Source organism: Butyricimonas sp. BSD2780061689_150309_C8, assembly GCF_015560935.1.
Classification (GTDB): Bacteria; Bacteroidota; Bacteroidia; order Bacteroidales; family Marinifilaceae; genus Butyricimonas; species Butyricimonas paravirosa.
On sequence record NZ_JADMSV010000024.1, the window covers coordinates 1 to 57,671 of the forward strand.

A 57,671-nucleotide genomic window follows, 5' to 3' on the forward strand; every position below is an offset into this window, starting at 1 on the left:
TCTCTACTTAATTCTAATATTTTTTTGATGGGTCAATTTAGAGTATAATAGTGGGTCAAGTGACTTTATATTTTCCAGACAGCGAGAAAATCGCTTATGTCTACAAGCAAAACAAAAAATAGACCCGCACATTTTCGTTTAGGCTTTCAATTTTCAATTAGTTATCGTACCTTTGTGCCCAATTAATTTTTAAATAAATGGAGCACAGAGCAGGTTTTGTCAATATCTTAGGAAACCCCAACGTGGGAAAATCAACCTTGATGAATCGACTAGTCGGGGAGAAATTATCGATTATCACGTCCAAATCCCAAACCACACGTCACCGGATCAAGGGAATCGTGAACGGGGAGGATTTTCAGATCGTATTTTCCGATACCCCGGGGGTCGTGAAACCCAGTTACAAGATGCAGGAATATATGCTTGATTTCTCGAAAAGCGCCATTATCGATGCCGACATCATCCTCTATGTCACCGACGTGGTGGAGAATATCGAAAAGAACGCGGACTTTATCGAGAAAGTGAAACAAAGCGAGGTTCCCATCCTTCTGGTGTTGAACAAAATTGACCTGACCACCCCGGATAAACTGGATGCCCTGTTCGACAAGTGGAAAGAGATCATCCCGCGAGCTGAAATATTCCCGATCTCGGCTACTGAGAATTTCAACGTGGACAATTTATACAAGCGCATTCTGGAATTGTTACCCGTGGGAGAACCTTATTTCGACAAAGAAGAAATGACCGATATGCCGGCACGCTTTTTCGTAACCGAAATTATCCGGGAAAAGATTTTGTTGAACTACGATAAAGAAATTCCTTATTCTGTCGAGGTTGTCGTGGAAGAATTCAAGGAAGAAACCAAACGTATCAACATCATGGCCGTGATCAACGTGGAACGGGATTCCCAGAAAGGTATCATTATCGGGCATCAGGGTGCCGCATTGAAAAAAGTCGGTACGGAAGCCCGTGTTGACATCGAAGCCTTCTTCGGGAAAAAAGTATTCCTGAACCTGTACGTCAAAGTCCTCAAAGACTGGCGGAACAAGGAAAACGACCTGAAACGCTTCGGTTACAAACAACTTTAATCTTTTAGTTTTTATCTTTTAACTTTTATCTTTCCAATGAGTAATATTGTTGCAATAGTAGGACGTCCCAACGTGGGAAAATCAACACTTTTCAATCGTTTAGTCGGTGGCCGGAAAGCCATCGTAAACGAGGAAAGCGGGGTGACCCGTGACCGGAATTACGGAAAATCAGAATGGAACGGCAAAGAATTCTCGGTGATTGACACCGGAGGATACGTTTCCAACAGTTCGGACATCTTCGAGGAGGAGATCAACAAACAGGTATTACTCGCTATGGACGAGGCCGACGTGATCCTGTTCGTCTGCGACGTGGAACTCGGTATTACCGATCTGGACCACAGTTTCGCCCGTATGCTCCGGAAAGTCAACAAACCCATTTACCTCGTGGCAAACAAGGTGGACAATGGAGAACGTCTCTACGATGTCCACGAATTCTATAAACTGGGAGTCGGAGAAGAGATTTTCCCCATAGCATCCATCAACGGTTCGGGAACAGGAGAACTACTTGACAAGCTGGTTTCACACTTCACCACCGACCCGCTCGAAGACATGGAAGAACTTCCCAAGATCGCTATCGTGGGACGCCCTAACGTGGGAAAATCCTCCACGATCAACGCCCTTATCGGGGAAGAACGTAATATCGTAACCGATATTGCCGGAACAACTCGTGACACGATCACCACCCGCTATAATCGTTTCGGACACGACTTCTTGTTGGTGGACACCGCGGGATTACGCAAGAAAGCGAAAGTCAATGAAGACGTGGAATTCTATTCCGTGATGCGTTCCGTGCGTGCCATCGAAGACAGTGACGTGTGTATGCTACTGATTGATGCAACCCGGGGAATGGAATCTCAGGACTTGAACATATTCCACCTCATCGAGCGTAACCAGAAAGGCGTGGTAGTCCTCGTGAACAAGTGGGACCTGATCGAGAAAGATAACAAAACGACAATCAATTTCGAGAAAGAACTGCGGGCAAAAATGGCCCCCTTCAACGACGTGGAGATCATTTTCACCTCGGCTCTCACGAAACAACGTCTGTTGAAAGCGCTTGAATCAGCCATCCAGACCTACGAAAACCGGAAACAAAAACTGAAAACATCCGAACTGAACCGTATCATGCTGGAAGAGATCGAAAACTTCCCTCCCCCCAGCTTGAAAGGAAAATATATCCGCATAAAATACGTGACACAACTACCATCGAAAACCCCAACTTTCGCATTCTATTGCAACTTACCGCAATACGTGAAAGAACCTTACAAGCGTTTTCTGGAAAACAAAATCCGGGAACACTGGAAGTTCACGGGTGTACCGATTCAAATTTTTATGCGTAAAAAATAAAAAATGAAAACCATCCTCGCTGCAGGATGGTTTTTATTTTATCATTATATTTGCTCTATTCTAAGAATCATATTATGGCAAAAAATACAATAGAACATGATGGAATCGTGACACAGGTAGCCGATACCTTTATTATAGTGACCATACAAAGCCAAACAGCCTGTGCGGGATGTCATGCCAAAGGAGCTTGTGGTATGTCGGAAATGGCTTTAAAGAGCATCACGGCAGAAAAACCGAATGAAGACGTCAAAATAGGAGACAAAGTAATCGTCAGTGCCAGTACTCAAAATGCCATGCTTTCCGTGCTATTGGCATACATTGTTCCTTCCGTTTTAATTATCGTTATTTTGACCTTGCTTATCCTTGCCGGAGTCAGTGAAGTTATGGCCGCTACATTATCCCTAATTGCAATATCAGCCTACTTTATTTGCCTGTATTTACTAAGAAACAAGTTTGCCCAAAAAATAAAATTCAAGGTTAAAATAGCATAACCTAGAAAAAAAATAATAACTTTACGGGCGTTATAACAAACTAGAGGAGACAAAACAAACACCTTTATGATGACTACTACCATTATTTACACCATTATTTCTTTGTGCGCTATTGGGATTGCGTCTGCCGTGATTCTCTATTTTGTCGCGCAAAAATTCAAGGTCGAGGAAGACCCTAGAATTGATACCGTGGAAAGCATCCTACCGGGAGCAAATTGCGGAGGATGTGGCAAACCCGGGTGTAGGGGATTTGCGGAAGCCACGGTAAAGGCTACTTCTTTGGATGGACTGTTTTGTCCGGTTGGAGGTGCGGAAACCATGACGAAAGTTGCCGCCGCCCTGGGCATGGAAGTAACGGCACAAACCCCGCAAATTGCGGTGGTAAGATGTAACGGCACGTGTGACCATCGTCAACGTACCAGTCAATATGACGGTTACAAATCATGCGCCATCGAACATTCCCTTTACCGGGGTGAAACCGATTGTACCTTCGGTTGCCTGGGATGTGGGGATTGCGTAACAGCCTGTCCGTTCGATGCCATTCATATGGACGAGAACGGTCTCCCGGTCGTTTCCGAGGAGAAGTGCGTGGCGTGTGGAGCCTGCGTGAAGGCCTGTCCGAGAAACATCATCGAGTTACGAAACAAAGGAGTGAAAGATCGGCGAGTTTTTGTTTGCTGCGTGAACAAAGACAAGGGGAACATTGCCCGCAAAGCCTGTACAGCAGCCTGCATCGGATGTGGAAAATGCGTGAAAGAATGTCCTTTCGAGGCCATCACCCTAGAGAACAACTTGGCATACATTGATTTCCGAAAATGTAAACTTTGCCGGAAATGTGTCAGTGCTTGCCCGACACACGCGATCCACGAGGTTAATTTTCCTCCCCGGAAAATCACCGAACCAGCTGAAGTAGAAGCGAAAAACGAACAAATTTAGTGATTGCCGATTCAATGGTTGGGTGATTAAATCATTTAATCGATAGGATCTAAAATCACGAAATCACAGAATCATTCAATTTAAAATCTAAAATTAATACACCGTGCTTAAGACATTTAAAATTGGGGGAGTTCACCCACCAGAAAATAAATTATCAGCACAAGGGGAAATTATCACCCTTCCCCTCCCCGAACAAGTAACTATACCCTTATCACAACATATCGGGGCTCCTGCCGTTCCCACGGTGAAAAAAGGAGATCAAGTAAAAGTAGGACAAATCATCGGTCAGGCTGCCGGCTTTATATCGGCAAACATCCATAGTTCCGTGTCAGGAACCGTTATGTCACTTGATCCGGTTATCGACGCCAGCGGTTACCCCCGCCCGGCTGTAACCATTAAAGTAGAAGGTGACGAATGGGATGAAAACATCCTAAAAGATCCCATCAACAAACAACCCGGTACATTCACAAAAGAAGAGATTCTGGCAGCTATTAGTGCGGCAGGAATTGTCGGTATGGGTGGAGCCACCTTTCCGACACAGGTGAAACTATCGCCCCCTCCCGGAAGTACAGCCGAAGTACTTATCATCAACGGTGTAGAATGTGAGCCTTACCTCACGGCAGACCATCGTTTGATGCTGGAACACGGGAAAGAGTTGATCATTGGTATACAACTTATCATGAAAGTCCTCGGCGTGAAACGCACGATCGTGGGAATCGAAAACAACAAACGAGACGCCATTGAAGAACTGGGTAAACTAGCCAGACTGGCGGACGGAATCGAGATATGCCCGTTAAAGATACAATACCCACAAGGAGGTGAGAAACAATTGATACAAGCCACCACCGGAAAATTCGTGCCATCGGGCGGACTACCCATTGCTGTCGGGGCCGTGGTGCAGAACGTGGGGACCGTGTATGCCGTGTACGAAGCTGTCATGAAACATAAACCCCTGTTCGAACGGGTAGTCACGGTTACCGGAAAATCATTAAAAGAACCGGGTAATTACCTTTGCCGCATCGGGACCCCGATCTCACAACTGATCGAGGCTGCCGGGGGATTGCCTGAAGACACGGGTAAAGTGATTGGAGGAGGCCCCATGATGGGAAAAGCCCTGACCAACACGAACATTCCCGTCACGAAAGGCACGAGTGGCATCCTGCTTATACGTCAGGAAGAATCTGCCCGTAAAGAATATCGGAACTGTATCCGCTGTTCGAAATGTGTTAACGTGTGTCCCATGGGATTGGAACCCTATTATTTGATGTTACTTGGAGAACACAACAAGCTGGAAATGCTGGAATCAGAAAAGATCATGGACTGTATCGAATGTGGTTCATGTAGTTTTACCTGTCCGGCAAACCGTCCGTTGCTTGACGTGATCCGTCTGGGGAAAGCCAGAACAGGGCAAATGATCCGGGCGAGAAAAAAATAATATTAATGTAGAATGAATCGATTCAGAGATTGCCGATTAAATGATTTAATGATTAACAAGCGTTGACTCGTGGGTGGAAATCACAGAATCGGAAACCACTAAATCACTAAATAAAAAAATATGAGTAATTTCACCATATCCCCCTCCCCCCACGTTCACGGCGGGGATTCGATAGAAAAAAATATGTACGGCGTACTTATCGCATTAGTACCGACGTTTATCTTTTCTATCGTATTTTTCGGGCTGGGAGCCATTCTGGTAACCCTCACCTCGGTAGTTGCCTGCCTTGTATTCGAATACGTTATTCAAAAATACCTCATGAAACAACGTCCCACAATATGGGACGGATCAGCCATCATCACGGGAGTATTGCTGGCATTTAACCTTCCCTCGTCTCTTCCCTTGTGGATCGTGGTCATCGGGGCATTGGTTGCCATCGGTATCGGTAAAATGAGTTTCGGAGGATTAGGAAACAATATTTTCAACCCGGCTCTCGTGGGTCGTGTTTTCCTGTTGATCTCGTTCCCGGTACAAATGACCACTTGGCCCATACCGAACGGATTCGCTACGGCTGATGCCGTAACCGGGGCTACACCCCTAGCTCTTGTAAAAGAGGCCGTTAAGAACGGACAAGCTGTCGGAGACGCACTCTCTTCAGCCGGATTCTCTACCGGTAACTTGATTCTCGGTAACATGGGGGGTAGTTTAGGAGAAGTCGCCGCTATCGGACTTTTATTAGGATTCGCCTATATGCTGATCCGAAAGATCATCAGTTGGCACATCCCGGTGGCTATTTTCGCCACTGTTATCGTGTTCTCCGGGATTCTGAACCTAGCTGATCCGGCACAATTTGCCGGTCCGGTTTTCCATCTCTTTACAGGAGGTTTGATGTTGGGAGCAATCTTTATGGCCACGGATTACGTAACCTCTCCCATGACACATAAAGGAATGATTATTTACGGTGTCGGAATCGGATTGTTGACCGTAATCATCCGTGTATTCGGGGCTTACCCGGAAGGAATGTCTTTCGCAATCCTGATCATGAACGGATTCACACCGCTGATAAACAGATATTGTAAACCCCGACGATTTTAAATTTACTAATTGTAGATTGTAAATTACTTACAAATGGAATTTAAAATTTAAAATCTAAAATTTAAAATCTAAACTGATGGGAAAGAAATTAGAATCAAGTTTTAAGAATATGGTACTGGTGTTATTTTTGGTAACACTGGTTTCCTCCGCCGCAGTGGGAGTTGTGAACTCACTCACGTCCGGATTAATTGAAAAAGTAAAAATTGAAAAGCAAGTACAGGCCATTCGTGCCGTGGTTCCCGCTTTTGATAATGACCCGATGACGGAAAAACAGATCGTGAAAGCAGATGGAGGGGAATTAGAATTCTATCCGGCTAAAGCAAACGGGCAACTCGTGGGGACAGCCATTAAAACGTTCACAAATAACGGGTTTGGCGGGCTTATTGAACTTATGGTAGGATTCACCCCAGACGGAAGTATATATAACTACTCCGTGCTAAGCCACAAAGAAACCCCGGGATTGGGTTCCAAAATGGACACCTGGTTCGTGAAAGGTGCCAAAGGTGATATTACCGGAAAAACTCCGGGTGCGCAAGGACTTCAGGTTTCAAAGGACGGCGGAAACGTGGATGCCATCACGGCCGCCACGATTTCATCCAGAGCTTTCCTGGATGCAGTAAACCGGGCGGCAAAAGCATTGGCAGAATCCGCAAAATAACACGTAAAATCAATGAAAGAATAAAGATATGAACAACTGGCAAACTTTTACCAAAGGGTTCTTCAAGGAAAATCCGACCTTCGTACTCCTGCTCGGGATGTGTCCCACGCTGGGAGTCACCACCTCTGCCATTAACGGCTTGGGGATGGGCTTAGCCACGGCTTTCGTTCTGGTACTATCCAACCTGGCCATCTCGCTCGTGGCAAACCTGATTCCCGACAAAATCCGGATTCCCGGTTTTATCGTGATCATCGCCGCATTCGTTACCGTGGTCGATATGTGTATGGCAGCTTACCTGCCGAGCTTGCACGAATCTTTGGGATTATTCATTCCATTGATCGTGGTGAACTGTATCGTGCTGGGACGAGCTGAATCATTCGCATCCAAAAACAAAGCCATTCCTTCCATGCTGGACGGTTTGGGTATCGGCCTTGGTTTCGCAATGGCATTAACGATATTAGGTTCTATCCGTGAGATTCTGGGTAGTGGGAAGTTCTTCAACATGACCCTCTACAATGAAAATTACGGAATGCTCGTTTTCGTTCTGGCTCCGGGAGCGTTTATCGCTTTGGGTTACCTGATCGCATTCATCAACAGAATAAGAAAAACCAACTAATTGTAAATTTTAGATTGTAAATTGTAAATTGAAAAAGCAATCTAAAATCTAAAATTTAAAATCTAAAATTAGAAACATGGAATACGTTTTTATATTTATAGCCGCCGTATTTGTCAACAACATCGTGTTGGCACAATTCTTGGGAATCTGCCCGTTCCTAGGGGTTTCCAAGAGCGTACCCACGGCACTCGGAATGACAGGAGCCGTTACGTTCGTGATGATTCTGGCCACCATGGTAACATTTATCGTACAGAAAACCGTACTTGACCCGTTCGGCATCGGATTCATGCAAACCATCGTGTTTATCTTGATCATTGCCGCCCTCGTTCAGATGGTGGAAATCATTCTGAAGAAGGTAAGTCCGTCACTTTATCAAGCATTAGGAGTTTTCTTACCCTTGATCACGACAAACTGTGCCGTACTTGGTGTAGCCATCATGGTGATTCAAAAAGATTATAACTTACTGGAATCCGTCGTGTTTGCAGCCTCAACTGCATTAGGTTTCGGATTAGCTTTAACCATCTTTGCCGGAATCCGGGAACAACTGGAACTATCCTCCATTCCTCAAGGCATGAAAGGAACCCCCATCGCACTGGTTACAGCCGGATTGCTGGCCATGGCATTCATGGGATTTTCGGGTATCGTGTAATGGGTCAAAAGTTCATAAGGTTTATAAAGTCTATAAGGTCCTTGGACCCTTGCAGGTACTTTGTCAACGGCAATTCTGAGTTGCCGTTCAATATTATCCGAAGGACACCCGTCACTTTATGAACCTTATGGACTTTATGAACTTTACAAACTTTCGACTCACCTTTCCATTAAGTCGATAAATTCATCATACACGCATCCCGTGAAATCGGAAAGTACCCAATCGACTTTATCCTGTATCTTCTCTCTCGGGTTCGTGGTTGCCAAACCGACAACTTTCATTCCCGCACGTCGGCCGGCCTCGATCCCGGAAAAAGAGTCTTCGAAGACACAGCAGACATCCACTTCCATCTGCAACTCCCGTGCTGCCAGCAAATAACACTCCGGATCGGGTTTAGACCGGGTAATCTTATCTGCCGTAATCACACGTTCAAATAACTCGGTAAACTCCGGATGAACCATTAGCACATGAGCCATCTTCTTATTGTTTGAACTGGTAACCAGTGCGGTTCTCACCCCATGTTTCTGTAACGTCCGGATAAAAAGTTCCACACCGGGGAAGTAGGGGAAATCCATCCGGCTCTCGAACTCGTCAAGTTCCAGTGAAATCTGTTGTTGCAAAGCAACATTTCCCTTGAAATAATTCTTCAGAATCAATTCCGTCGTTTGCCCCTTGATCATCTTATGAAATTCCGGTTTATCCGGATGGTAACGTCTTCCCTGTTCCCGCCAAAAATTATCGTACTGCCCTTCCGTGTCAAGCACCACTCCGTCCATATCGAATAATGCCGCTAATCGTCGCTCTCTATCCATAATCTTTAATCTCAATAATACATAGGTCACAAAAATATCGAAAAAAGGGTAATCCGGACAAATCCGAAACAATTTATTTGGTCTGTACGGGATAACTTGATAATTTTGCAACCAAAATAAAGAATATGCAGTTAACTCATCCTATTTTTAAGATATTATCCGGAATCGCAGCAGAGAAAGGGTTGGAAATTTACGTTATCGGGGGATACGTGCGCGACCTGATATTACACCGTCCCTCCAAAGACATTGATATTGTCGTGTTGGGGAGCGGAATCGAATTGGCTGAGACGGCTGCCAAACAACTCGGAGACTTAACGGTTTCCGTGTTTAAAAATTTCGGAACGGCCATGTTCCGCTATAAAGGGGTAGAGATTGAATTCGTGGGAGCCCGCAAGGAATCCTACCATCTCGATTCCCGTAAACCCGTCGTCGAAGAAGGCACCATCGAGGACGACCAAAAACGGCGTGATTTCACGATCAACGCTTTAGCCATATCCTTGAACCAAGAGAACTATGGGACACTTGTTGACCCGTTCGGGGGACTTCAGGATTTGGAGAACGGAATATTAAAAACACCCCTTGATCCGATCATCACGTTTTCCGATGATCCCTTGCGTATGATGCGGGCCGTCCGTTTTGCTTCACAATTGAATTTCACGATCGAACCCGTGACATTTGAAAGTATCATCGCTAATCGGGATCGGTTGAAAATCGTCTCCAAAGAGCGCATCATGGACGAGTTTAACAAGATCATGGCCTCACCGAAACCTTCCGTGGGATTAAAATTACTGGAACAATCCGGCCTGTTGAGTGTCTTCTTCCCGGAACTATCCGCTTTAAAAGGCGTGGAACACGTGGACGGCATCGGGCATAAAGATAACTTTTACCACACGCTGACGGTCGTGGACTCGGTAAGCCGTGTTTCCAACAACCTGTGGTTACGCTGGGCAGCCTTACTGCATGACATAGCCAAACCGGTCACCAAAAAATTCATTCCGGGACAAGGCTGGACTTTTTACGGCCACAATCACGTGGGCGAACGTATGGTCGGAAGATTATTCAACCGCCTGAAACTCCCCCAGAATGAAAAGATGAAATACGTGCAAAAACTGGTCAGCCTCCACATGCGCCCAATTGTTCTCTCGGAAGACACCGTGACAGATTCTGCCGTGCGTCGCCTCCTTTTTGACGCAGGTGATGACATCGATGACCTGATGACACTTGCCGAGGCGGACATCACGTCCAAAAATGAAGAGAAAGTTCGTCGATTCCTGGCAAACTTCCAGATCGTGCGCCAGAAATTGAAAGAAGTCGAAGAGAAGGATGCGATCCGGAATTTCCAACCTCCCGTCAGCGGGGAAGAGATCATGGAGACATTTCAACTCCCACCCTGCAAGGCAATCGGGGATATTAAAAATGCCATCAAAGAGGCTATCCTTGATGGCATAATCAGCAATAATCCCACTGAGGCCCGGGAATACATGTTCCAAGTAGCGGCAGAACTAGGGATTCAGAAAAAAGGTGAATAGGGATCAGAAATGATCCTTGCGCTTCTTCACTTCATCCACGAGTTTCGTGAAAGATTTCTCTTTTTTCCGTTTCTCATGTTCGGAGGCAGAGAAATGCCACGTTTCCCGTCTAAGTTTCAAATAACTCTCGTAAACCTGACGATCTAGTATGCCACGACTCACCGCATCCAACACGGCACAACCCGGTTCATTGATATGCTCGCAATCCTTGAAACGACACGATTGTGCGTAGTCAGTAATCTCCAGTATCTCATCAAGCGCACTGGGATCATCAACCGCAAGACCGAATTCCCGAACCCCGGGAGTATCAATCAAGACACCGCCTCCATCCATCAACACCATCTCCCGACGGGTCGAAGTATGGCGCCCCTTTCCCGTGGATTGACTTATTCCGGACGTGAGTAACACGGATTTCTCGCAAAGTGCATTCACCAGAGAACTTTTCCCGACACCCGAAGAACCGACAAACACGACCGTCTCCCCCACCGCGATAAATTCCCTTAAACGAAAAATCGTCCGAGACTCGTGAATACTCGTGTAAAACACCGGAATCTGCCGGGTAACGTGCCGTATTTGCTCTTCCACTTTTTGTTGGTCAAAAACCAAGTCGGCTTTATTAAGTACCAGTACAGGAGTAATATTTTCTTCCCGCATCTGAACCATAAAGCGCTCGGCACGACGGACATTGAAATTATCATCCAGACTTTGCACAATAAAGGCTTTGTCAACATGAGCCGCTATGGCTTGTTTTTCGGCAACCGTTCCGATTTTCCTACGACACAAAGTACGTGACCGAGGCAACATATCCATGATAATCCCCATCCCCTCATCAAACGGCTGAAAGATCACCCAATCCCCGGTACAGGGTAATTCGAAATTCGACTTCCCGTACATCATGTTTCCTGTCAACTCGCACCGGAATATTCCGCTCCCGGCAACCACCTCGTAACACGTCCGGTGTACAATAGCGACACGCCCATGCGTGAGAGTTCCATACGTCGATTCCTGTTTCAGTTGGTTTAACTTATCATTCCAACCATAATAATTTAAATCTATCATTACTTCATTTTTTTAGCGATATAAAATACATAACCGTAAAACTCCTTGTACTTACGGTATAGTTCAGCCTCGTGATGCTGAAAACTTATTAGTTCCTCGACTGTTTTATTCCCGGCATATTTCCGGCTGAATATCTCCCGAGCTTTAACTAACGGGGTAAAATAGTTCTCCGTCCAGCAATACTCCGGCAGGATAAAAGTCGCCACGGGGATATACCCCGCTTTCTGAATTTGGGCGACTTTATTAGGTATCGTGTCGATCTCCGCATAAACGGACATCCAAAAATCATGGATCTCTGCCGGACGTTCTTCGGTAAACCACGAACTCTCGGAAACAGCAACATATCCTCCCGTCTTCAGATATTTGCGCCACTCGTTCAATCCTCGTTCAAAACCGATATTATAAATAGCACCTTCCGACCAGATCAAGTCTAATTCTTCCTCCCCGAAAGGCAACGCATCCATTGAACCGACAATGCCTTTCACCCGTTCCTGGAGATTCAACTCCCTAGCGTTATGATTAAAACGCTCCACGAATCCCGGAAAAAAGTCGAGTCCTGTAATCTGCCCCGGAGCGTGCCGTGCCAGCGTCATCGTCTGTCCTCCCGTCCCGCATCCCAAGTCTGCAATCCGGGAATGATCCGTAAGATGGTCTATAAAGCTTAACACTTTAAGCGTTACTTCGGGACTTCCGGGTCCCTGCCGTTCTGTATTCAAGAAGAATTCGCAAATTAAATGAACGTCGATTCCAAGAATGGTATTATTTTCGTTACTCATGATTGATCAATATAAAGCATACACGTGAAAGCATAATTCTACATTCCTCGTTGTACACGGATTAAAAATTCAAATTATAATAATAGAGAAATTACCCCCGGAAAGAGCTTTCCGAAAGCAAGCGAAGGGACAATCTGTATCAGAAATACAGATTGTTTATTACACCAAATCCGATTGTAATCTAGTTTTTAACATGATGTAAAGATACACATATTTTATTCATTTGAAAATAATTGTCGCTATTTCCGTATAAGTTGGTCATCCCCTCGTCATACGTACACTGTCGCTCAAGCATATCTCTCCAATGAATAAATATACTACACGACCGAGCCATCCGGCAAATATAATCGTATCGAAAATCAATTTTATCGAACAAGAATGCAAAAGGAATGCAGGATGAATGCTCCGTGGTCTAAATGAACTATCAGGAAACTATTAAGAAAAAGTAAAATGAGGATAGTCTAACACGAAGGTAGTCCCAGTGCAATTTTAATGATACGGCCTAGCAGAAACCGTTGCAGAAACGCATTCAATATTTTGTAAATATTCCAATTTAGTTTATATTTGCAACGAATAAATAAAAAGATTCACGTTCGTATCGGCAAAATAATAACACGTGGCAACAATAACACCTTTAAATTCTAGTTCCATCTATGACGAAAAAATCGTTCGGGAACTTTTCGAACAGCACTACACGCCCTTGGTGTTATTCGCAAAAGGCTATATTCCCGACTTGGACACAGACAAAGATGTTGTGCAGGAAGTGTTTCTCTCGTTAATCGAATCCCAAGAGACATTCAATGACGTGGATAATCTAAAAGCCTATCTATACGGTACGGTCAGGCACAAATGCCTGAAATATCTCCGCCACGAAGAGGTAAAAAGACGCTACCAGAAATACATGCAAAGCGAGGCTCCGGATGAAACCAAAACTTACGAAGAACGTGTTCTTGAAGAAGAGGTTTACGCTCTCTTGATAAAAGCCATTCAGAACTTACCGGAACAATGCCAAAAAGTGTACTTGCTTGTTTTAGAAGGTAAAAGCAATCAAGAGATTGCCTATCAACTCCAACTAAACATCGAAACCGTCAAATCCCACAAGCAGATCGGAAAAAAGTTGCTTTACGATCAACTGAAACACATTATTCCCGTCGGGATTCTCATTTTCTTACTGGAATTTTAGACAGCCTCATCCCATTATTTGCGTTTGCCCGTTTACAATTTATTCTCTACCTTTGTTACTAAATACATAAAGACCATGAATACCAGCATAACCAGAAAGCTACCCATCGGAATCCAGACCTTCGAGGATATTCGCAGCAATAATTACCTCTATGTCGATAAGACGGCATTAGCATGGCGTATTGCCAACATGGGTAAGCCCTACTTCCTGAGCCGTCCGCGGCGTTTTGGGAAGAGTTTATTACTCTCAACTTTCGAATCCTATTTCAATGGACGCAAGGATTTATTTAAAGGGTTGGCTATCGAGCAACTGGAACATGACTGGACAATTTATCCCGTACTGCATCTTGATCTAAACGCGGAGAGATACGATGCCCCGGAACAATTACACGCCATATTGAGTAATTATCTCACACAATGGGAAACCATATACGGGGAAGGGAAAGACGAAATTACACTCTCCAGACGTTTTGCCGGAGTCATTCAGCGAGCGTATGAACAAACAGGACGTGGGGTTGTAGTGTTGGTGGACGAATACGATAAACCACTGTTGCAAGCCATTAATAACCCGGAACTAACGGAAAACTATCGGCAGACTCTGAAGGCTTTTTACGGTGTACTGAAAAGTGCTGACCGATACCTGCGGTTCGTGTTCTTGACGGGTGTTACCAAGTTCTCACAAGTCAGCGTGTTCAGCGACTTGAACCAACTAAACGACATCAGTATGGATTTTTCCTACGCAACGTTGTGTGGGATTACTCCGAATGAATTAACCGCTGTTTTTGAACCGGAAATCCATCAAATGGCACAAAGGAACCAATCAACAGAGGAAGAAATTGTGAACGAAATGATCCGGCAATATGATGGTTATCATTTCCACCCGGATGGCGAGGGTGTGTTAAACCCTTTTAGCGTGCTAAACGCTTTCGACAAACTGGAATTCGGTAACTACTGGTTTCAAACGGGTACCCCGACATTCCTCGTGGAACTACTGAAAAAGAGTGATTATGACCTACGCTTATTAATTGACGGGATCGAAGCGCCCGCATCTTCTTTCACGGAATACCGGATGAATACCGATAATCCTATCCCGTTGATTTATCAAAGCGGTTACTTGACGATTAAAGAATACGATAAACGCTTTAGAAACTATATTTTAGGTTTCCCAAATGAAGAAGTAAAATACGGTTTTCTCGATTTTTTACTCCCTTTTTATACAACCTTACCCAGTGAAGAAAGAGGATTTTACATTGGAAAATTCGTGGATGAACTAGAAAAAGGTAATATCGATGCTTTCATGACTCGGTTGCGAGCCTTCTTTGCCGATTTTCCCTATGAGTTAAATGCCCAGACAGAACGACATTATCAAGTCGTGTTCTATCTCGTTTTCAAACTCATGGGACAGTTTGTAGATGCAGAAGTACGTAGTGCCACCGGACGGGCTGATGCCGTGGTTAAAACTCCCAAATACATCTACGTATTTGAATTCAAACTAGATGGTAGCACAGAACAAGCCCTGCAACAAATCGATGATCGGGGTTATTTGATTCCGTACACGGCAGACAGCCGACAACTCGTGAAAGTCGGAGTTAATTTCAATGCCGAAAAAAGAAATATCGGGGAATGGAAGATTAAAGGCAACTGAAAGAGAACCATAATCCAAATGATTTTTGAATACTTTGTTTGAAACGTCATAGCAATTTAAAGATTAATAATAAACATACTATTGCCTATCTATTATTTTATTCATACATTTGTAATATGAAAAATATGACAAATATATCAAGTAGCGAAAAAAAGCGTTCTAAAGGAGACAGATTAAATTGGACTCCATTACGAGACGTGAAACCTGTAAAGTTGAAAGAATGTTCAACCTCTTCTCGTAAATTGTCTAAACGGGATTTGTCTAAGATAAATAGAAACGTTACAACTCTATTGATACCGTGACATTTGATTACAATGGATATGATTTAAAATTCATCCAATGTGATAAATGTAATGATGAAAGCAAGCATCTATATACAAAAATATACAAGTTTTTCTCTCCGATAACTCATTATTCTTATATAATACGTGCAGAGTATCATGAATTAGATGTGTACGCAATTAAATTTTACTGTAAACAATTTCGTCATAGCGATTTTAAATATTCTAAAATAGTTAATAAAGGAGATTTTGGTAATATAATTATTACCTGTTTAAAAGTAATTCCAATACTTTTACAAGAACAATCAACAGTTTCGTTTGCTTTTACCGGAGCAAGAACTGTTGACACAAAAAGTTTAAAAGTAGAAAGTCATGTAAATACACAAAGATTTAGGATTTACAAAAATATTGTGTCCAAGAAAATAGGTACACAAACATTCTCTCATTTTGTTAATGAACAAGCAAGTTCATACTTATTGATCAATAACCAAGCGAGAAATGTTTCTGTAAAGAAAAGAGAAATTGAAAATATGTTCAAAGAAACCTATGATGATTTACACAATATATAATACAAATTACAAGATAAATCTAACAATATAGAGTCACCCCCAATTAATTAAAGAAAATCTTTCCAGTTCTTAGACGAAATGGGCCTACAAACTTTAACTTTCCAAACAAAATTCATCACTGTAATTACAATCTTGCAATATATTCAAAAATAATTCATTTTTGACTCACTCTTTTTTACGCTCAAGGGGACTTACTATCAAATGAGCGAAAAGATGAGTCAAAAAGAGAATAACATATTTCAGTTAGCCCGCATCATTACAGCGTCTCTTAGAGGGAAAGCAAATGATGAAGAACAACGCACCTTGAGGGAATGGTTATCCGTTTCCACAAGAAACAAAAAGATTTATGACGGATTTAAAGACGGAAAGCGTCTGGAACAAAAAATAGTCGAGTCCCAACAAATCAACTGGAAAAACGATTATCAACATTTCATCACCAAACGGCAATGCGCCCGCAAGAACAGAAGGATGAAAACGATCATCCGTTACGCCGCAATACTCACTCTCCCGATCGTGGCGGCAGGTATTTTCCTACTCCAAAAGAATGATCAGCAAGCCATTGTCTCTATTTCAGAAGTCATCAAGCCGGGAGAACACAAGGCAGTATTAATCACGGGCGGAGGCGAACGAATCACGTTATCGGATAGCACGTTATCCCCGATACAGGAACAAAACGGGATGATCGTGAACGTCATGAACAACAAGGTCTCCTATACCCTACCGAAAGATAGCTTATGCACACAAGAAAGCCCTATATTCAACACCTTACAAATTCCTCGTGGCGGAGAATATTTCCTGACGCTTGCCGATGGCACGGAAGTATGGCTAAACGCCGAGACGGAAATCCGTTACCCGGTACAATTTACTGGCGACAAGCGCATCGTTTACCTTGACGGGGAGGCCTATTTCACGGTAGCCCCGGACAAGAACAAGCCCTTCACGGTTGTCTCCACTCATGCCAGCGTGTCCGTGTTGGGAACACAATTCAACTTCCGGGCTTATCCCAACGAGCGGGACGTGCAGACAACGCTTGTTTCCGGTTCCGTGATCATGCAATCGGAAAAATACAAACAACAAATCAAGCTGGTACCCGGTGAACAAGGTGTTCTGGAAAAGAGTTCCGCCAACCTCACGAAACAGGAAGTAAACACGTACCTCTACACGGCGTGGAAAGACGGTCGCTTTGCCTTCCGTGATGCCCGGTTGGAAGACCTGTTCAACATTCTAGCCCGCTGGTATGACCTCTGCGTCTTCTACCAGTCCCCGGAGGCCAAGGACATCCGGTTCACGGGTGATCTGAACAAAACCGATGATTTCAAATCCATATTAAAAATAATAGAACAAAATGAACGAGTAACATTTACAGTAAATCAACGCACAGTTTTTATTCAAGCAAAATAAAAAAGGCATCTGACGCTCGCAACATCAAATGCCCAAACTATTTTCTAGTTCTCATTAAAAACATTACAAATGTATGAAAAAAATGGACAAAAACAGCCATTCCTCGGGTGGATTATGGCAAAAACAAGTAAGAGTTATGAAGTTATGCTTTATCTTGACATTTATCGGCGTCATGCACCTTTCGGCAGCCACCTATTCACAAGATACACGACTGGATTTAAAGGTTAAGAATGCCTCCCTCGAAAGTGTGATGAACAACATCCGCACACAATCGGAGTACAGTTTCTTTTTCGATGATGTAGCCGTGAAAAAGATCTCGAATATCACGCTGAATCTGCAAGAAGCCACGATTGAAGAAGTGTTGACGACTTGTCTGAAAAACACGGGATTCTCGTTCCGGGTTCTCGACAAGACGATTATTCTCTTTCGGGAACAAGCGAAAGATGATAAAAAGAAACTATTCATCATTCAAGGAAAGGTATTGGACGAAAATAACAAACCGATGCCGGGAGTAACCGTCCTGCTGGACAGCACAAAAGTAGGAACCTCCTCGGACATCGCCGGACATTTCGTGCTTCCGTTACCCGAAGCCAAAGGTACTCTCGTGTTCTCGTTTATCGGCTACAAAACCCAAAAAGTGAAATACACGGACGACAAACTAGTCATGGTAAAAATGCAGGCTGACGTGTCGGGCTTGGATGAAGTACAAGTCGTTGCTTACGGTTCACAAAAGAAACGGACTCTTGTCAGTTCTATCTCCACGTTGAAAGCCGATGAAATGAAAGAACTCCCGACACATAGCCTGGAGAGCCTGTTACAAGGGCACATGGCAGGAGTCGAAGTAAATAATCTTTCCGGAGCTCCCGGAGGTGGCGGAGCTATCGTGGCTATCCGGGGTTATAACTCATTCTTCGTTGACGGAGAAGGCAGCGACCGGAATTACGGAACACCCCTTTACGTGGTTGACGGAGTCCCGATGCAAGCCTTTACTTCCCCGATCACGGGTACAAACACGCTATCCGACCTGGACCCGTCAATGATTGAATCTATCGAAGTTCTGAAAGATGCCGCCTCTGCTGCCATCTACGGCTCACGTGCAGGAAACGGGGTCATCCTGATTACCACCAAAAAAGGACGTGCAGGGAAAGCTCAATTTGCTGCAAATGCCTCTTATTCCGCCTCTTGGTTACCGGAAACGATCAAAGTATGGGGAGGTAACATCATCCGGAATTACAACATGAATGCATACAGGAACACCGTGAAACCCTATCAATCCGCAAACGGTAAATGGGTTATACCCAACTCCTACGAAGAAGTATATAAATACACGAAAAACAATAATTTCCCTGTTTACAATTACTTTTTCGGGAATCGGGACGGAGGACAAAACGCTTACATGTTACAAGATAGTTTGAACCCGTTCTACAACAATTCCACGGATTGGAACAGATATGCCTACCGAACTGCAAAAGTGTATAACGCTAACCTACAAGCAAGCGGGGGAAGTAAGAATTTCCGCTACATGATCGGAGCCGGATATTACAAGGAAGAAGGAATCATGATCGGGACAGATTTCGAACGTGTCAACGTGATAACCAATTTATCCGCACACCCCACGAAAAAAATCCAACTGGACAATCAAATATCCCTATCTTACAGTGACAGAAGCCGGGGAGGACGAGGTGATTCCGGTCAAAAGATCGAGGGAATCAGCATCGATCCGAACACCCAATCCTCCCTCCTGCCGGGCAGTGACTATATTAAAGACAACCTTCTGGAAGCATTGAACAATAACATAGAAAAGAATCTGAGTTACTCTTTACGTTACAATTTGGTACTTGATTACGAAATCATCCGTAACATGCACTTGAAAGTGTCAGGCGGCCTGGACTACAATCAACAAAATCAAAATAACTTCCGTCCTAGCACGGCAGACACGGATTTCCACCGTTCCTATACAAAAGGAAGCATCGGCAGAAGTTTGTCTATCCTTAACGAGAATTTACTCTCTTACCAATTCAAAATAAAAGAACATCATTATTTTGACATATTACTAGGACTTTCTTACCAAAAAGACCAGACCTACCTGAATGAAGGAAGTGCCAAAGACGGCCCTAATGACTACGTGCATTATGCCAACGAGCCGTGGGGTAACAGCAATGGACTGGTTAATGAAAATTGGGGAAGCGACAAGGACAGTAACCCCACATGGAAGTCTGCCAGTACATACAAATCCAGTCTTGAAGAAGAACGCATGAACAGTTATTTCGGACGGCTGAGATATAATTTCAAAGAGAAATACATGTTGGAAGCTACGATCCGCCGGGACGGCTCCTCTGTATTCGGGGAAAACGTGCGCTGGGCGACCTTTCCGTCTGTGGCAGCAGGCTGGATTTTCTCGGATGAACCTTTTATAAAGAAATTCTACTGGCTAAGCTTCGGAAAAATCCGTGCCAGTTGGGGACGTTCAGGACAAAAGTTTTACCAACCTTACCTGGCACATGGCCTGATGGGACCCAGCGGACAAGTTTTTTTTGGAGAAGAAGGTGTGATGCCTAACCGATTGGGCGGACTTTTAAACCGAAAACTAAGTTGGGAAAAGACTGATCAATATGACCTCGGCTTGGATGTCAGTTTCCTCGACTACCGAATTAAAATGACATTAGATTATTACTACCGCTACACGAAAGGTCAGTTAAGACAAGTAGACTTACCCAGTAACCTAAACCTGATGACATTCCAGTGGCAGAATGCCCTCGCCGTATCCAACGAAGGGTTGGAAATGGAATTAACGGCTGATATATTCCGGGAAACTACAGTAAAATGGAGAACAAAAATAAACGTATCCAGAAACTGGAACCGTTTCGAAAAGAGTGGTGACGGTTACGACTATGGAAATAACATTATTGGGAAACCACTGTACAACATTTTAGCGTATAAAATGGAAGGCTTTTATAACAATATGGATGAGATTCCTTATTATTTAAGACCCAGTGGAATGTTATATCCGCTTGGTACAACCAGTGGCGTATTCTTTACCGGAACTCGTCGTTTAGCAGACTTAAACGGTAACGGGTCTATCACCGACGGTGATATGTATTATGCGGCAAGTCCCCTTCCGGTTGCTCATGGTGGAATCATCAATGAAATCACTTGGAAACAATTTGACTTGAATATCTTCTTCATATACTCTATCGGGAGGCACATTTTAAGAACCTATGATGACCGCTCTTTAATCCCCAATACAGATGGAGCTCCTTTATATGTCAACGTGGAAAAAATAAATGCATGGACCGGAGAAGAAAACAGCAAACCGGAATTTCCTCGTTTGATCACCTATGAAGTGGGAGAACAATATAGTGGACGGTATGATTGTGATATTGAGAAAGTACACATGCTTCGACTGAAACAATTGACCCTAGGATACAATCTGCACCAGCAATTCGCACAAAAAATCGGATTGACAAGCGCCCGTATATTTTTGACAGCCGAGAATTTATTCTTGCTTACCAATTATTCCGGGCTAGATCCTGAAATCGTGGACATTACCAAAGGCATTGATAATAGCGGGGCATATCCCCTACCCCGGAAATTCTCTGTCGGATTAACTGTAAACTTTTAACACGTGTTGATTATGAAAAAAATAATATTCCTTTTATTATTCCTGCCATTTTACTCGTGTAACGACTGGCTGGATGTGGAATCGGAAATTTCCGTCACATACCGGAATTATTTCCAAAGTGAAAGCGACCTGGAAAAGATCATGATAACCATGTTCGGTTTTGAAAAAAACATTCTTGCTTATGGGGATCATTATCTGGATTATGTGGGACTCCCGCGTGATTATCCAAGTACATATACAAAACCTTATCAGGAATTAAATTACGAAACTTTTTGGAGTAAAGGATGTGACAATTTCATGTCATGGAGTAATTACTACGCAACAATTTATATGGCAAACTTTCTACGGGATAACCAGTATCGAATCAAGAATATTCCGAAGGAACGTGTAAATTACTGGATGGCACAAGCAAATTTTATCAAAGGATTAATGTATTTCAAAATAGCCCAACACTGGGGAGAGGCTCCGATCGCTCCCAGTTCAGAGGAAGCAGAAGCCAGTGCCAAAAGCCCGGTTGACACCGTTCTTGCAGAAGCAATCCGTTGTGCGGAAGCAGCTTTGATTCTCCCACCCCATGATAAATTAACGGATGCCAACGGTACAGCGATAACTTCACGGCAATATGCCAGCCTAGGCTCAGTCCACACGCTATTGGCAAATATTTACGCCTGGATGGGAGGACTCTATGGCAAAGAAGAGTACTGGAAAAAAGCCGAACAAGAGGCATCCTTCATAATTGACGGGAAAGCTGGATTTTATGATCTGGAAAATAATATCAGCTTGTTGATTCAAAATACTTTAGGTAAAGCAAGAGCTACTAAAGAGGTTATATTTTCAATAGAAATCAATGAACAAGACGATCGATGGTATGATGCCGGTAACCTTGAATTACGTTATCCCGGTACCCTGCTAATCAACTATCCTTACACAGAAACTGATCCCAGAAAGATAAATAATACTCTTAGAGAAGAACGGATCTCGGTAAACACCGTGAAACAACTTTTCCCAGACCCGGAAGATCAACGAAGAAAAGAATACTGGTATAAACTAGGAGAAGAGCTTACCGTAGAAGGAGAAAAAGCCCCTTTCAAGCCCCGTTTTGCTTACATTAATAAATGGCGGGATGCGGTAAAAGCCACCAATCCTGAATCTATTATGCAAAATATCGGTGTCATAGCAATGGACGGAAACCGTATTATATGGCGTTTGGCCGACCTGATTCTTTTACGGGCAGAATGTAGGGCCCATCTTGGAATGACAACCGAAGCCCTAAAAGACCTAGACCGGATAAGGGACCGTGCCGGATTAAAAGGATATTCAGGAGCCACGGACAAAACCTCTTTGTTAAAAGAAATCTTCCATGAACGGGAAAGAGAATTGTTCGGCGAAGGTGAGCGTTATTTTGACATTGTCCGTAACGGTTATTTCCGGGAAGAACTGAAAGGCAATTATAAAATCTTATCCGAACAGGACGTAAAAGACGGGGCTCTTTATTTACGCATACCCAACAACGCATTCAATAAAAATCCATTAATGAAACAAAATTTATTCTGGTTATGGCATCAAAATTAAATTATATCACGATAGGCCTTATACTTCTGACCACATTCTGTATGTGTTCATGCACAAAGTATAATTATGTTGACGGCGGCACGGCAAACGGTATACATGATTGTTCCATGTGGGAATATTTCGAAAGTCACCCCACGGACTGGGATTCGACAATGATCATGATCGAACATGCCGGGTTAAAATCCATTTTTGAAGGTAAAGGCGGCTACGATCAAATTTCATTTTTCGGAGTCACGAGTTTAAGTATTGTACATTTCATCTTGGACCATAATCAAGAACTGGACGATTTGAAAGATTATTACGATGAAGAAGTGGATGAAAGCGAATACTGGCACCGGGTAACAGACATCCCAGTAGAAACTTGTGCCAGAATCTTAAAGGACTTGATCATCACGAAACGTTTGATGCTGGAAGAGGTTCCCGAAGGTTACCGGACACAGGAAGACCTGACTTATGAAGAATCAGGAGGAATGGTGGTTCCCACACTAGGCCATTCCTTGTTTATCTGGACATACTGGGAAGATTACGGCGGAGTGGAGAAAGCCGGAGGCCATCAACTATGGATAGCAAAACAGGGAGATGGAAACACAGACTGGCGGGTTGCCTCTACCAACATCCAGACGAACAACGGTGTGGTTCACGCCCTGGGATATGACCTTCAATTGATTAATTTTTAAATGTGACCATGATGAGAATAATCATACTTTTATTAATACTCGGATGTTCCATTCTTTTTTCCGGATGTCATGACGTTACGGTTGGCTACCTGTTCACGGAAAATGCCGGATATTCCAAAGACACCCTATACATTTTCAGTATAGAAGGAGAAATTGAAAAATTAGAAGGGAACCTTGAACACTTAAAGGAATTCACGGCAGAACTTCAGCAAGAACTAGACCGACTGGAAGAAGAAGCCAATAAATTATATTCAAAGTTAGACGAAATCTATGATGCACAAGATATTCTGTATGACGAATATTACGATCCGGCAACAACTGTTGCCAGAAAAGAAGAGCTGATGATTGAAATACAAAAACTATCGGACCGGGCAGATGAACTTTATGAACAAGTTGGAGAAGTCGATCAACAGCAAGCTGACATCTCAGACCAGATTGATAATGCCTCAAATGAATTAGGAATGGATGCTCCGAATGTCATAAAAGAACAGATCAGGAAATACCAAGAACAGATTGACTTTAACATCCCTTGGAGGACTTCCCAAATAGAAAGTGTTTTAGGAACAGAACCCATCATTTATACGGTTCTGGACGCAAAGAACACGCAAAGAAATGGGGATAAGTTCATGGAATACGTGCACGTGCAAGGCGGAGGACTTATCTACGTGGACCTTGGCGTTGAAAAACATGTTCCGGCAGGAGCCTACACGGTAACTCTGGAGATCAGGAATGAAGGGAGGACAAGAATAATGGAGGACGTGTATACCTTCGTCATTCAAGACTAGCCATTTCCCCAAGATACCCCTCCCCTCTATGTAAACGGGAGGGGACTCTACTTCTTTGTAAGAAGAAGCTAGATAATGGTCATAAAAATTAATTTCATAAATCATTTTACAATTTTATAGTACCCCGAAATGAAAAAACTACTCTATTTATTCATGTTCCTTTATTTGGGAACGTGGGGAGAATTATCCGCCCAAATGCTTCTGTTTAAAGGAACTTTTGAAGAGGCTTTAAAGAAAGCGCAAGCGGAAAAGAAAGACTTGTTCGTGGATTTTTATGCTGATTGGTGCGGCCCATGCAAAATAATGGCAGACAATATATTTACACGGCAAGAAGTCGGTAAATATTTCAATTCCAATTTCGTATGCGTACAGGTTGACGTCGAGGCGGGTGAAAATAAAGCATTAACTAAAAAATATAATGTAACAGCCCTGCCCACAATGGTATTCATCAGCCGGAACGGTAAAGAAATGCGACGCATCCAAGGAGCCGTTTCCCCAGAGGATTTAATACAAAATGGCAAAATAGCCTTGGGAGAAACATTGAGTTTCGAACAATTATACGAAAAATATAAAAAAGAGAAAAACGACTTCACCATACAACAACAATTATTGATAGAAGCTCCCCGTTTTATTGCTACCCAAAGCGGATATAACAGGCAAAAATGGGGTTCCCGAATCGAGAGCCTTTTCCCGGAATACTGTAAAAACAAAAAGTTGGAGAACATGATCAACGCCGCAGACTTCTATATCCTAACCCTGTATCACCCGCAAGCAGAGAAAGAAGACCCGATCTTTGATTTCGTGACGAAAAATTATAAAAGGTTTGCAGACTCCGTGGACAAACCGACGATCTTCGGTTATTTGGTCAGCCTGAACAACGGATATATTATTCGTTCGTGCAGAAAGGGAGACCTCAGCTACAAGGAACGCCTGAAACGGGTAAGCGGAGACTTGAAAGACATCTACTCCGAGTTCTCTTTCGGCACTCTCTCCGCCCAAGAAGCCACGACTTTACTGGCAGACGCCACGTATAACCTATATCGCCATAACGAAGATTTATTTTTCGAGAACATGAACAAATATTATTCCGGAAAAGGCGAACTGGTCGAGTGGGGAGATTACGCACAAGCTCTGGAGGACCTTGCCATTGTTTTTGAAGGCAAGATGTCCAAGAATGCTTACATGAAATGTATTCCTTGGATCTCGAAAGCTTTAGAAATGAATATCGATGCAGAAACCCGAACGCGTTTACTGATGATGTTGGGCGATTGCCTGAAAAACACGGGGAATAAAGAAAAAGCCAAACAGACTTACAATCAAGCCTTTCTAACCTGTACCCAGATCGAAAACAAAATGCAAGCAAAACAATTTCAAGAAATCATCCAACAAACATTACAAGAACTATAAATGTGCGTGCAAAAGTTTCCGAAACTTTACGGAGGGGCCTATAAAAGCCCCTCTGTTTTCTTTTTCCCACGGGCATTGAGCCGGAAACTCATCACGGTTAAATCATCCGATTGCTCAGCCTTCCCAACAAAACGTTTCACGTCCCCAACCACTTTCTCCACCATTTGCCGTGGCGCTAATTGGGAATGACTTGTCACCAAATTAAATAACCGATCTATCTTATAAAATTTAGATCGTTCATTTTGAGCTTCCGACACCCCATCCGTGTACAAAAGCAACTGAGAACCCGGAGCAAAATAACATTCCTGTTCCTCGTAATCATAATCGGAAGTAACACCCAAAGGTAAATTATCCGCAGTCTTGAAGAAAGACACGGTTCCATCCGGGGCAATCAATAACGGGTAAGGATGTCCCGCATTACAGAATCTCAGACGATTCGTGTTCAGATTCAATACCCCGGCAAAAAAAGTAATAAACATACTCGTGTTCCCGGTCCGAATCAAACTCTGGTTCATTAGATTCATGATATAATTCAAAGAGGTATCCCGCAGGGCCAAAGATCGCATCTGGCTGATCGTGGTTGCCATAAACAAGGAGGCAGGAACTCCTTTCCCCGAAACATCCCCAATGGCAAAACCAAACTCATCCTCGTTCAGCATCAAATAATCATACAAATCCCCTCCTACCTGACGAGCCGGATGCAACACGGCATGAATATCAATACATTCGGCTCCAAAGGTGGGAACAAATTGTTTCGGAACCATTCCCAATTGAATATCATGGGCGATACGCAACTCACTCTCGATCTTTTCATTCGCTGTCGTCGTCCGACGTAACTGATCCACGTATTCCGTCAATTGTTGCTGCATGAAAAGAAATGATTCATACAATTCCCCCAATTCATCCTTAGACCGGATACGTGGCAACGGTGTGTTAAAGTTCCCTTGTGCCACATCCCGAGCTGAAGCAGCAAATATCGTCAATGGTTTTGTGATTCGTCGCACGGCCACAAAACAAATAAAATAAACAAATAACAACAACAAGACAAAGCCAATCAGCAGATACATATTAAATTTGCTCAACTTACCAAACACCTGATCGTATGGACAAATTACCGCCATGTACCAATCGGTTGCCACCACCGGCGTGTAATACACATAGGACAGAACTCCCCCATCGTCCACGATGATACTACCGCTTTTTCCGGCTGCCATCTCGTTTACCAGAATAGTAACATTCGTATCCCGTGCCTCTTTTGCCGTTTCGAACATATTCTGACCAATCATTACCTCCCCTTCCCTGCGCAAGATATAACGTCCCTGCTTGTCAATAACCACGGAATAACTACCCTTATAAGGCTTTATCGAATCGACCAAATCACGCAACCATCGATTGGTTAAATCCACGGATAAAATACCAATTAGTTCATGCTTTTCCCCATGAACCGGGACCGCGTAAGACGTCGTGATCACATCCGGATCACCCGCATCCCGATAGGGCTTACTCCAGTATCGGTGTTCCCTCGCACCTTTGTACCAGCCTTTTTCAAAATAATTGTAATCTTCACTCCCGACTTGAATGGTCTTCACGGAATCTCCGACCATATATGAATAAGGGGCAAAGTAATGTCCCTTTTCCGGGAAATAGTAAGGTTCAAAAGCAATCGCACAACCAAAAATCTCCGGGTTATCTTTTACAATCCTCCGAGTGATACCAAACAAAGAATCCGGCTCCTTTACATATTCAACGATCATCCATCCTAGATTTTCAGGAATCTTTTCCACCTTACTCAATAACGCACTCACACGTAAATTTGCCTGAGCAGCCATACTCTCTATCTTATCCTCGGCCTCTTGCGACAACGTTTCCGTTGAGTAGTGATAAAATACGCCCACTAAAACAAAAGAAAGAATTGTAATGAACGAAATCACATACAAACTCAATTTAGCAGGAAAAGATTTTTTATATCGATCAAATATCATAATTATCAATTGATGAAAAGTTCCTTATTATACCCCGTTATAATAAGCCACGAATATACAAAAAAACTATAAAACTAGTACAAAAAAATAATTATTCAAGAGTCTTTTCCCAAGTGATTCCGGCTAACAAGCTCCATCAGTACTGATTGGAAAAAATAAACTTGTAAAAGAATTTCCACACACGAATACTTCTCATCTGAAATATTTGTTCTTATTAAATATTAATACTAATTTAGTCGCGAATTACAAACGAAAACGTTTTAAATATTTAGTAGATGTATAAACCATCAGAATATTATTTCGTTTTAGCCTACATCGTGGGCGTACTTAAATTGTTCGGGGGACTATGAAAATTCCGCCGGAGTAATTTCAGGCATCTTTTGGCAACAGGTATGTTGCTCTCTTTTAAGCAAAACAAACAACTCAAATCAATAATCTTTTAATTATGCAAAAACAACTATTATTAGGTGTTGAAGCTATTGCACAAGGTGCTATAGACGGAGGTATATCCGGCGTGTTCGCATACCCGGGAACCCCTTCAACAGAGATCACGGAATACATTCAGGAATCGAAGCAGGCTATCGCCCGTAACGTTCACCGGATGTGGTCTGCTAACGAAAAGACTGCCATGGAAACCGCACTAGGAATGTCCTATGCAGGAAAAAGAGCCTTGGTATGTATGAAACACGTGGGAATGAACGTGGCCGCAGACTGTTTCATGAACGCTGCTATTACCGGGGCTAACGGAGGTATGGTTATTATCGCTGCCGACGACCCATCTATGCACTCATCTCAAAACGAGCAAGATTCACGTGTATACGGTAAATTTGCCTTAATTCCAATCATGGAACCCTCTAACCAACAAGAGGCATACGACATGACCCGCTACGCTTTCGACTTGTCAGAGCAAATGGGAACTCCCGTGTTATTAAGAATCACGACTCGTCTGGCACACTCTCGTTCCGGTGTTGAACCAAGAGAGGCTAAAGCCGAAAATGAAATGCGTTTACCGGAAGACAAACGTCAATTCGTGTTACTTCCCGCTATCGCTAAAAAAAGATATAAATTATTACTAGAGAAACAAACCGCTTTCGAAGAGGCATCTGATAACTCTTCTTTCAACCAATATATTGACGGGGCTGACAAATCAATGGGTATCGTCGCTTGCGGTATCGGTTACAACTACCTGATGGAAGTGTTCGGTGGAAACTGTCCTTACCCGGTAGTAAAAGTAAGCCAATATCCTCTTCCGAGAAAGATGATCACCAAGTTGGCAGAAAGCACTGAAAAATTGCTCGTTTTAGAAGAAGGCTACCCGGTAATTGAAGAGGCTTTGAAAGGTTACTTGGAAAAAGAATGTGTACTCGGACGTTTGGATGGCACGCTCCCCAGAGACGGAGAGTTGAACCCGGATCACGTGGCGAAAGCATTCGGCTTACCTTCTATCGAAGGATCGCCTGTACCAGAGATCGTGGCACCTCGTCCACCGGCCCTTTGCGTGGGATGTAGCCACAGAGACGTGTACGCCGCCTTGAATGCAGTTGTTGCCGAATACCCGAATGCGCGTGTATTCTCTGACATTGGTTGTTACACTTTAGGAGCTCTTCCTCCATTCCAAGCAATCAACTCTTGCGTGGACATGGGTGCCTCTATCACCATGGCAAAAGGTGCCGCAGATGCAGGATTATACCCGGCTGTATCCGTTATCGGAGACTCCACGTTCACTCACTCCGGAATGACCGGGTTACTAGACGCTGTGAACGAGAAAGCTAACATCACGATTATCATTTCCGACAATGAATCCATCTCCATGACCGGAGGTCAGGAATCTTCAGCATTAGGACACCTGGAATCTATCTGTCGCGGTATTGGTGTTGAACCGGAACATATCCGTGTTCTACTTCCCGTACCGAAAAATCACGATGAATTGTGCAAGATCATCCGTGACGAGATCGAATACAAGGGTGTATCCGTGATCATCCCGAGAAGAGTTTGTATCCAGAAAGCTGCAAGAGACGCTAAGAAAAAGAAAAAATAAATTGATTCAAAGATCAATTTAAAATCTAAAACTTAAAATTTAAAATTATGAAGACAGATATTATATTAGCGGGTGTAGGTGGACAGGGAATCCTTTCTATCGCTGCAGCATTGGGGTCTGCCGCCCTCAACAATAACCTGTACATGAAACAAGCCGAGACTCACGGAATGAGTCAACGCGGGGGTGATGTGCAGTCTTTCATGAGAATCTCCGACAAACCGATTTTCTCTGACCTGATCGCCAAAGGAACAGCCGATATTATTCTTTCAGTTGAGCCGATGGAGGCATTACGTTATCTTCCCTATTTAAAAAAAGGGGGATACGTGGTAACGAACGCCACCCCGTTTATCAATATCCCGAACTATCCGGAAATTGAAACCTTGATGGCCACGTTGAAAACCCTTCCTCATCAAGTAATCATTGACGCTGACAGCATCGCTAAAGAGGCTGCAGGCAACGTACGTGCCAGCAACTTCGTGATGATGGGTGCCGGTTCTCCTTTCATCGAAATTCCCTTCGAATACTTGGAAAAAGGTATCATGGCAATTTTCGAACGTAAAGGTGCTGATGTCGTAGAGATGAACTTGAAGGCATTACGTGCCGGACGTGAATTCGCACAAAATTACATTAAATAATCGGATCTGGGGGAGTTGGCAATGACTCCCCTACTTTAAAAATACCGGTATTGTCTACTTAAACAATACCGGTATTTTTATTTTAAACAGAAGTAAATTAATAGGTGATGCGAGTACCCGAATTTCGATAAATGAAATTCTTTGCGACCCCTTTTCCCGTATAGGTATGAACCGCCTTCGGATTAATATCAGGAGTCGCTCCCTCCCGATTATATATTCGCAGTACCCAGTTACCACCCTTGTTAGAAAGAATGCTAAACACATCCACCGGAGTCACCGTACTCGGATCAGAAGAATGTGCAATGTACACAATCTCTTCATCCGCAGGAATAGAGATCATATTTTTCTTCTCAGTCTGATTACTTGGATTATAATAATGTACCACATTATCTCCCTTCGAATAATAAATGACACCACTATATGCCGGAGGTGTAGATAAAACGCCATATCCTTGTACGGCAAACACCTTACCATTTACAACATCGAATGATGCAGGAATCGTCAATCCGCGATAACCTTTATCATACACGGCATAATAATTTTGCATGACACCGACATTTATCTGCCACAAAGAGGCCACACCAGTCGTACGATCCTTCACAATAGCATACGTTCCTCCTACCGAAGTCGACGAATAAGGTTGCACCCCCATATAAATCAAATCACAATTCGTGAAGTACACCTCACCAACCGGTTTCAGAGAAAGCGGAGAAGCAGATTCAATCGCATTTTTTATCGGATAATGTTTCTGCACATAATACCCGACAAATTCTCCGGCACGATCATCGTAACACAAGCAACTACTACTACCTGCCGTTACCATCGAATTAAGCTGCATATCGTCATTCGGATATGCGTATCCGAAATGTCCACCGCCACCACCACCAAGATAAGCAAAATGAACAGCATTATTATTCATCAACATAAAACCACTTGTAGTTGCCCACACGCCTTGCGGCTTTTTAACAGCGGGTACTTCAAGAAAGGCATCATTCCATCTTTTCAACTGTTTCATACTGGTCCCCTCGTAGATACCCAAATCTTCATCGGTACAAATCATATAGGCCGGTTGCAAGTTCTTCCTCGTCCTATTTCCTTCTGCATCATACACGTAATATGCATATTGGTTATATTCGTAAGTACCTCGTATCGGTTTACCGGACAAACTTTCACCATTAATTGTTTTAAGAATATCCACGTTCAGTTCCCCGTTACGATCGATAAAATCAACATCCGTATATCCATTCTCATATTTGAGAATATAATAACCTTCACTGAAGAAACTGGCTACCACTAACTTCGATTTATAAAATGCTGAAGTCCCATTCGATTTATCTGTCACCTTAAACACCAATTGATAGGTCCCCGGTTCCATCGAAATTGTACAATCAAGTTTCTTACTTACTCCAAGCGTATCATTAGGCGCACTACTCGTTACCGTCCCCGGGAAAGCGTACCACACGTAATCATATTGAGATTCATCTCCTTCAATAGTCGGATCGATAACCAAATTTTCCAGCACGAGAACAGAATAGTTCTCGTCAATCCCCGATTTGATAATAGGAGCAACTACATCCGGGTTCTCATAACTGTAATTCCCGGTGTCCTCCACGCAAGCTGCAAAAGATATACCCAGCAGCATGGCAAATAAATATATTATTTGTTTCATAGTCTTCAATCTTTAAGATGTTTAAGATGCTGCAGGGAATGTTACCCGTGTACTGTCGGCCTCATAGATAGGCCCTTTAACGGCCTCATATTCGGCTAACTTTTCCCGCGCTTTTAGCTGTAAATAATACCTGTAATCCGTAATTAAGGTCTCGTCGAAAGTATTATACCCAACATAATCGATGATGAACCTCATCTTTTCTTGTCCCCACTCCCCGAAGGTGGCCAGATAACTATTCGGTGAATCCCAGTTAGCTGGTTTCGTGGCTTTACCAGTAATTTTAAGGACATACACGACACGATCCTTAATTCCCTGGATGAAATATTCATTAGGAAGAATTTCCATATCCAGCCGATACTCCTCGGTATCCATCTGTGGTGTTCGAGTCATGATCACCGGTAAGGCGACAGACACCTTATTTGCCGGCATCACCATTCTCTTCACCATTTCTGGATCATCGAATGCAACATAATGAGTTCCTGCAACAGCGGCTCCGGGTTCCCCGACATTGGACTGCACGATACGAAACGGGCGATCCTGAGCGGAAGGCGACCCCGTAAGCAACACGTCCAACCAAACCGTATCTACTTGAATAGATCCCGCCAAAAAGAAGGAATAGGATGTACTATCAAGTTGTGGCGTTCCCTTGCTATTGTTATTATAAATATCACGGAAAAAGAAAAGGGAACTTTCGTTATCAAACGTACTGATTTCATTTTCTTGGCAAGCAACAAAGGCCAGCACCGAAATGAAAAAGAAAAATCCGTATTTCATTATTTTATTGACCATAATCTAAGCATAAAATTATTCAAACGACATTTGGGATTCCGGGAAAGGAAGTTTATAAGACGCATCCGGCACCTCTTTCGTCACGGGCCATGTCAAGCTATTATACGTAAGCCGTTTATAAAAGAAAAACATTTGACCTTCACCATAAAATTCCTTTCGGTACTCTTTCTCAAGGCGACTCTTTATTGCCGCAGGAGTTGTCAAAGTTCCATCAATAGAGGCATCCAATACCCGAGCCATACGATATACTTTAAACAAATCATCCCGCCCACATTCCGTCACGATAAAATACATCTCGGCAAGCCGGATCAAAGGAATATCCGTTACGGCAGTCACTGTACTACCAGTTTCATTGTATTTTTTGAAAAAATTAAAAGCGGAACTGGCCAAAGGAACAATCCGGTTTTCCCACAAGCGACTATTCCGATAGCGAATATCAGAAGTGTGAAGAGAAGCTTCAAAGGCCTCGTCAAGATAAGCTACCGTCTGGGTATATGCCGTACTGTAATTAAAGAATACTGGTGTTAACGTTTGGGTTGCCAAAGTACTGCTGACTGCAAAAATATGCTCGGCAGGGAAAGTCATTTGTCCATTGTTGGCATCCGCATCACTTCCCAAAGTGAATTTTGACTTCTCATCACTATCCAAAGCATCTATCACAACCAAGGCATTTTCAAGCGCATCGGAAGTTTTCCCTATCCAAAGATAATAACGAGCCTTCGTCGCTTTCAAGGCATAATAGTTAAACCTTGACTGGCGGAAATAATGGTATTCATCAGCCGGATGTGGCAAATCTTGGTTCACTCCCTGCAAGTCATCCGGAGAGTTTAGGATGGTATTCGAATAAGTCAGGATCGGATCATCAACCAACAACTCCTCTGCATTGTTCAAGTCCATCAAAATATTATCAAGCACTTCCTGATATGACACGGCCAATAATTCCTGAGGATTTTTCGTGACTATTTTCACGTAAGGAATAGCTTTATCGGAACTCTTAGCCTTACTCGGAAGAGGTCCCCAATAACGTAAAATTTCCAAGTGCAGGAATGCTCGTAAGCCCAAGGCCTCCCCCTTTATCAATTCATAATTTCCATTTGTAAAGAGATCCTTCTTCGCATCAATATTCTCCAGAAGAGAATTGATATTAATAATCGTCTGGTAATATTGCAACCAAACATCCTCAAGAAGCTTTTTCGTTGAAGTCTGTGTAAAATCGAAATTACTGATATGATAGATCTCTGCCTGTGTCGAATTGGCAGATGGTATCGTCCAGTGCTGGGCCATCATTTCCGGCAGTTTCATCGTCGTGTTGAGCCCGTAAAGCTCCGAAGTCGCCATTCTGATATAAGCTCCGGTAAGTACATCTTTGAACCCTTGCTCGGACTCGAACATCGTAGTCTGCCGCATTTCGAGTTCCGGTTGTATATCCAGCCATTCGTTACACGAGGTAAACGTCAAGGCCACTGCAACTGATAAGTATAAATATATCTTTTTCATCTTCATGCTGATTGATTATTGTTTCTAGTATTAAAACCTTACCGATAGTGAAACCGAGAATTTACGGGCAAAAGGATAGGAAAGTCCGCGTTCCTGCTTAACCGTCGAAAGGTAGAAAACATCTTCGGCATAAAAACCGATGGCCAGATAGTCCAAACGGCAATGTCTCTTCAGCCATTCTGTATCGAATTCATAATTAACATTTAGCGTGTTAAGACTAAGGGCATTTTCCTTCATCACAAAACGGGAAGAGGCATTTGTGGTATTGAAATCTTTAATATTCTTGAATTTCGTAACATCACCTTCATTCTGCCAGCGATCGTACAAAGCCCGCTTGTCCAGATTTCCCCAGCGTTTCGCTGCAGTTGTCGTGTTCTCCACTTTATCCACAAGCGTCTGGTTATAGATATGGCCCCCAAGACGATAAGAGAACGTAGCATTCAACGTAATATCTCTCCATCGGAACATGGTTCTGAGATTGCCCCGAACTTTAGGTTCATTCACACCGAAAGGCACCTTGTCTTTCGGGTCCCACGTGTAGACTCTCTCCCCATCCTTGTTCAAAAACAATTCAGAACCTGTTGCCGGATCAATTCCAAGTGAACGAACCACGAAAATCGTATTCATGGACTGTCCCTCCTGGTAAAGAAAGCTCGGATTAGGTCCGGCCTCGTCTAACAATTCTGAATTAAGGAATTCCAACGCATTGGATATTTTCAGTATCTTGTTTACATTGTGTGCAAGATTTCCCCCGACAGACCACATAATATGACTTTCACTATTTCTGATCAAAAACACATTAGCGTCAAGCTCGATACCCCTGTTGCGTACCTCCCCGACATTTGCCTTATAACTGGAGAAACCTCCGGCCGTGGGCAGATTAATATCTGTAAGCAAATCCTCCGTGAGCTTATTGTAATAGTCCACGTTCAAACGTACCAAACCATTGAAAAGAGAGGTTTCAACTCCCAGATTCAATTGCTTTGTCTTCTGCCAAGACAAATCCGGATTACCCATTCCAAGCATATATGCCCCGTTCCAATACTTATAGTTCTCCTGTCCAAAATACCGGTAAGTGGTCAGTGCCTGATACGAACTGAAATTCTGGGACCCGATAGTACCATAAGAGAAGCGAAAACGAAGTAAATTAATAGCATTTGACGAACTCAAAAAATTTTCATTATGTACGTTCCATCCCAACCCGGCAGAAAAGAAAGGAGCCGTACGGTCATTACTTCCAAATTTGGACGATCCCTCGATCTTCCCAGAGAAATCGACAAAATAACGACGATCGTAAGTATAGTTGACATTAAATATCAAACCTAACCGACGGGAATGAGCCTCCGTACTGGTAGGCTTTCCTAAAGCATAAGCTCCGGCCATTCCCAAGTTCTTCATATTCAACGACGAGAAACCTCGCCCGGTAACAGAATAGCTCTCATCCTTATCTTCTGCAAGATTGGCACTCAACCCGGCATAAAGCTGATGAACTTTATTGAAAATTTTCGTGTAATTGACCGTTAAATTCCCCTCGTATGAAAACATATAGGAGGTCGTGTAGGTATAACTTCCCTTCATATTGGAATTCTCACCCTTGTACTCGTCAGTGTCAAAACTGGTATGCTCGCGGGAAAGATATTTATCCGTACGAGAATCCTGTTTCGTGAAACCGAAGTTTCCCCGCACGAACAAGTCGGAAGTGATTTTCCACTCTATGGCAAAGTTATTCTGGATATTCGTGTAACTACCATCATCCCGAGAAGGCAGCGACGCATTGTAAAGCGGATTACCAGCCGGATCCGGAGTCCGGGAGGTCTGGGATATAGTTTCCACCAACTGTTTCTTTATATGCCCCTCGTCATCATAAGGAGTATAAATTGGATTCGCCAGAGAATATTCCGAAAAACTTCCATACGGAGAATTTTTATTTTTATTATAACTAATAGTCAAATCGTTTTGAAACTTCAGATTTTTAAGTTCATACTGGAAATACAAATTTCCCGATAACGTGTTACGTGACGATCCTTTCATCACTCCATTGATATTATTATAAGAAAGTCCGATCGCATATTTGAAGTTATCTGAGCCCCCGTCTACCCGCAAGCTATGTCGATTCCCGACACCCGTCTTCACCGGATACTTCAGCCAATAGGTATTCACACCCCGTTCGACTTCAATCAAACGACGATTATACAGTTCCATCAGATTCTGGTTATTGGGATTGTACTTATCATCAAGCATTCCTGCCGCTACTTCATAATCTAGCTTTTCTCGGGCGTTCATCAAGTTATAAGATGTGAAATCAGGAGCCTCTATATTGACAGATCCGCGATAACTCACTCTCAACTTACCGGCTTCTGGACGCTTGAGAGTAATCACTACCACCCCATTCGCCCCGCGAGCCCCATACATCGCAGTAGCGCTTGCATCTTTCAGCAGCGTGATTGTTTCAACAAGCTCGTCATCCATATCCATCACTCGTTGAAGTGACACCTCGAAACCATCCATGATAAACAAAGGTAAGTTAGCCGTACTCTTCACGCTACTCTCCTCTTGAAGATTGCGCACATTGACATCCATACTGGTACGCCCGCGAATGGTAATATCCGGCAACTGGTTCGGGTCCGATCCAAATTCAATATTATCCGCTATATTAAAACTCGGATCAATATTACTAATCTGAGACAAAATACTACGATTACCCGATGCTTTCAGATCGCTGGCGGAAATCGTTTTAACTGCCCCTGTGTAACTTTCACGGGATTTATTGAAAATACCTGTCACGACAACCTGATCTATTGATTGGACATCATCCTGTAACACGACATTGATTTCCGTTTTTCCGGTAATACGAACTTCCTGCGAAGTCTTCCCGATAAAGGAAACCACTACCAGATCGTGATCAGCCGGGACCTCCAGTTCAAAATTACCGGTAGCATTTGTAACCACTCCCACGCTTGTACCTTTGACAACAACCGTCGCACCGATAAGAGGCAATCCATCAGCCTCGGTAACAACTCCTTTTATCTTCACAGCTTTTTGTCTAATAGTATCTTGCACCGGTTGTTCCTTAATTTTAATAATGACCACTTTCCCCTCAATCTGGTATGTACAAGGCTTTCCGATCAAAACGGCATCCATCAAACGTTTTATGGAAACATTGGTAACGTTCACACTGACTTTCCCAATACTCTGTACTGTTTCCGTACTATACATGAATGAATAGTCAGTCTGTGCTTCGACCTCCCGAACGATTTCCTCGAACGGAACATTTTGTTTATTGATACTTATGTTTCGGTTTTCCTGTGCAGACACTTGCGAAGAAAACAGAGAAAAGAAACATAACACCACAATAACAAGCAAACATCTTGCTCTTGGGGAAGAAATTCTATTTCCCCAAAGACACTCTTGTCTCTTTTTTTTCATACATTTAATTGGTAGGTTTATCGAGTTCTAAAATTATTATCTTTGCAAAAGTCGAAGGGTGAAAAGAAGAAGAACTCGTTAACCTTCTTTCCCCTGTTTGGTTGACCCGAATTCCTGCCCGAATTCGGGTTCATCATTTGTGTTACAGTTATTCTTTGCCGTTCTTAATTTTTATATGATTCCCAGATACTAAAAATCTAATCTCACCCGTCTTTTCCATCAGACTCATTAATTGGTCAAAACGATCCATATGTGGAAGCCTTAACCGAAACTTCTTGTTTTTTAACGCACTATCCTCAAAGCTATACTCGAAACCAAACCACTGACTGAATTCATGCATAATCTCGTCAAGAGTTCGGTTGTCGAACACGAACATTCCCCGGGATCGTTCCCTGTAAACATCCGCATTCACCTCCTCAACTTTGATTTGCCGATTCCCGCAATCGAAGATGGCCATCTGATTCGGTTGCAAGACCGTCGTACCGTTCAGCATCACCTTACCAGTAACAAGCACGGTTTCTATCGTTTGTTCTTCTTTGTAAGCTCTCACATTAAAACTCGTTCCCAAGACTTCAATCGAAACCTGTTCCGTATTTACTGTAAAGGGTCGAGTAGAATCACGTTTCACGTTAAAGTACCCCTCACCCAACAACATCACGGAACGCTCATCCAACGAGAAGAATTCCGGGAACTGCAATTCAGAACCGGGATATAACACTACGGTCGTACTATCTTCCAAGATGATGGTTCGTGTTGCACCACACAAAACCCTCACTTTATATAATTCCGGAGCAGATGTCGATTTTTTTTCCAAGGGAACCGTATTTTGTCGGATAATATCCAGTACGTTCGTTTTATCCGTCAACACCACGCTATGACCGGAAGGAAACTCAAGTACCGTCTCATTTTCCAGCAAAACAATCTCTCTTCCCGTATCATCAACCTGGTTCATATACAAATAAAACCCACCGGAAAGCCCGAGGCATACAATAATAATTGCGGCATACCGTAACAAAAGCCTCCCGACATGACGTTTCGGACGTTTCAGTTCATTCTCTATAGACAACCACACTTTTTTCCCAGTTTCTATTTCTGCATCATCATTACCCAATGTCATTTCCTTTTCGGCAACATCCTGAATAATTTTCTGAATGTTCACACCCGCTTTCCTCGCCAGCGAGACAAGCTCTTTTTTCTCCCCTTCAGATATATCCTGCATGACGAACTTCGTTAGCAGCCGTGCAAGCCTTGTCGATTTATAATACTCTTTCATGTTTCAACAATGTTTTTACACTTCTAATATCCACAACCGGACAAAAGGTATTATCCTATGACCCAAAAAATGTTTTTACATTTAAAAAGATAACAGGATAATACCTTTTCATCTCTTCTGGATATTTAAGGAAGTAAAAACACTTATCAATTTGAAATTATGAAAAAATGTATTTTAGTACTGGCTATTGTATTATCATCAGTAGCTCTTTTTGCCCAAGGTGTTAATTTTCAAGAATTAACACTCAAAGAAGCATGTGCAAAAGCAAAGGCCGAAAACAAACTTGTATTCATAGATTGTTATACAGATTGGTGTGGGCCATGCCGGTTGATGACCGAAGAAATATTCCCCATGAAAGAAATGGGAGACTATTTCAACCCGAAATACATATGTATTAAAGCAAATGCTGAAAAAGGTGAAGAAGGTCCCGCCATCAAGGAAAAATTCGGGATCAAAGCGTACCCGACATTTGTCATTCTCAACAACGATGGCAACCTGATACATATGTTTGCCGGTGGAGTGCTGGGACTTGAGTTTATTGATAAAGTTGAAGAATCCTTTAACCCGGAACTTGCGTTCGGAGAACTTCAAAAGCGATACAATGCAGGCGAACGGAGTAAAAAGCTAACCTCTAGCTATCTTCAAGCATTACAACATACCTACACGACGAACGTGGGTCCCCTCATCGAAGAGTTTGCCAACTCTCTAAGTGATGATGAATTGATATGCGAGGAGTGTTTGTTTCTATTCGACGAACACGCACGGTTAGGTTCTCCACGAGAGAAATTCCTTACACAACACGTGGAAAAATTCCGTGAAGTCGTGGGGCAAGATAAAGTGGATCAAATCCTAAATCGGAAATACGAAGCCTATTATTGTGGTATTCTTGGCAAACAAATGGCTGCAACCACGACTGATGTAGAACAAGTTAACAAACAACTGGAAGCACTTCACCTTACTGGAGTAACCTCTTTACCTCTCTATCAAGCGGCAGTAGCCACTTATCTGACGAAAGAAGGAGGGGAAGCACTTTTCGAAATGATTAAAAAGGTATCCGGTGACCTTGAAAATAATGACATCGATCGATTCCTATACTTCACCATTCCGGCCGTAAACGAAGTATGGAGTGAAGACCAGAGTAAACAAATTGTCGCTCTGATTAACAAAGACGATATACGAACCCGGATCATAAACACGCTGGAACGTCAGAAAAAGACTTCACAACCCAAATAAAAGAACAAAACTACTAATATCTTTAAGTTCTTGACGTAAAGAGGCATAGGCTTTTGTTTTTTGGTTCTTTACCGTATTGATAGAAATATTGAGAGTGTCGGCGATCATCTGTTCGCTCATGCCGGACATCGACAACAGAATGATCTCCCGACGCTTTTCAGGTAATAAGGAAATGGCCCGGGATATTTCACGATTAAACTCGATTTCGGTGATTTTGAGCAATACATCATCACTCTCCTTGTTCTCGGCAGATTCGAGATTCAGTACATGTTTATTTCTCGTGATGTATTTCACCGTATTATTTCTCAACGCTTTATAAAAATAAGCCTTAAAATGATCTTCACTCTTGAAAGCTTGTCGTTTATCCCAGATATGAATGAACACCTCTTGAAGAATATCGTCTGCAGAAGAATCGTCAACTTGGAAAGACTTGACAAACTGGCGTCCTGCAGAGAAAAATCCCCAGAATAACTCTTCGAATGCACGTTGATTTCCTTCCCGAAATCTTTTAATTATCTCATCCATAAAACAACTTTATTTACATATCCACTATTGACTTTCCTGTATTCCGTTTCTTACCTCCAACAAAATAACTATCCACAAACCCACAAAAGGTACTATCGTACCCTAACATTATTTTAGGTCACAAACCCCATATCATACATAGATCCTAAAAGGAAACACCAGACTAAAGCTAGAAATAAATTTCCAGCAAAAACAATTGAAACAAAACTTTAACATACAATCACCTCTAGGTCATACCTATGTTCCTTCGATGTTTCAATATAACTCCGTTTTGATTCATTCCGCATTCAAATGTATTTTCTCCGGCGATCACTCGCAAGTGACACGGAGAAAGCACGGAGAAGACACGGAGAAAACCTAGCCAAACAATAGAGTAACAACGTACCATGAGAGTAATAAAACACGTGTTAGTGAATAACTATATCCATGTTCAAAAAATTCTCTAAAAACAGAACAAAATCGCTTTTCAAAACGTTTAATTTATAATTAAACTTTAAAAATTAAGGCTATGACTGAGGATTATGAATTAAAAGATGACGTACATCGGCAACAATACGAATTCCGTATCGGGAACTATACCCCGAAAATCGAATATATAAAATCAATCAACGGAGAAATATATCTTACCCATACCGAAGTCCCGCGGGAACTGGAAGGGAAAGGGATAGGTAGCCAGTTGGTAGAAAAAACGTTACAAGACATTGAGCGGCAAGGTTTACGGTTAGTTCCACTTTGTCCTTTCGTGGCAGCTTATATCAAGAAACACCCCGAATGGAGACGCATCGTGATGAAAGGTATTAATATAAAATAAGCACACATGGATAAGAAAATTGAATATACAAACGGAGAGTTAACCATTATCTGGCAACCGGGTTTATGCCAACACGCCGGAGTGTGCGTGAAAATGTTACCCAAGGTATACAATCCCAAAGAAAGACCTTGGGTCAAAATCGAGAACGCCACAACGGCAGAATTAATCGAACAAATTAACAAATGTCCCTCTGGAGCATTAAGTTACAAAATGAATAAGTAGTGAAAGTCGCCGAATTCGGCGACTTTTATTTTTTCCTTTTCCACAAATAGCAAACAATAAATATCAACAAGAAACAAAGCACGATAGTTGCCCCCGAAGGTAATTTCAGCGCTGCCGAAGTAAATAAGCCGATAACCGAACCAGCACAACTAATAATCGTTGCCCACACGAGCTGTTTCGTGAAATTCTTATGAAACATCCCGGCAATAGCCTGTGGCATGGTGAGGTACGAAATCACGAGAATGATTCCCGCTAGTTTCATACACAACACGATACACAAAGCGATCAATGCCGTAATTCCGATTTCCAGACCATTCAATGCGACGAAATGTGTCCGGCTGTATTCTTTATCAAAAGCGATATAGAATAGAGGACGATAAAATTTAGCAAAAAACACGATGATCACTAAACACAACAAAAGCGAGAGAATAACCTGCTCCCCCGTCACCGTGAGGATATTACCAAACAAATAAGATAACAAATTAGGAGCATACCCCGGTGTCAGATAAATAAACAACACCCCGATGGCCATACCCGCAGACCAGAATATTCCAATCAAGGAATCTTCCTTAAATCGCTTGTTATCCGAAAGATATAGAATACAGAAAGCGGCGGCCAAAGCAAACACGGCCGCTCCGAAAAGAGGCGATAGCCCTAAGAAATAGGCTAATCCCAATCCCCCGAAAGAAGCATGTGTGATTCCCCCACTGATAAAGACCATCCGTTTGGCCACGATATAAGTTCCTATCAATCCACAACTCACGCCAATCAGAATTGTACACAACAATGCATTCTGGAAAAAAGTATATTCTAATAATTCAAACACCTTATTAATTTTAGATTTAATGATTTTAGATTTTAGATTGAAAAAACAATCAATCTAGTGCTTCCCTTCACTTTCAATTTTCAATTCTCCATTTTCAATTGTACGATCGTGTTTCAACAACACCCGATGAGGCACCGTACCGTGAGAGATCAATTCAATCGGACAATTATATAATTTCAATTGTTCCGGCGTGATCAGATTTGATTCATGGTAATGCAAGCCGCCATTCACGCAGGCTATCGTCTTCACGTAAGAGCAGATTGTTCCCAAATCGTGAGAAACCATCACGATACTCATCGTTTTGTTCAACTCGCCCAACACGGAATAGAACTCATTCTCAAAATTCGCATCCACGTAAGTAGAAGGCTCATCCAGAATAAGAATCTTCGGGGAAGAAATAATAGCTCGACACAGGAATACCCGCTGCATCTGTCCCCCGGAAAGCTCTCCTATCGGGCGATTCCCGAATCCTCCCATCCCGTATGTTTTTAAAAGCTCATCCACCTTTTCCCGATCAGCCCTCGTGTAACCCTTAAAAATTCCCTTCTCCGACATCAAACCGGACAAAACGACCTCTTTCACGCTAATCGGAAATCTCGCGTCAAAACGGCTGTTCTGAGGCAAATAACCAAACAAAGATTGTTTAGTAACATGATAAACAATTTCACCGGAGAAAGGTTTTAGCAATCCCAAAATCACCTTCAATAAAGTTGTTTTTCCACCCCCGTTCGGTCCGATGATCCCGATAAAATCATGTTCCCGAATGGTAAGATTTACATCCCGCAACACGACCGCCTGCTCGTATCCCGCTGTAATCCCTTTTAACTCCAGAAGTTCATTCATTCTTCTATTTCATTTTCTGTTCAATGATACCCAATAAAGAACACATCTCGGCCTTCCAGTCCGGACTCAGCGGGTCTATGGTTATCACCTCTCCATCAATCTCCTTGGCGATAGCCTTGGCATTGGCCACATCAAATTGATTCTGAATGAAAACAATCTTTATTCCTTTAGCCCGGCAAGTATCGATCACCACTTTCAAGTGCGAAGGATTCGGTTCCTTTCCCTCATCTTCAATAGAGATTTGTTCCATCCCGTAATCCTTGGCAAAATAAGTCAGTGCCGGATGATAAATTAGAAAAGTTTTATTCTCTTTCTTCGGAATAATTCGACGGGCTGCCTGATCAATGCTATCAATCTCCACCCGGAACTGACGATAGTTCTTTTCAAACGCCTCCCTCTGATCGGGGAATTTTGCCGCCAACACATCCAATATCGTGCGAGCCATCATCTCCGCATACCGGGGAGACATCCACACGTGAGGATCAAAATTCCCGTCATGCGAACCGTGATCGTGCTGATGTCCATGTCCGTGGTCATGATTACAAGTTCCTTGCTCCAAATCCATCCCGACAGATTGCTTCACGAGTAACATATTTTTCTGAGTTTCCAGAAAAGGATACAAATTACTCAACTCGAAAGGCAAATATCCCACGGCAAAATAAACAGAGCTATTGTGTAAAGCCTTCAACTGCTCCGTACTCAGATCACTCACCGCAGGATTCGCTCCCGGTGGAATCATCACGTTCACCTTCACGTAATCACCCGCAATTCTCTCCACGAAATAACGCTGTGGCAAAATACTCACGCTAATCGTTCTCTCCTTGTCTTTATTCTCCCCACAAGCCGTTAATAAGGCTATCAAAACAACTATAATTCCTATTTTCATTATATTGGATATATCAAATTCTTCTCTTCGATCACGTCTAACACTTCGGAAAGATATTTTGCAGCCTCGTATTTTGCCATGGGTAAATTGTGCAACAAATAATTACCGCAATCTCTAGCAGCAACACCGGGGACTTCTCCCTCGAAATCCCGGATAAAACGGAAGGTTTCCCGCATTAACTCCACGATGTCACGGGACTCCAAGTCGCCTTTCATCAAAAAGTAATTTCCCGTACAGCACCCCATTGGTCCCCAAAACACGATCTTGTCACCCCACTCCTTATGATTGCGCAAATAGGTCGCCGCCAGATGCTCTATCGTATGTAACTCTCCCTGTCCTAACACGGGTTCCCGGTTCGGTTCCTTCATGCGTATATCAAACGTCGTGACCACCTGATCACCTAAATAGTCTTTACGGGAAACATAAATTCCCCTCAACAAGCGCAGGTGATCAATCGTAAAACTCGGTATTTTTTCCATGCTTCAAATTTTATTCTTCTGATAAGGCTTTGATCAACACTTTAATCATTTCAAAAGAACGTTTAGGAGCCTCTTCCCAAAAATTCAAATATTGTTTGTAATGATCTTTTACCCCGGGAGTATCACTGATAATACGATAGCTCAAGAATGGAACCCCACACATATAGCAAACCTGTGCAATGGCACATGATTCCATGTCTACCGCCATTCCTTCCGGAAAACGTTTTTTAATCTCCGTCAACTCCTCTTTATCGGTAATAAACTTATCCCCGCTACATATCAAACCTCCGTAAACATTACCATCATGAGCAACAGATAATGCCAATTTACACAGCTCCTTATCCGAAACGAAACGAGCCGGCAAACCTTGCACCTGACCATATTCATTTCCTTCTCCACACCACACGTCATGATAAACCATATTCTCGCCCACGACAATATCCATCACTTCTGTCAAGGGATCTATCCCCCCCGCAACCCCGGTATTGACAATAATATCCGGCGTGTAACGCTGTATCATTTCCATCGTACCGACAGCAGCACATACCTTTCCAATACCGCTTTTAACCAAGATAACTTCCACGTTCCCGATGCGTCCTTCCGTAAAAAGAAGTCCGCGAACAGGTTCTTCTTTTGTCTGTTCCAATAATGATTTCACCAGTCCGTACTCGGACGTCATGGCCACAATTATTCCGATCCTTCTCATATAACTCTATTGAAAAAATGGATTCATTCTTTTTTCTTCTCCGATCGTCGTGAATCCTCCATGCCCGGGAATGACACGAACATCATCGGGTAATATAAACAATTTTTCCCGGATACCATTCAACAACTGATTCATATCCCCACCCGGCAAATCAGCCCGGCCAATACTTCCCTGGAACAAAACATCCCCCGCAACCAGTAATTTATCCTTTTCACTATAAAAGCAAAGCCCTCCCGGAGAGTGTCCCGGGACATGGATCACCTTCAATTCCGAATGTCCGAACTTCACGATATCCCCATCTTTCAGGTATTCCCCCAAAGCCGGTGGCGGGGTAATTCCTTTCACACCTAACATAGCCGCGTACCTTTCGGCATCCTCTACCCAAAACGAATCCGCCTCATGCGCCCGGGCTGATAGCCCAAACTCATCCAGCATGAAATTATTCCCGAAAATATGATCGATATGCAAATGTGTATTTAACAATGCTACCGGCGTCAACTGATTCTCCACCAAGAAACTCTTCAAACGTTGTCCTTCTTCCTTCGAAAAACAACCGCAATCAATCACCACGGCCTCCCCTGTCTCGTCATACAACACGATCGTGTTCTCTTGCCATGGATTATTTGTAAATACTTTAATTTTCATCTGTCGTGCATTTTAACCCGACAAATATACGAAAAAAAGAAGTGGATCAAAAAGGCTTTTGATCCACTTCTTGTTCATAAGGTTTATAAAGTCGAACCTTCGGTTCCGAAAGTTCATAAAGTCCGAAAGGCTCCCGTCACCTTATGAACTTTATAAACTTTATGAACCTTTAACTCTCTTATAATTTGAATCGTCAGATTTTCAGCGTATCGAATCCCCGACCATAAACCCCCATAACGGTGTTCATCGTCAAGAACGCATCCGGATCTGCCATCTTCGTTACACGCATAATATTTTGCATCTCGCTCTTACGGGCAACCACGATCAACATCTTACGCGCCTCTCCGGTATACCATCCCTGACAATCCACCACGGTAACGCCGCGTCGCAAATCACGGGTAATGGAATTCGCCACATCCTCGTATTTTTGAGAAAATATAAGGAATTGTACCGATTGCATCTGTCCCGTAAATACCAAATCAATCGTGTAGGAGTTAACCCCCATCACCACGTAACCATAGATAATAGTGGCTATTTTTGCCGTGGGATCTATCGCAGTATCCTCCCCGATAAAGTAACTACATCCGATGATAAACACATCGATGTACATGATAATTTTACCCGGACTGATATTCCGGTACTTGTTGATAATCATGGCGACAATATCCGTACCGGCAGTACTTCCCCCGTTCACCAGAGAAATACCGATACCCGCACCACACATGATACCGGAAATCACAGCACACATGAATTTATCTTCCAACAGAGGTTCGTGTATCAGGTTCTGAAACAAACTCAACAGGAAAGAACTCATGAAAATAGCGTAAATGGTCTTAAAACCGAAACGAGGTCCCAGAATCTTGATAGCAATCGCCACCAACAAAAAGTTGATCACGAAATAGCTATACCCGATCGGAATCACCTCTCCGGAAAGGAAATAAATAATTGTTGAAATACCGGTCACTCCACCACCGACCATACGATGCGGAGCCAAAAATGCCGTCACGGCAAACGTGTATATCAACAAACCGAACGTGATCAACAGATACGCCCGGATTTCACTCATCAACTTCTCCTTTGTAACTTTCATCACATTAATTATTTTGTTTTGCCCACGTATCCTTCAAACCAACAGTCCGGTTAAACACCTGCGCTCCCGGCTTGGAATCTTTATCCACGCAGAAATATCCCAGACGTTGGAATTGGAAACGGTCACCTTCTTTCGCCTCCTTCAAACTCGGCTCCAACTTACAGCCCGTCAAAACTTTCAATGAGTTTTCATTCAAGAATTCCTTGAAATCAACATCTTTATGCCCGGCAGGGTCCGGATCTTTAAACAATCGATCGTACAAACGCACTTCCGCCTCGATAGCATCCGGAGCAGACACCCAATGCAAAGTACCTTTCACCTTCCGGTTACTTGCCGATCCTGTACCGCTACGGGTATCCGCATCATACGTACAATGAATTGTCGTGATATTTCCCTCCGCATCCTTCTCCACGCTCTCACACTTCACGATATAAGCCCCTTTCAAGCGAACCTCGTTACCCAAAGTCATCCGGAAAAATTTCTTCGGAGCATCCTCCATGAAATCATCCCGTTCGATATATAGTTCACGAGAGAAAGGAACCATTCTCGTTCCGGCTGTTTCGTCCTCCGGATTATTCTCGATCTCCACGGTCTCAGTCTGTCCTTCCGGGTAATTGTCAATCACCACCCGAACCGGGTCCAACACGGCCATCACGCGGGGAGCGATTTTGTTCAAATGCTCCCGGACACAGAACTCCAATAAAGCCATATCCACCACGATCTCCCGACGGGCAACACCCACCTTTTCCGCAAAATTACGGATAGATTCAGGGGTATATCCGGCACGTCTCAACCCGGTAATCGTCGGCATACGAGGATCATCCCAACCAGCCACAATTCCCTTCTGAACGAGTTCCAGCAAACGACGTTTACTCATCACCGTGTAACTCAAGTTACGACGGGCAAACTCAATCTGCCGGGGACGATACTCCGTGTCAATCAACTGATCCAGAAACCAATTATACAAAGGACGGTGTACCTCGAATTCCAATGTACATATCGAATGTGTAATACCTTCCAGATAATCGCTCTGACCATGCGTGAAATCATACATCGGGTAAATACACCATTTATCCCCGGTTCTGTGATGAGCCACGTGCATGATACGATACATGATCGGGTCACGCATCAACATATTAGAAGATGCCATATCTATTTTTGCTCGCAGAACTTTCTCTCCGGCTTGGAACTCACCGTTTTTCATCCGGCGGAATAAATCCAAATTCTCTTCCGGAGTCCGATCCCGGTAAGGACTATTTACTCCGGGTTCCGTGGGAGTCATACGTTGAGCGCTGATCACTTCTGCCGGCTGATCGTCCACGTAAGCCTTTCCCTCCAGAATCAATTTTTCAGCCCAGTCATATAACTGTTGAAAATAATCAGATGCAAAATGCGGTTCTCCTTCCCATTGGAAACCTAACCATTGAATATCTTGTTGTATGGAATCAATATATTCGACATCCTCTTTTGAAGGATTTGTGTCATCAAAACGCAGGTTACATTTTCCCTGGTATTCGGTTGCCAATCCGAAGTTCAAGCATATAGAGGTTGCATGTCCGATATGCAAGTACCCGTTCGGTTCCGGCGGGAAACGAGTATGTACCCGACCGCCGTTCTTTCCCTCGGCCAACTCCTCTTCAATAATCTGTTCGATGAAGTTTAACGATTTACCTTCACCTTCTTCTTCCACGAGATGATTTTTATCCATACTAAAATTATTATAACATATTCGACGCGAAGGTAATTAATTTATGAGAGTTTTAAAAGTTTCTGTATATTTGCAGGCCATGAAAAATATATTTTATACCATAGTATGCTGTCTGATTTCACTCACGTCGCTAGCCCAGAGTGATTTTGGTTACGAAAACCCCGATGGAAGGGATCCCCGGGAAGAAGGAATGCAACGTGATTCCACGAAAGAACAACGTTACGTTCCGCATCATCGTTTAACTTGGAAATGGGTACACGACGGTGTGTATAAAGAATTTTACCAGATTGACACTCTCCAAGACGGGTTACAAAACACGAACTTGATATTCAAACACAGTGTTTCCAATACATACCTGGGAAACTTCCCGGCACCTTACGTATCAGACATTTACATCCTGCGTCCCCGAGGAGAAGATTTCTTACCGCAAGATCGGCTAAGAGATTATTTCTTTAAACCGGAAGACGCGTTAGATTACAATACTACCACGCCTTTCACGCAATTAAGTTATTTCAACGGCGGGGGCCGGGGAAAAACAGAGGACTGGCTGGACGTGTGGCACATCCAGAACATACGCCCCTATTGGAATGCCGGATTCCGGTATAACCTCATTTCATCGGATGGTGCCTATTCTTATCAAAAATCCAAAACTTACAATTTTTCTTTTTTCAGTTCATACGAAAAAGACCGGATGGCAGTATCCATGTTCATAAACCAGAATATGGCACACATCACCGAGAATGGTGGTATCGAAAACCTAGCCGATATTCGGGATACCTCGCTTGATCCCAAAGTTGTCGGCACACGGCTTGCCATGGAGCCAAAGAACAACCTCATGAATTTCAATTTCAAGGCTCTAGCGCAATACAATATCGGCAATCCCAAAGAAATCATCACGCAAAAAGATAGTGCCACGATAGACACCACGATAACCTATCCCATGAAATTTGCCTTGGCCCTCAAAGCAGAGGATAATCGTTACTCGTTCAAAGAAGAAAGTGTCGAAGAAGGATTTTTCTCTGATACCACCTACATTAGTAAACAGGGAAATTCCGACATGATCAAAAACCGGAAATATGAAATCGATGCCAAATTCATTTTGAATGAACATCCCAAATATAAATATTTACCGGGCGTGTATGCCGGACTTAAATTCAAATACCTGAGTTACGATCAACGGGTCTCGCTGGACACAATTAATAACAGGGGAACCAGCAAATACACCGGGACATACCTGACAGCAGGAACCTTTAACATGGACAGTACCACCATGTTTAATTTCGACATCTGGGGGAGTTTCTGCCTAGCCGGAGATTATTCTGCCGACTATTCACTAGAAGGACAAATTATCCAGTACTTGAATAAAGGAAGAAATTCCTCCGTCACCGTCCATGCCTTGCTGGAAACGCAAACCCCGAATCACTATTATCTCCAATACCAAGGGAACCACAATCAATGGGAGAATAGTTTTGACAAGATACACGCCTACAATTTACGAGGGCATTACACGAATAAACGCCTTCGGACAGAAGTCGGGGTGGCCCTCAACAACACAAAGAACTATATTTATTTCGACACAACCGCTATGCCCCGTCAATATGATGGAGACCTTATGGTATTCACGGCATGGGCAAAACAAATATTCCGACTGGGACATTTCTACTTCGACCAGAAAGTGTATTACCAAGTGACCAACAAGGAAAAGATACTACCATTACCCCAAGTAGCACTTCACTCGCACAATTACTACCAGAACCGCTTTTTTAAACAAGCTTTGGGTTTCCAGATCGGTATCGACTTGTTCTACAACACCTCGTTCTATGCAAATGCGTACGACCCGGCAATCATGCAGTTCTACAACCAAGAAATCGAGAAAACCGGAAACTATCCGAAAATGGATGTATTCGTCACGTTAAATATAAAACGAGCCGACTTATTTGTTAAATACGAACACTTTAACGAGTTCTTTGGTAGCAGGGATTATTTCTCGGCATACACCTATCCAATCAACCCGGCAAAGGTGAAATTCGGTATCCGGTGGAACTTTTTTGACTAACACAAGAAGCTCGCTAACGTGATGAAAACCACAAACTACTTTTACTAATTTGGTAGTTTACAACATTTTCCGTATTTTTGCAGTATGTATATAATAAAAACTATTACGTACACGCTGTTGTTCTTATTTTGTTTCACCTCGTGCAAAACAAAACAAGAAGAACTACCGCTAGTCATACCAGAACCCGGAACGTTGGAAAAAATAGAGCAACGCGGGGTATTAAATGTATGTAGCTATTACAACACGACAGACTACTACGTGTATAAAGGTATTCCCAAAGGATTTCACTACGAATTGGTAAAAGATTTCGCCGATTATCTGGGAGTGAAGCTAAATATCGAAATAAACACGAATATTGACGAAAGTATTCAAAAACTGAATGAAGGCCAATATGACTTGATCGCCATGAGCCTCTCTGTCACGGATTCCCGAAAAGAAGACGTGCAATTCAGCCTCCCCCTATTCACCACCAGCCAAGTACTCGTTCAACACACGTCGGACACGCTTCTCCAATCGGTAGATGACCTCAAGGGTAAAGAAATATTTTTACAGGAAGGCACCTCTTTCACCCGATTCCTGCAACACTTAAACGATTCCTTACAATTAAATCTGAAAATCACCGAACTGGAAGATGTCACGTTCGAAGACATTTTACTAAAAATAGAAAACGGGGAAATTCCCTACACGGTCATCGATAAAAATATTGCCCAGATCGCCTCCCAGTACATGAAACATATTGATTACTCTCTTCAGCTATCCGCCGAGAGCCCTGTGGCTTGGGCCGTCACGAAAAAAGCTACTCTATTGGATGAAGAAATCAATACTTGGCTGGACGCCATTAAAAAGAGCGGAAAACTAAATGTCCTGTATAACCGTTATTACAAAAACAGTTACATCACGTCATTACACAACTCCAAATACTACAAACTGAAAAATGGAGTTATCTCCAGCTTTGACCCAATCATCAAAAAAGAGGCTCGGGCAATCGGTTGGGATTGGCGCCTATTGGCAGCCGTTATCTACCAAGAATCCGGTTTCGACCCGGAAGCCACTTCCCACCTTGGGGCTGTCGGTCTGATGCAAGTTATGCCGGAAACCTCCCTGCAACTCGGATTCGAAGAATACGAAGAACCTAAAGACAACATTCATGTCGGGGCTTACTATCTAAAATACCTGGAAAACAAGTTCAACAAATTCGACCTCGACACGCTGGAACAAATTAAGTTCACTTTGGCAGCCTATAATGCAGGTCTGGGACACGTACTCGATGCCATCCGCTTAGCCGAATCATACGGAAAAAACCCAAAAGTCTGGGATAACAACGTGGATTATTTCATGCTCCATAAATCCCAACCGGAAATATACCGGGATTCTGTTGTCCGTTTCGGTTATTGCGACGGGAAACAAACATTCAACTTCGTCAACAATATTATGGAAAACTATACTCATTATAAAAACACAATAAAAAAATAATTTATAATAAAAAGTTAGCTTGTGGGGAGGAATCACTTCATCGTAAATCATAAATCACAAAATCTCACGGGCGAATATTGATTTACATTAATATTTTTCATACCTTCGCATCAGAGTTTTGATCATTATTTAACTAATTGCTAAGGATATGCCTTACAGAAGATTACCGAATACAGACGCAGCAAGGATAAGGGCATTAGAAACAGCCTTGAATAACGAAGAGTTTTCTAATATCAACAACTTACCGTTTTCATTAAATCTTAGGCAAAAGATTGAATTCTTTTTACCAAGATTCAAAACGGCAATCACGAATTCTCAATGTGCCAGAGATAAACAAAACGTGAACAGCCGGAAATATGCAGAATATACACGAAAAGCAAAATTATACATTTCTCATTTTCTGCAAGTACTGAATTTCACGATAGCCCGGGGAGAATTAAAACCCGTGGCAAGAACTTTTTATGGAATTGATGAAAATGATACTAAACTCCCGTCACTGGTTTCTGATCAGGATTTACTGGAATGGGGAGCAAAAGTGATAACCGGAGAACAAGAACGTACTCGTAATGGCGGGGGAAATCCCGTGTACAGTCCTTCCATCGCTCTGGTGAAAGTGAACTATGAAAACTTCAAACAAGCCTATGCCGCCCAAAAGCAATTCCAGCAGAACTCCGCACGTTGCAGTGCCGAAGTAGCACAATACCGGGGCGAGGCCGACGAATACATTCTAACCTTGTGGAACGAAATCGAGGCTCATTACGCAGACCTCGAAGACGAAGAAATACGCCGCCAAAAATGCGAACATTTCGGCCTGGTCTACGTCTTCCGCAAAGGTGAAAAAGAAGAAATAAAAAGAAAAAAGGAAGCTGAACGCATCACGCTCAAACTCCCTTTTTAATTTTAGATCCTATCGATTAAGTGATTTAATGATTTTCGATGAAGTGATTTTAATCACCCAATCATCGAATCGGCAATCACGGAATCTTTTTCATTCTAAACTTTAAACTCTAAATTACATATACAGATCTCTCTCCCCTCTCGCGATTCTATCATAATAGGAACGGAACGTGGGGAGTAATTTTTTATCTGTAAAGAATGGCATATTTTCAATTTCCTGCAACTCCTGTGCGATCAACTTCTCTCCGATCTCACGAGTCTCCGGAGAAGCGTAGTCATTCAGATATTCCCGGAACGTCAATACTGCATTCAGTTTACAGAATTTACCTTCCACACCTTTCTCCAACAAATTCATGATCTTATCCCCCGTACGACCGCAGCGATACCCTGCCGTACAGAAAGAAGTAATCATCCCGTCATGGGCCAATTCACGGATTACCTCGTCCAAAGAACGCTGATCGCCCAACATAAACTGCACCTTATCCGGGTTCTCCTCTTGTTTCAACTTCTTGGCATAAGCCCCGATCCCCAACTTAGAAGAAGCATCCGTTTGCGTACACCCGTAATGATTGATCAGATCGCGTTTCAGATCCGGATTCTCACGTGCCGTCACGATCAAGCCACTATACGGAATTGCCAGACGCAACACGGAAACCACCCGTTTCATGGCTTCGTCACTCACGATATAAGGAGAATGTTCACTCAAGAATGAACCGGGAGCCGGTTGCATACGCGGGAATGACACGGTATGCGGTCCGATACCGAAATGTTTTTCCAAATCCCATGCATGATGCACCAGACCCATCACGTCGAACTTCCAATCGTACAAACCGAACAAAGCCCCAATAGCCACGTCGTCTACTCCGGCCTCCATAGCCCGGTGCATGGCATAAAGCCGCCAGCGATAATTTCCTTTCACCGTGTTTGCCGGATGCAATTCAGCATATCTTCCCCGGTGGTAAGTTTCCTGAAACACCTGGAACGTACCGATTCCCGCACGCCATAATTTCTTCATGTCGGCAATCTCCATGGGAGCCGCGTTCACGTTTACCCGACGAATATTATTAAAACCATTCCCCGTAGGAGTCGTGCGTTTCACGGAATAAATCGTGGAAATAGAATCCGCAATATAGTCGGCTCCATTTTTAGGATGCTCGCCATACACGGCAATCATTCGCTTATGTCCCTCGTCAATCACGGCAGCCACCTCATCCCGCACCTCATCCATCGTCAGGACATGGCGAACTTCGTCTTTATTCTCCGCACGGAACCCGCAATATTTACAGCTGTTCACGCAAAGATTCGACAAATACAAAGGAGCAAAGAAAACGATACGATTATCATATACTTTTTTCTTCACTTCCAACGCCGCCTCCTGCATTTCATGTAATAATTCCGGGTCCTCCACGTTCAGCAAGGTGGCCGTTTCTGCCGGAGTTAAAATCTTTATATCCAAAGATTTCTGTAAAATATCCCGAACTTGTTGTTTGTCGGGATTTTTATACTTTTCAATATCCGCAAATATCTGTTCCTCGTCAATAAAATCCTTTCCCCCATCCAGATATTTATCGATTTCTGCCTGTTTGATTACGCTGGCAGTCCAATCTTTCACACTACTCATTTTTCACTTAATTACAAGTTCATAAAAGTCCTAAAGTCTACAAAGCTCACCATACACGTTTCCCTCCCCACCGTCACGTGAATATCTTTACGTATATACAAAGATCGTTAATTATTTCATCAATGCTCTCTATTCCTGATATTTATTTTCAATCAGTCCATAAAGAAAATCAATAACCCGATCGTTAAATCCGTAGACTTTCCTGCTAAATCCCTATGAACCTTAGCTTAATAATTCTTTCACAATAGCTGAAATAGCTTTCCCGTCAGCAACCCCGGCCAATTCTTTGGAAGCAACACCCATCACTTTTCCCATCTCCTTAGCGGAAGTCGCCCCAACCTTCTCAATGATCACTTTTAACGCAGTTCTCAATTCTTCCTCGCTCAACTGCTTCGGCAAGAACTCGTTCAGCACCTCAACCTGTGCCATCTCGTGAGCATACAAATCCTCACGTCCTTGATTTTTATATATTTCGGCCGACTCGCGTCCTTGTTTAGCCAACTTCTGGATAATCTTCACGCTTTCACTATCAGCAATTTGCTCCGGAGCCCCGGCAACAGATTTTGCCTCGATAAAAACCTTCTTTATATTTCTTAAAACTTCCAAACGAATGGTATCTTTAGCCTTCATGGCAGCCATGATGCCTTTGCTAACCTGTTCTTCTATTGTCATTGTTTCTGAATTTAAAATTTAAACTCACGAAGTTACTATTTATTCCTCAAATTTCCACTAGCCATTTTTAATTTTCGAAATACTAACGTAATTTTGTATCGTAAAAACACCTACATGAAAACAATCATCACGAACAAAACCATCTGGAACATAGCTTACCCGATCATATTGGGTAGTTTGGCACAAACTCTCATTACCCTTACCGACACGGCATTTTTGGGACGAGTCAGCGAAGTTGCCTTGGGAGCTTCCGCCATGGCCGGAATCTACTATTATGTTTTTTCCACGCTAGCCTGGGGATTTTCTATCGGGATACAAATTATCGTGGCCCGGCGACTCGGCGAAGGTAAACTAAACCGGATCGGGGTTGTTTTCGAACACGGGCTATGTTTCGTGTTTCTCCTGTCCATGACACTCTTTCTTATTCAACGATATTACAGTGATGTACTGCTTGGAGCCTCCATCCAGTCACCCAATATTTACGCGGCAGCCATGGAATACATGTCCTACCGCCATTACGGGATTATATTCGTGTGTTTCAACTTCCTGTTCCGAGCCCTTTACATCGGACTCTCCAACACGAAGATCATCGGTTACTCAACGGCAGCCATGGCCACCATTAACGTGATTTTCAACTATCTACTCATTTTCGGGAAATTCGGTTTTCCGGAATTGGGAGTCGGTGGCGCGGCACTTGCCTCCGTAATGGCAGAGATTTCCGCCTGTCTTATTTTCATTTTCTATACTTTATTAAAACTCCCGATCAAACAATATGCACTTTTCTCGTTCCACAAATTGGAAGGTTGGCTCATGCTCACCGTGCTGAAAACGGCCTTCCCGACCATGTTGCAAAAGCTATTGTCATTTGGAACATGGTACATATTTTTCATGCTCATCGAACACATGGGAGAACGCCCCATCGCGATAACCATTATCGTACGCAGTGTCTATATGCTTATCCTCATCCCGGTATTCGGTTACGGTGCGACTGCAAACACGCTAACCAGCCGCTTGATCGGAGAACAAAGACAGCCGGAAATCATGAGCACCTTACGCCGAATCGTGAAACTCTCCATGCTAAGCGTCCTTCCCGTTCTACTTATATGCTACATATTCCCACATTACGTGCTATCCATCTACTCCAATAGTAGCGAACTGATCGCAGCATCTATTCCGTCTCTTTACGTGGTCGGTCTGGCAGCCCTCAGTTTCTGTTTCGGAATCACGTTCTTCGAGGCCATCTCCGGAACAGGGAACACCACGCATGCACTCATTCTTGAGAGTTTTGTCCTTATTTTCTACACGTTCCAAACGTGGCTATTCACCACGGCCGTTCGTTCCGATGTGGCATTCGTGTGGACTGTAGAAATCACTTATGGCATATTAATCGGTGTCGTTTCGTTACTCTACCTCAAGTACACGAAATGGCAACAAAAGAAAGTTTGAAGATGATACTCTATTTATAAGGGGATAGTCCGCAGATACCAAACAGCAGCTCAAAGGTAACCTTATTGATAGGGTATCAACAAGTCATCAATACCGCAAGTAATCTTTTCAATATATTATATCTATACTTTATGAACCTTATTTAGTATAAGGTTCATATAAGGTTTCTATAAGGTATCTATAAGGTTCATGACGGTATTGATGTGCTATTCATCCATTAATCAACATGAAATCAGAATAGACTTCCTATACAAAACTCACTTACTTTCTCCCCTCATTCATCCCTTGCCCAAACACACAAAATGAAACCATCTTGAAATATATAATTGAGGTTTATAGAACGTTAAAAAACTTCACTATTCACATTAAAAAAGGCTACAGAAAGCCTTTTTAAGAAAGAAAAGATACCTCTATTTAATCCTAAAACAAATAATTAATAATAGTTAAAATAAAATTCAACAACAGGCTCCCAAAGCCGATTTTAACTTATTGAATAACTATATTTTATATGCACACATTAATTAATAAATAATATCATCTATATTAACAAAAATGTTTGTATATTGCAATACTTTTAAACACCTTTTTTTTGATTAAAAT

General features: G+C 42.9%; 48 protein-coding genes. 28 read left to right on the plus strand and 20 right to left on the minus strand.

The features are described 5' to 3' along the window. Positions 1-197 precede the first annotated feature (197 nt). From era to I2I33_RS15775, 9 genes are all read left to right on the plus strand, one after another. The gene (gene era, locus I2I33_RS15735) at positions 198-1,082 is read left to right on the plus strand and encodes a GTPase Era (RefSeq protein ID WP_087421181.1); all 885 of its coding nucleotides are present in this window, start codon (positions 198-200) and stop codon (positions 1,080-1,082) included. Between the two features lie 36 nt (positions 1,083-1,118). Further along, the gene (der, locus tag I2I33_RS15740) at positions 1,119-2,426 is read left to right on the plus strand and encodes a ribosome biogenesis GTPase Der (RefSeq protein WP_087421180.1); all 1,308 of its coding nucleotides are present in this window, start codon (positions 1,119-1,121) and stop codon (positions 2,424-2,426) included. Between the two features lie 74 nt (positions 2,427-2,500). After that, positions 2,501-2,917, plus strand: a complete 417-nt coding sequence (locus tag I2I33_RS15745; RefSeq protein ID WP_087421319.1) for a SoxR reducing system RseC family protein — start codon at positions 2,501-2,503, stop codon at positions 2,915-2,917. 66 nt (positions 2,918-2,983) lie between these two features. Then, positions 2,984-3,853: a Fe-S cluster domain-containing protein gene (locus tag I2I33_RS15750; protein ID WP_087421179.1), complete on the plus strand. Its 870-nt coding sequence runs from the start codon at positions 2,984-2,986 to the stop codon at positions 3,851-3,853. Between the two features lie 103 nt (positions 3,854-3,956). Continuing rightward, positions 3,957-5,288 (plus strand): electron transport complex subunit RsxC, encoded by a 1,332-nt coding sequence (rsxC, locus tag I2I33_RS15755; protein ID WP_087421178.1) that lies wholly within the window; start codon positions 3,957-3,959, stop codon positions 5,286-5,288. 120 nt (positions 5,289-5,408) lie between these two features. Then, positions 5,409-6,383 (plus strand): RnfABCDGE type electron transport complex subunit D, encoded by a 975-nt coding sequence (locus I2I33_RS15760; RefSeq protein ID WP_087421177.1) that lies wholly within the window; start codon positions 5,409-5,411, stop codon positions 6,381-6,383. 76 nt (positions 6,384-6,459) lie between these two features. Beyond that, positions 6,460-7,041, plus strand: a complete 582-nt coding sequence (locus tag I2I33_RS15765; RefSeq protein ID WP_195666845.1) for an RnfABCDGE type electron transport complex subunit G — start codon at positions 6,460-6,462, stop codon at positions 7,039-7,041. Positions 7,042-7,069: 28 nt separating this feature from the next. Beyond that, positions 7,070-7,657 carry an RnfABCDGE type electron transport complex subunit E gene (locus tag I2I33_RS15770; protein ID WP_087421176.1) on the plus strand — a complete coding sequence of 196 codons (588 nt, stop codon included), beginning with the start codon at positions 7,070-7,072 and terminating at the stop codon, positions 7,655-7,657. 76 nt (positions 7,658-7,733) lie between these two features. Continuing rightward, a complete protein-coding gene (locus I2I33_RS15775; protein ID WP_087421175.1) occupies positions 7,734-8,306 on the plus strand; it encodes an electron transport complex protein RnfA in 573 nt (190 codons plus the stop codon). 158 nt (positions 8,307-8,464) lie between these two features. Here the strand turns inward: I2I33_RS15775 and I2I33_RS15780 are convergent, their stop codons facing one another. Continuing rightward, positions 8,465-9,118, minus strand: a complete 654-nt coding sequence (locus I2I33_RS15780) for an HAD family hydrolase (protein ID WP_087421317.1) — start codon at positions 9,116-9,118, stop codon at positions 8,465-8,467. Between the two features lie 125 nt (positions 9,119-9,243). Here I2I33_RS15780 and I2I33_RS15785 point away from each other — a divergent pair, with 125 nt between their 5' ends. Further along, positions 9,244-10,647, plus strand: coding sequence for a CCA tRNA nucleotidyltransferase (locus tag I2I33_RS15785; protein ID WP_087421174.1), 1,404 nt, complete (start codon positions 9,244-9,246; stop codon positions 10,645-10,647). A 3-nt stretch (positions 10,648-10,650) separates the two neighbouring features. Here the strand turns inward: I2I33_RS15785 and rsgA are convergent, their stop codons facing one another. Both rsgA and I2I33_RS15795 read right to left on the minus strand, forming a co-directional pair. Next, positions 10,651-11,706: a ribosome small subunit-dependent GTPase A gene (gene rsgA, locus I2I33_RS15790; RefSeq protein ID WP_087421173.1), complete on the minus strand. Its 1,056-nt coding sequence runs from the start codon at positions 11,704-11,706 to the stop codon at positions 10,651-10,653. Continuing rightward, complete coding sequence (locus tag I2I33_RS15795; protein WP_087421172.1) at positions 11,706-12,482, minus strand: class I SAM-dependent methyltransferase; 777 nt, start codon at positions 12,480-12,482, stop codon at positions 11,706-11,708. The genes rsgA and I2I33_RS15795 overlap by 1 nt, the downstream gene beginning before the upstream one ends. Before the next feature lie 616 nt (positions 12,483-13,098). Here I2I33_RS15795 and I2I33_RS15800 point away from each other — a divergent pair. From I2I33_RS15800 to I2I33_RS15840, 9 genes are all read left to right on the plus strand, one after another. Then, entirely contained in the window at positions 13,099-13,665 is a 567-nt protein-coding gene (locus tag I2I33_RS15800) for an RNA polymerase sigma-70 factor (RefSeq protein WP_087421171.1), read from the plus strand. A 75-nt stretch (positions 13,666-13,740) separates the two neighbouring features. Beyond that, complete coding sequence (locus I2I33_RS15805; RefSeq protein WP_087421170.1) at positions 13,741-15,309, plus strand: ATP-binding protein; 1,569 nt, start codon at positions 13,741-13,743, stop codon at positions 15,307-15,309. A 451-nt stretch (positions 15,310-15,760) separates the two neighbouring features. Continuing rightward, a complete protein-coding gene (locus tag I2I33_RS15810; protein WP_229128337.1) occupies positions 15,761-16,159 on the plus strand; it encodes a hypothetical protein in 399 nt (132 codons plus the stop codon). A gap of 213 nt (positions 16,160-16,372) precedes the next feature. Next, positions 16,373-17,560 carry a FecR family protein gene (locus I2I33_RS15815; RefSeq protein ID WP_162613781.1) on the plus strand — a complete coding sequence of 396 codons (1,188 nt, stop codon included), beginning with the start codon at positions 16,373-16,375 and terminating at the stop codon, positions 17,558-17,560. 73 nt (positions 17,561-17,633) lie between these two features. Next, positions 17,634-21,182, plus strand: a complete 3,549-nt coding sequence (locus I2I33_RS15820) for a SusC/RagA family TonB-linked outer membrane protein (RefSeq protein WP_229128338.1) — start codon at positions 17,634-17,636, stop codon at positions 21,180-21,182. A gap of 12 nt (positions 21,183-21,194) precedes the next feature. Further along, positions 21,195-22,754: a RagB/SusD family nutrient uptake outer membrane protein gene (locus I2I33_RS15825; RefSeq protein WP_195666846.1), complete on the plus strand. Its 1,560-nt coding sequence runs from the start codon at positions 21,195-21,197 to the stop codon at positions 22,752-22,754. Next, on the plus strand, positions 22,739-23,431 hold the full coding sequence (locus tag I2I33_RS15830) for a hypothetical protein (protein WP_087421166.1): 693 nt from the start codon (positions 22,739-22,741) through the stop codon (positions 23,429-23,431). Before I2I33_RS15825 ends, I2I33_RS15830 begins: the two co-directional genes overlap by 16 nt. 11 nt (positions 23,432-23,442) lie before the next feature. Beyond that, a complete protein-coding gene (locus tag I2I33_RS15835; protein ID WP_140402587.1) occupies positions 23,443-24,216 on the plus strand; it encodes a hypothetical protein in 774 nt (257 codons plus the stop codon). A 129-nt stretch (positions 24,217-24,345) separates the two neighbouring features. After that, complete coding sequence (locus I2I33_RS15840; protein WP_229128339.1) at positions 24,346-25,623, plus strand: thioredoxin family protein; 1,278 nt, start codon at positions 24,346-24,348, stop codon at positions 25,621-25,623. A gap of 38 nt (positions 25,624-25,661) precedes the next feature. Here I2I33_RS15840 and I2I33_RS15845 read toward each other — a convergent pair whose 3' ends face one another. Then, positions 25,662-27,605: a SpoIIE family protein phosphatase gene (locus I2I33_RS15845; protein WP_195666847.1), complete on the minus strand. Its 1,944-nt coding sequence runs from the start codon at positions 27,603-27,605 to the stop codon at positions 25,662-25,664. Between the two features lie 445 nt (positions 27,606-28,050). On the opposite strand from I2I33_RS15845, the gene I2I33_RS15850 reads away from it, so the two are divergent. Both I2I33_RS15850 and I2I33_RS15855 read left to right on the plus strand, forming a co-directional pair. Next, positions 28,051-29,643, plus strand: coding sequence for a thiamine pyrophosphate-dependent enzyme (locus I2I33_RS15850; protein WP_087421163.1), 1,593 nt, complete (start codon positions 28,051-28,053; stop codon positions 29,641-29,643). A gap of 47 nt (positions 29,644-29,690) precedes the next feature. Then, the gene (locus tag I2I33_RS15855; RefSeq protein WP_087421162.1) at positions 29,691-30,278 is read left to right on the plus strand and encodes an indolepyruvate oxidoreductase subunit beta; all 588 of its coding nucleotides are present in this window, start codon (positions 29,691-29,693) and stop codon (positions 30,276-30,278) included. A gap of 97 nt (positions 30,279-30,375) precedes the next feature. Here I2I33_RS15855 and I2I33_RS15860 read toward each other — a convergent pair whose 3' ends face one another. From I2I33_RS15860 to I2I33_RS15880, 5 genes are all read right to left on the minus strand, one after another. Beyond that, positions 30,376-31,947, minus strand: coding sequence for a PKD-like family lipoprotein (locus I2I33_RS15860; protein ID WP_087421161.1), 1,572 nt, complete (start codon positions 31,945-31,947; stop codon positions 30,376-30,378). 21 nt (positions 31,948-31,968) lie between these two features. Continuing rightward, positions 31,969-32,736, minus strand: coding sequence for a DUF4843 domain-containing protein (locus tag I2I33_RS15865; protein ID WP_087421160.1), 768 nt, complete (start codon positions 32,734-32,736; stop codon positions 31,969-31,971). A 15-nt stretch (positions 32,737-32,751) separates the two neighbouring features. Continuing rightward, a complete protein-coding gene (locus tag I2I33_RS15870) occupies positions 32,752-34,233 on the minus strand; it encodes a RagB/SusD family nutrient uptake outer membrane protein (protein ID WP_162613779.1) in 1,482 nt (493 codons plus the stop codon). A gap of 30 nt (positions 34,234-34,263) precedes the next feature. Beyond that, positions 34,264-37,659 carry a SusC/RagA family TonB-linked outer membrane protein gene (locus tag I2I33_RS15875; RefSeq protein WP_087421158.1) on the minus strand — a complete coding sequence of 1,132 codons (3,396 nt, stop codon included), beginning with the start codon at positions 37,657-37,659 and terminating at the stop codon, positions 34,264-34,266. A 148-nt stretch (positions 37,660-37,807) separates the two neighbouring features. Further along, positions 37,808-38,932: a FecR family protein gene (locus tag I2I33_RS15880; RefSeq protein ID WP_087421157.1), complete on the minus strand. Its 1,125-nt coding sequence runs from the start codon at positions 38,930-38,932 to the stop codon at positions 37,808-37,810. Between the two features lie 159 nt (positions 38,933-39,091). On the opposite strand from I2I33_RS15880, the gene I2I33_RS15885 reads away from it, so the two are divergent. Next, complete coding sequence (locus I2I33_RS15885; RefSeq protein ID WP_087421156.1) at positions 39,092-40,165, plus strand: thioredoxin family protein; 1,074 nt, start codon at positions 39,092-39,094, stop codon at positions 40,163-40,165. On the opposite strand, the gene I2I33_RS15890 is transcribed toward I2I33_RS15885, so the two are convergent. After that, the gene (locus I2I33_RS15890; RefSeq protein WP_087421155.1) at positions 40,151-40,690 is read right to left on the minus strand and encodes an RNA polymerase sigma factor; all 540 of its coding nucleotides are present in this window, start codon (positions 40,688-40,690) and stop codon (positions 40,151-40,153) included. The genes I2I33_RS15885 and I2I33_RS15890 overlap by 15 nt on opposite strands. A 508-nt stretch (positions 40,691-41,198) precedes the next feature. On the opposite strand from I2I33_RS15890, the gene I2I33_RS15895 reads away from it, so the two are divergent. Beyond that, positions 41,199-41,501, plus strand: coding sequence for a GNAT family N-acetyltransferase (locus I2I33_RS15895; protein ID WP_027202300.1), 303 nt, complete (start codon positions 41,199-41,201; stop codon positions 41,499-41,501). A gap of 6 nt (positions 41,502-41,507) precedes the next feature. After that, on the plus strand, positions 41,508-41,723 hold the full coding sequence (locus I2I33_RS15900; RefSeq protein ID WP_087421154.1) for a (4Fe-4S)-binding protein: 216 nt from the start codon (positions 41,508-41,510) through the stop codon (positions 41,721-41,723). A 25-nt stretch (positions 41,724-41,748) separates the two neighbouring features. On the opposite strand, the gene I2I33_RS15905 is transcribed toward I2I33_RS15900, so the two are convergent. The 8 genes from I2I33_RS15905 to I2I33_RS15940 form a co-directional block, all read right to left on the minus strand. After that, positions 41,749-42,549, minus strand: a complete 801-nt coding sequence (locus I2I33_RS15905; RefSeq protein ID WP_087421153.1) for a metal ABC transporter permease — start codon at positions 42,547-42,549, stop codon at positions 41,749-41,751. A gap of 54 nt (positions 42,550-42,603) precedes the next feature. Beyond that, positions 42,604-43,392, minus strand: coding sequence for a metal ABC transporter ATP-binding protein (locus I2I33_RS15910; RefSeq protein ID WP_087421152.1), 789 nt, complete (start codon positions 43,390-43,392; stop codon positions 42,604-42,606). A 4-nt stretch (positions 43,393-43,396) separates the two neighbouring features. Next, complete coding sequence (locus I2I33_RS15915) at positions 43,397-44,278, minus strand: metal ABC transporter solute-binding protein, Zn/Mn family (RefSeq protein ID WP_087421151.1); 882 nt, start codon at positions 44,276-44,278, stop codon at positions 43,397-43,399. Continuing rightward, entirely contained in the window at positions 44,278-44,757 is a 480-nt protein-coding gene (locus tag I2I33_RS15920) for an S-ribosylhomocysteine lyase (RefSeq protein WP_087421150.1), read from the minus strand. Before I2I33_RS15920 ends, I2I33_RS15915 begins: the two co-directional genes overlap by 1 nt. A gap of 10 nt (positions 44,758-44,767) precedes the next feature. Beyond that, a complete protein-coding gene (locus tag I2I33_RS15925; protein ID WP_087421149.1) occupies positions 44,768-45,463 on the minus strand; it encodes a 5'-methylthioadenosine/adenosylhomocysteine nucleosidase in 696 nt (231 codons plus the stop codon). A 6-nt stretch (positions 45,464-45,469) separates the two neighbouring features. Then, positions 45,470-46,108 carry an MBL fold metallo-hydrolase gene (locus I2I33_RS15930; protein WP_087421148.1) on the minus strand — a complete coding sequence of 213 codons (639 nt, stop codon included), beginning with the start codon at positions 46,106-46,108 and terminating at the stop codon, positions 45,470-45,472. 193 nt (positions 46,109-46,301) lie between these two features. Further along, a complete protein-coding gene (locus tag I2I33_RS15935) occupies positions 46,302-47,198 on the minus strand; it encodes a YitT family protein (protein WP_087421147.1) in 897 nt (298 codons plus the stop codon). A 4-nt stretch (positions 47,199-47,202) separates the two neighbouring features. Further along, positions 47,203-48,906: a glutamine--tRNA ligase/YqeY domain fusion protein gene (locus tag I2I33_RS15940; RefSeq protein WP_087421146.1), complete on the minus strand. Its 1,704-nt coding sequence runs from the start codon at positions 48,904-48,906 to the stop codon at positions 47,203-47,205. 79 nt (positions 48,907-48,985) lie between these two features. Between I2I33_RS15940 and I2I33_RS15945 the strand changes: the two genes are divergently transcribed. From I2I33_RS15945 to I2I33_RS15955, 3 genes are all read left to right on the plus strand, one after another. Further along, on the plus strand, positions 48,986-50,962 hold the full coding sequence (locus I2I33_RS15945; RefSeq protein ID WP_087421145.1) for a putative porin: 1,977 nt from the start codon (positions 48,986-48,988) through the stop codon (positions 50,960-50,962). An 84-nt stretch (positions 50,963-51,046) separates the two neighbouring features. Further along, a complete protein-coding gene (locus tag I2I33_RS15950; protein WP_087421144.1) occupies positions 51,047-52,435 on the plus strand; it encodes a transglycosylase SLT domain-containing protein in 1,389 nt (462 codons plus the stop codon). 148 nt (positions 52,436-52,583) lie between these two features. Then, on the plus strand, positions 52,584-53,333 hold the full coding sequence (locus I2I33_RS15955) for a hypothetical protein (protein WP_087421143.1): 750 nt from the start codon (positions 52,584-52,586) through the stop codon (positions 53,331-53,333). 114 nt (positions 53,334-53,447) lie between these two features. Here the strand turns inward: I2I33_RS15955 and hydG are convergent, their stop codons facing one another. Further along, positions 53,448-54,953, minus strand: a complete 1,506-nt coding sequence (gene hydG, locus I2I33_RS15960; RefSeq protein ID WP_087421142.1) for a [FeFe] hydrogenase H-cluster radical SAM maturase HydG — start codon at positions 54,951-54,953, stop codon at positions 53,448-53,450. 222 nt (positions 54,954-55,175) lie between these two features. Then, the gene (locus I2I33_RS15965) at positions 55,176-55,625 is read right to left on the minus strand and encodes a GatB/YqeY domain-containing protein (protein ID WP_087421141.1); all 450 of its coding nucleotides are present in this window, start codon (positions 55,623-55,625) and stop codon (positions 55,176-55,178) included. A 114-nt stretch (positions 55,626-55,739) separates the two neighbouring features. On the opposite strand from I2I33_RS15965, the gene I2I33_RS15970 reads away from it, so the two are divergent. Continuing rightward, positions 55,740-57,071 carry an MATE family efflux transporter gene (locus tag I2I33_RS15970; protein ID WP_087421140.1) on the plus strand — a complete coding sequence of 444 codons (1,332 nt, stop codon included), beginning with the start codon at positions 55,740-55,742 and terminating at the stop codon, positions 57,069-57,071. Positions 57,072-57,671: the final 600 nt, after the last annotated feature.

What these genes read in the sequence shown, in the direction of transcription:
- era (WP_087421181.1), top strand. Translation starts at nt 198, where the DNA reads ATGGAGCACAGAGCAGGTTTTGTCAATATCTTAGGAAACCCCAACGTG.
- der (WP_087421180.1), top strand. Translation starts at nt 1,119, where the DNA reads ATGAGTAATATTGTTGCAATAGTAGGACGTCCCAACGTGGGAAAATCA.
- I2I33_RS15745 (WP_087421319.1), top strand. Translation starts at nt 2,501, where the DNA reads ATGGCAAAAAATACAATAGAACATGATGGAATCGTGACACAGGTAGCC.
- I2I33_RS15750 (WP_087421179.1), top strand. Translation starts at nt 2,984, where the DNA reads ATGATGACTACTACCATTATTTACACCATTATTTCTTTGTGCGCTATT.
- I2I33_RS15760 (WP_087421177.1), top strand. Translation starts at nt 5,409, where the DNA reads ATGAGTAATTTCACCATATCCCCCTCCCCCCACGTTCACGGCGGGGAT.
- I2I33_RS15765 (WP_195666845.1), top strand. Translation starts at nt 6,460, where the DNA reads ATGGGAAAGAAATTAGAATCAAGTTTTAAGAATATGGTACTGGTGTTA.
- I2I33_RS15770 (WP_087421176.1), top strand. Translation starts at nt 7,070, where the DNA reads ATGAACAACTGGCAAACTTTTACCAAAGGGTTCTTCAAGGAAAATCCG.
- I2I33_RS15775 (WP_087421175.1), top strand. Translation starts at nt 7,734, where the DNA reads ATGGAATACGTTTTTATATTTATAGCCGCCGTATTTGTCAACAACATC.
- I2I33_RS15780 (WP_087421317.1), bottom strand. Translation starts at nt 9,118, where the DNA reads ATGGATAGAGAGCGACGATTAGCGGCATTATTCGATATGGACGGAGTG.
- I2I33_RS15785 (WP_087421174.1), top strand. Translation starts at nt 9,244, where the DNA reads ATGCAGTTAACTCATCCTATTTTTAAGATATTATCCGGAATCGCAGCA.
- rsgA (WP_087421173.1), bottom strand. Translation starts at nt 11,706, where the DNA reads ATGATAGATTTAAATTATTATGGTTGGAATGATAAGTTAAACCAACTG.
- I2I33_RS15795 (WP_087421172.1), bottom strand. Translation starts at nt 12,482, where the DNA reads ATGAGTAACGAAAATAATACCATTCTTGGAATCGACGTTCATTTAATT.
- I2I33_RS15805 (WP_087421170.1), top strand. Translation starts at nt 13,741, where the DNA reads ATGAATACCAGCATAACCAGAAAGCTACCCATCGGAATCCAGACCTTC.
- I2I33_RS15815 (WP_162613781.1), top strand. Translation starts at nt 16,373, where the DNA reads ATGAGTCAAAAAGAGAATAACATATTTCAGTTAGCCCGCATCATTACA.
- I2I33_RS15820 (WP_229128338.1), top strand. Translation starts at nt 17,634, where the DNA reads ATGAAAAAAATGGACAAAAACAGCCATTCCTCGGGTGGATTATGGCAA.
- I2I33_RS15825 (WP_195666846.1), top strand. Translation starts at nt 21,195, where the DNA reads ATGAAAAAAATAATATTCCTTTTATTATTCCTGCCATTTTACTCGTGT.
- I2I33_RS15830 (WP_087421166.1), top strand. Translation starts at nt 22,739, where the DNA reads ATGGCATCAAAATTAAATTATATCACGATAGGCCTTATACTTCTGACC.
- I2I33_RS15835 (WP_140402587.1), top strand. Translation starts at nt 23,443, where the DNA reads ATGAGAATAATCATACTTTTATTAATACTCGGATGTTCCATTCTTTTT.
- I2I33_RS15840 (WP_229128339.1), top strand. Translation starts at nt 24,346, where the DNA reads ATGAAAAAACTACTCTATTTATTCATGTTCCTTTATTTGGGAACGTGG.
- I2I33_RS15845 (WP_195666847.1), bottom strand. Translation starts at nt 27,605, where the DNA reads ATGATATTTGATCGATATAAAAAATCTTTTCCTGCTAAATTGAGTTTG.
- I2I33_RS15850 (WP_087421163.1), top strand. Translation starts at nt 28,051, where the DNA reads ATGCAAAAACAACTATTATTAGGTGTTGAAGCTATTGCACAAGGTGCT.
- I2I33_RS15855 (WP_087421162.1), top strand. Translation starts at nt 29,691, where the DNA reads ATGAAGACAGATATTATATTAGCGGGTGTAGGTGGACAGGGAATCCTT.
- I2I33_RS15860 (WP_087421161.1), bottom strand. Translation starts at nt 31,947, where the DNA reads ATGAAACAAATAATATATTTATTTGCCATGCTGCTGGGTATATCTTTT.
- I2I33_RS15865 (WP_087421160.1), bottom strand. Translation starts at nt 32,736, where the DNA reads ATGGTCAATAAAATAATGAAATACGGATTTTTCTTTTTCATTTCGGTG.
- I2I33_RS15870 (WP_162613779.1), bottom strand. Translation starts at nt 34,233, where the DNA reads ATGAAAAAGATATATTTATACTTATCAGTTGCAGTGGCCTTGACGTTT.
- I2I33_RS15875 (WP_087421158.1), bottom strand. Translation starts at nt 37,659, where the DNA reads ATGAAAAAAAAGAGACAAGAGTGTCTTTGGGGAAATAGAATTTCTTCC.
- I2I33_RS15880 (WP_087421157.1), bottom strand. Translation starts at nt 38,932, where the DNA reads ATGAAAGAGTATTATAAATCGACAAGGCTTGCACGGCTGCTAACGAAG.
- I2I33_RS15885 (WP_087421156.1), top strand. Translation starts at nt 39,092, where the DNA reads ATGAAAAAATGTATTTTAGTACTGGCTATTGTATTATCATCAGTAGCT.
- I2I33_RS15890 (WP_087421155.1), bottom strand. Translation starts at nt 40,690, where the DNA reads ATGGATGAGATAATTAAAAGATTTCGGGAAGGAAATCAACGTGCATTC.
- I2I33_RS15895 (WP_027202300.1), top strand. Translation starts at nt 41,199, where the DNA reads ATGACTGAGGATTATGAATTAAAAGATGACGTACATCGGCAACAATAC.
- I2I33_RS15900 (WP_087421154.1), top strand. Translation starts at nt 41,508, where the DNA reads ATGGATAAGAAAATTGAATATACAAACGGAGAGTTAACCATTATCTGG.
- I2I33_RS15910 (WP_087421152.1), bottom strand. Translation starts at nt 43,392, where the DNA reads ATGAATGAACTTCTGGAGTTAAAAGGGATTACAGCGGGATACGAGCAG.
- I2I33_RS15915 (WP_087421151.1), bottom strand. Translation starts at nt 44,278, where the DNA reads ATGAAAATAGGAATTATAGTTGTTTTGATAGCCTTATTAACGGCTTGT.
- I2I33_RS15920 (WP_087421150.1), bottom strand. Translation starts at nt 44,757, where the DNA reads ATGGAAAAAATACCGAGTTTTACGATTGATCACCTGCGCTTGTTGAGG.
- I2I33_RS15925 (WP_087421149.1), bottom strand. Translation starts at nt 45,463, where the DNA reads ATGAGAAGGATCGGAATAATTGTGGCCATGACGTCCGAGTACGGACTG.
- I2I33_RS15930 (WP_087421148.1), bottom strand. Translation starts at nt 46,108, where the DNA reads ATGAAAATTAAAGTATTTACAAATAATCCATGGCAAGAGAACACGATC.
- I2I33_RS15935 (WP_087421147.1), bottom strand. Translation starts at nt 47,198, where the DNA reads ATGAAAGTTACAAAGGAGAAGTTGATGAGTGAAATCCGGGCGTATCTG.
- I2I33_RS15940 (WP_087421146.1), bottom strand. Translation starts at nt 48,906, where the DNA reads ATGGATAAAAATCATCTCGTGGAAGAAGAAGGTGAAGGTAAATCGTTA.
- I2I33_RS15945 (WP_087421145.1), top strand. Translation starts at nt 48,986, where the DNA reads ATGAAAAATATATTTTATACCATAGTATGCTGTCTGATTTCACTCACG.
- I2I33_RS15950 (WP_087421144.1), top strand. Translation starts at nt 51,047, where the DNA reads ATGTATATAATAAAAACTATTACGTACACGCTGTTGTTCTTATTTTGT.
- I2I33_RS15955 (WP_087421143.1), top strand. Translation starts at nt 52,584, where the DNA reads ATGCCTTACAGAAGATTACCGAATACAGACGCAGCAAGGATAAGGGCA.
- hydG (WP_087421142.1), bottom strand. Translation starts at nt 54,953, where the DNA reads ATGAGTAGTGTGAAAGATTGGACTGCCAGCGTAATCAAACAGGCAGAA.
- I2I33_RS15965 (WP_087421141.1), bottom strand. Translation starts at nt 55,625, where the DNA reads ATGACAATAGAAGAACAGGTTAGCAAAGGCATCATGGCTGCCATGAAG.
- I2I33_RS15970 (WP_087421140.1), top strand. Translation starts at nt 55,740, where the DNA reads ATGAAAACAATCATCACGAACAAAACCATCTGGAACATAGCTTACCCG.